The following is a 57,671-nucleotide window of genomic DNA, read 5'->3' as shown; positions in this document are numbered from 1 at the left end:
CCACTGATCCGTTGAGGTGGGGTTCGATCAACCCCACGGCGGTGACTCGCAGTGTCGCGGCAGCAGGCTGTCTCGTGAGCGTGAATTCCTTGCGAAGGTACGCGGCAGGGCCCTCGGGCGCTGGACTGGGGGTGGCTGAAGTGATGAAGGACGCGGTCCAGGTCGACATGGTGGCTCCTCGAGCGGTGGTGACGGGCTATCGGACGGATCGGATTCTCAGGACCACGAGCCCTCCGAGCAGGGTGAACGCTGCGGCGATGATGTAGAGCAGTGTGTAGTTCTTACCGCCGCCGGCGGTCACGCCGATCGCGAGGAAGACGGGCGCGATGAACGGCGCGACGGCCTGCGGGATCGACACGGCGAAGCCGATGATCCCCATGTACCGCCCGGCGTTGGTGGCCTTCTCCGGCAGGACGTCCAGGATCAGCGCCTGATCGACCGCGGCGAACATCCCGATGCCGACCGACGTGATCAGCGACCCGGTGTACAGCACCGGGACGTCGGAAGCCAGGGCCATCACGATCGCGCCGACGGCGAACAGCACGGCGCCGAGGAGGACGAAGACGCGTCGGCGGCGGACCTTGTCCGACAGGAACCCGCCCCCGATCGCGCCCAGGGTCGTCGCTCCGATCCCGAACAGGCCGAGGGTGGCGATGATCGGTGCGACCTCGGTCACCTCGACGCCGAGCCGTGAGGCGAAGAAGAACGCGGTGAAGGTCGTGTTCAGGGTGAGACCGAAGTAGAAGAGGAACCGCCCCAGCCAGACCAGCGAGAAGTCCGGGAACCGCCGCGGGTTGTACAGATACTTACTGAACAAGGTCTTCGGCGAGAGCCGCTCATCGAAGCGGGCCCCCCGCGTGTCCGGTTCCCGCGTGAAGAGCACGAACATGGCGACGAAGATCACTCCGACGAGCCCCGGGAGCAGGAAGAGGAGCAGAGCGTTCCCGGAGAACGACCCGGCGATCACGACACCGAACACCGGTGCCACCTGGGTCGCGAACCCCGCGAGTCCGGCGACCTTGCCACGCTGTGTTTCGGACAGCTTGTCCGCCATCGACGTCTGCAGGTTCTGTAGCACCTGACCCCAGCCGATCTGCGCGAGAACCCAGCCGAAACCGAGCACCAACACGGATGGAGCGAGCGCCATCACCACGAGGGAGACCACACCCAACACCGTGCCCGCGATCATGAACGGACGACGACGCCCGATCCGCGTACGCGTGCGGTCGCTGAGCACCCCGAACAGCGGAGCGGTGAGCATCACGACGAGGGCCCCCGACCCGGTGATGTAGCCGAGGTACTCGTCGCGGCCGGGAGCGAGTTCCGAGAGCCGGATCGCCAGGGAGATCGCCAGCGGAGTGATGAAGGCGACGAAGACGCCGAACTGCCCCAGTACCTGGAACCAGATGTAGGACGGGCTCGCCTGCGGTTCGACCCGGCTGGGTGCGCTGTCGATGACCTCCTCGACGGCTGCCGGCGCTGCAGGGAACGGCTGGGCGGGAGCAGCGGACGCTCGCGGCGTCTCGTTGCGTGGGGGCTCGTGTGTCATGGGGACTCCATTGTCGAAATGGCGCCGGGTAGCGCGCGCTAGTTCTGCACTCTAGTCCGATCGAACTAGCACGCGCAAGCACAAGTACGGCAGAGTGGTCCGGTGAGCGATCCCCTCGTGAAGAAACGCCCAACGGCCGCCGACGTCGGACGCGAAGCCGGAGTGTCGCGCGCGACCGTCGGGTTCGTCTTCAACCAGACCGCCGGACAGACGATCTCGTCGAGTACCCGCGCACGCGTGTTGGAGGCGGCCGAGCGGATCGGCTACCGGCCGCACGCCGGAGCGCAGGCACTCGCCCGAGGGGCGAGCCGCATCGTCCTCCTCGTCCTCCCCGACTGGCCTGTCGGCGCGAGCATGCAGCGGTTGATCGAGGCAGCCAGCAGCGTGCTCGACGATGCGGGGTACACCCTGGTGACGTATACGCCTCGCCGCGAAAGCGCCGTTCGGCCACTGTGGGAGCTGCTGGAGCCGGAGGTCGTGATGGGGTTCGCCCCGTTCACGCCGGAGCAACTCGTGAGCATGCGCGCTCAGGGCATCAATCACATCTTCCCCGACGACATAGGCGGCAGCGCCTCACCCGATACGGGACCTGGCGAGCAACTCAGGTTCCTGCACGGCCTCGGACACCGCCGCATCGCTTATGCCTCGACGGCTGATCCCCGGCTGACTGATCTCGCCAGCGTGCGCGTCCAGGCAGCTCAGCAGCACGAGCAACGACACGACCGGGTTCCACTCGACGTGCGGACACTGGCCGGGCAGGACGATGCGATCGAAGCGGTCCGTGACTGGCGCGCCGCCGGAGTCACCGCCGTAGCCGCCTACAACGACGACGTCGCGGCCCTCATCGTGGGAGCGGCTCTGCGACTCGGCCTCAGCGTGCCGAACGATCTCTCCGTGATCGGCCACGACGACGCACCGATCGCAGCCCTCTTCGTCCCCTCCCTGACGACCGTGCGCCGCAACGAAGAAGCCGACGGCGCGAACTTCGCAGCCGTCGCGATCGCCCAAGCCAGCGGGACCGACCTGCCGGATCTCTCCGAAGCGGTCCTGGAACAGGTCATCGTCCGTGACTCCTGCGCCGCGATACCCGCCTCGGACCAGCTCGTTCGCTGAACGGCGGGCGACCTCGCGAAACGCGGTCCTACCTACATGTGAACGCGCACGCAAAGTGTCGCCACGGTCCCGCTGAATCAGCGGGTTTCCAACGTAAAGTGTCGCCGGCGTTTCCAACACAAAGTGTCGCTCCGAACATGCCCGCGTGATTCCGCGGATCTGAGGACGGGCTGGGGGCATTTGGTGGCGCCCTCCGCCGAGGCCCGGCCTGGAGTGACCGGTCTGCATAGTTGTCGCGCTCGACAGTAGCGCGGCCCCACACTCACCGTCAGGATGTGTGCCGCGACATCGCAGATCTTCGCTCGAACTCGACGGCCCTGAAACACCTAGACCGTTGACCCCAACCCGCCGAGCCACGTAGTGGTTCACCGGCAACCGTCCTGCAACTCGTTGTTCATGGGGCGTCTCGCGGGTCATCCTCTAGGAGGCCGCGAACGCTCCTCCTCCTCCATTCCGCTAACGGTTGCGCCGGACAACGAAGGCGACTAACCGCTATTTGATGGAACCGAGAGCAGTCGCATCCAGGCGCCTGCAGGGCCGCGACTGGAGTGAAGCACGATTCGTTTCCCCGGGGCTAGCTGGTGGCAGGCACCATGTTGAGTTCGTCGGCTTCTTCTTCCGTGACGATTCCGACGAGCTCGGCTATCTTCACGGCAATGTCCTCCATTGGCTCTTCGGCCGTGCTGAATCCACCGCGCGACGCAAGGGTGGGGGTGACTTGATCGAGCTCCTCGAATGTCACACCGTGCATGACCGGGACGAGGATTTGCGATGGGACATTGGACATCGCCCCGCCTCCTTCGGTCAGGAACAGCCCCGTGGCGAGCGTGCTGTATCGCACGTCGCCTTCGGTGAAGGTCAACCGGGCGTGGAATATGACATCTTCACCTGGAAGACATAAGACAGCTACTTGTGAACGCGCGCGCAAAGTGTCAAGCAGTGCGCCCCGCGTGGAGTGCTCATGGGCGCCTCCTCTCGAGCTCTACGCCGCTTGGATCCGGTACTCAGGCGACGAGGTTCTGCTGGGCCCACTCCCGGAGCGTTGTAGTCGGGATCGACCGGCGCTCGTTAAACGTGTCGCTCTTGTCCCAGGCTACGCCTCGCCCCTGCGCGAACACGGCGCGGTACTTCCGGGTCATGTTGTCTGGGTCGTTCGCCAGCTCGTTCATAAGCGACGACTCTGTCCAAACTGCAAGTTCGAACGGACGACCAAGGACTGCTTCCAGGGTTTCAGCGACCTGGCGATACGTGATCGTGTCGCCTGCTACGTAGACGATCTCGTTGCGGATCCGGGGCTCCTCGAACAGAATCTCCGCCGTGAGTGCACCGATGTCTTCCGGCGTGGTCACCGTGACCGCGGTGTCGGGGCTGCCGAGCGCGTTGACGGTGTGGTTCGGCAGGTCGACCATTCCTGAGCCTGGCTCGAAGAGGTAGTTCATGAACATGCCGGTGGAGATGATCACCCACTCGGTGTCGTGCTGCGCCCTGAGCAGATCTCGCACGTCGAGTTGCGAGTCGAATATGTCCTGTGGACTGCCACGCCCGATCACATCGAAGTCGACGCCGAACTGCCACGGGAAGTACCGCGGAATCTTCGCCTGCAAAGCGGCCTGTGCGACTTTCATCGGAGTTTCAACGCCGGCTGTGATCCCGGTGCAGCCGATCACGGTGTCATATTCCGCGAAGATGGCCGCGAGTTCATCGATCGACTGCCCAACGAGATCCCCTTGAACGATGCCGACTCCCAAAGCGCGGATCTCAGCGACGTTGCGCTGCTTCGCGGGAGTGGTGGAGTCGATCGTGTTCGACCGCAGGAGCACATCGACGGACGCTTCCGGAGCTGGTGAGGCGCGCCTCATGACGTTGCGGAGGACAGGCATGCCGAGTTCTCCTGCTCCGATGACGAGAATGTTCCGCGAGGGGGCGCTGGAGGCGGTCGCCGACATAGGTGTGTCCTTCCTTTGGTCGCCCAACGGTTGGGCGCCCATCATGTCAGCCAGCGTAAAGTTTGACACCAGTGTCAATGTCAACTCCGGGTGCGGTGAAGGGATGGCTGAAGGATGAAGATCGGTGAAGCGGCTGCTGTGGTCGGCGCTCCGACGCGCATGCTGCGCTACTACGAACAACAAGGACTGATCCAGTCGACGCGATCGGCGAACGGCTACCGCGAGTACTCCGACGAGCAGGTCGAACACGCCCGCCATGTCCGCGCCCTGGTCCAAGCCGGCTTGTCCACACGCATGATCAAAATCGTTCTGGACATCGAAGCACCACAGCCGGGACAGCAGTCTGCCTCGTGCAGTCGCGCATTGGCGGAGGATCTGGCACGAGAATTGCGCGTCGTGGAAGACAGGATCGTGTGTCTTGAGAAAAGCCGTGACGCGGTCATCCACTACCTCCAGCACACCGACCACGCCGATCTGCTGTCGCCCGCGCGGCCCTGAACCGTCGCTGCCAGAGGAATCCCGGCGCACGGTGCAGACACTGATCGAGCGCTGAACTAACCGCGGCGTGAAGTTAGTATGGAGTCCCGTGGCGAATACTCGAAGCAACGGAACCAGCACCCCGCCCTCGATCTCAGCTCCCAGAGTGACGAAACAGATCTTCGTCACGGGCGGGGTCGTCTCCTCGCTCGGCAAAGGCCTGACGGCGGCCAGCCTCGGCAACCTGCTCACGGCCCGGGGTATCAACGTCGTGATGCAGAAGCTCGACCCGTACCTCAACGTCGACCCGGGAACGATGAATCCGTTCCAGCACGGTGAGGTCTTCGTGACCGACGATGGAGCCGAGACGGATCTCGACATCGGGCACTACGAACGCTTCCTTGGCATCAACCTCAACCAGGGCGCGAATGTCACGACCGGCCAGATCTACTCGACGGTCATCGCGAAGGAGCGCCGCGGCGAGTACCTCGGGGACACCGTCCAGGTCATCCCGCACATCACCGACGAGATCAAGCGCCGCATGCGGTTGCAAGCTTCCGATTCCCCCCAGCCCGACGTCATCATCACCGAGGTCGGCGGCACGATCGGCGACATCGAGTCCCAGCCGTTCATCGAGGCGGCCCGACAGGTGCGTCACGAGCTCGGCCGTGACAACGTCTTCTTCGTACACATCTCCCTCGTGCCGTACATGGGCACTTCTGGTGAGCAGAAGACCAAGCCAACACAGCATTCGGTGGCACAGCTCCGCTCCCTTGGAATCCAACCTGACGCGCTCGTCCTGCGCAGCGACCGTCCAGTCAGCGGGTCGAACAAGACGAAGATCGCCCTGATGTGCGACGTCGACGAAAACGCCGTGGTGAACGCCATAGACGTGCCGTCGATCTATGACCTACCGACGCTGCTCCATGACCAGAGCCTCGACCAGGTCATCATCGACGCACTGCAGCTCGACGCGCATGACATGGACTGGTCGGCTTGGAAGCCGGTTCTTGATGCCGTGCACGAGCCGGAGGGGGATGTCACCATCGCCCTGGTCGGCAAGTACATCGACTTGCCAGATGCGTACCTGTCCGTCACCGCAGCCCTCCGGGCGGGCGGCTTCGCACACCGCACCACGGTGAATCTGAAGTGGATCGCTTCGGACGACTGCATCACAGCGGAGGGCGCCGCGGAGCAGCTCGGCGACGTGGACGGCATCTGCGTGCCCGGCGGGTTCGGTGTGCGCGGCATCGAGGGCAAAGTCGGAGCGCTGAAATTCGCTCGCGAACAGGGCATCCCGACGCTTGGCCTGTGCCTCGGGATGCAGTGCATGGTCATTGAATACGCCCGCCACGAAGCCGCCCTGCCGGAGGCCTCGAGCACCGAATTCGACCCGGAGACATCGACCCCGGTCATAGCGACCATGGCCGCGCAGGTCGACATCATCGCGACGGGCGAGCTGGGTGGCACGATGCGCCTTGGGCTCTATCCGGCTTCGTTCACGACGGGCTCTCTAGCCGCCGACCTGTACGGCGCTGTGACAGCATCCGAGCGGCACCGCCACCGCTACGAGGTCAACAACACCTACCGCGATCAGATCGCGGCGGCCGGACTGGCCTTCTCCGGCACATCACCTGACGGCACCCTCGTCGAGTACGTCGAGCTCGACCGCGGCGTGCACCCGTTCTACATCGGCACCCAGGCACATCCTGAACTCCGCTCTCGCCCGACCAACCCACACCCCTTGTTCGCAGGACTGGTCGGCGCGGCCATGACGAGGCGTGACTCATCCAGACTCTTCACTCGAGAAGTCGAGTCAGAACAGATCCAAGCGTGATGATCCTCTGCAAGGACACCCACCCGACTGTCGTGCTCGACACGAGCGGCACCTTTCCCTCCGCTCGGATCCGCACCAGCCGGATGGCCGAGTCCGTACGTGGCTCGCTCGTCCCGCGAGGCCCACATCGCCCACGCGAAGAACGCTCTAGGTTCGAGTGACCGCTCCCATTCCCCACCTCACCGCGGCGAACCTCGCCGTCGTCGCTCAGGCCAGCAGCGGGACAGCCGCTCAGAATGAGCACCCTATTCGAGGGCATCTGGCGTCGCGGTGAAGAGCGCCCGGTGATCCCCTCGATCCCAACCAGACAGCCCATACGGATGGCCACCGCAGGCCGCATCAAGTCCGACGGTCGTCGCTAGCCGGGCGCCGGGGTGGTCAGTGCTTCATGGGTGCACTGACCACCCGTCGTGCTCACCGGGCCGTGAGATTCACGTACTGCGGCGGAAGGCCCGCCGCTGCAGCGCGCACGGTGATCGTCCCGGGGCCGGTTGGACGGATGATGGCCAGTGCCCGTCCGTCGTAGGTGGTCCTTGTCGCCGCCGCGAACTCTTCGATGCTGTCCGGCTGGGCGCTGCCGAAGCCGGCGAGGATTCCGGGGCCCTCGATCTCCACCGAGACGGCGGTGGCGACGTCAGTCGCGATCGTCCCCGTCTCGTCGGAGAGTTCGACGCTGAGATACGCGAGATCTCCGCCATCAGCTGTCAGTTCGGTGCGATCTGGCGTGAGGGCCAACTGGATGATGTCGCTGCGAGTGCGGAGCGTGCTGCTGCCGATCTCGATCCCGTCTCGTATGGCGATCGCCGTGAGCTCACCCGGGTGGTATTCGGTGTCGAATTTCGCGATGCACGCCTTGTGGACGCCGACCTGAGCACGACCGATGATTGTGCCGTTGAGGCGGAGTTCGACTTCGTCGGCATCGCTGTAGACGTCGACCTTGATCGGTGATCCTGGCGGGACGGCCCAGCTCCAGCTGCTGATGGCGTCATCCCAGGACCAGCCGCCCACGAAGACTTCGCGTCCATGATGTTCGGGGCGCTGGACAGCGATGTATGGTTCGTCTCGCAGTCCCCAGATCGTCTCTTGCCAGAACGAGACGGGGCGACGATTCCCGAGGATGTCGATCGTGCCGGATTGGGCGAGCATCCAGGGATAGGGGGAGCTCGTGCCTGTCGGCACATCAGCGTCGTCCGGGTAGACCGGTCGACCGATGCTCGCTTCCCCGATGTAGTCCCAAGCGGTCCAGGCGAAGTCACCGATCACCGTCGGGTGCTGCTCGACCAGCGGCCAGATCCGGTCGAGCGCGCGCGGGAAGGTCTCGGATCCTACGAGGATGCGGTTCGGGTGATGCTCGGCGTCGATCGCGTAGCGGGCTTCGGCGTAGTTGATCCCACTGACGTCGAGCTGCGACTGGGATTCTTCGATTCGATCGGAGACCAACGCCGTGGAGCCGAGCGTGTTCATCATGTCTTCCATCGACCCCATGAGCGCGTTGATGTTCATCGGGGTGTCGCCCGAGGCCATCTGTGCGGCGAAGACGTCCATGGTGGCGACCATCCCGTTGATGGCATTGGTGATGAGTCGCGAGTCGTCGAGCGAGCGCACTTTCTCTGCAAGCGCCCGCCCCCAAGTAGATCCGATAGCGCTGCCGGTCTCGAAGATCTCGTTGCCGGTCGAGTACATGATGACGCTTGGGTGATTGAAGTCCTTGGCGACCATCGACTCGACGTCTCGTTCCCACCACTCCGGGAAGTCGAGCGAGTAGTCGAAAGCGGTCTTGCTCTTCGTCCATACGTCGGACACTTCGTCCCAGACAAGGAGCCCGTGGCGGTCACAGGCGTCGAGAAAGGCACGGCTGATGTTGTTGTGGGAACTACGGACGGCGTTGTAGCCCGCCGCCTTGAGCAGTTGCACGCGACGCTCCTCCGCGCGCGGGTGGGCTGCACTGCCGAGCGGGCCGTTGTCGTGGTGGATGCAGCCACCCCGAAGCTTCACCGAGCGCCCGTTGATCCGCAGACCATGCACCGGATCGACGGTGACGGATCGTACACCGAAGACGGATTCGTCCTCATCGAGCAGGGTGTCGCCCTCTCGCACCCGAGTGTGCGCGGTGTGCAGTCGCGGGTCGTCGACATTCCAGAGTGCTGGCTCGGAGAGGTAGTGACGGAGGTGCACTCGTCCAGTCGTCCCGGGGAGCAGGGTGATCGGCGCGGTCTGCAGGCTGAGCACCACATCGGCATCGTCGCGGATCTCTGTTTCGACCCGGACGGTGCGCGTGTGACGGGTCTCGTTGGCGACCTCGACGGTGGTGATCACGGATGCCAGGTCGGGCTCGATGACGGGGGTGGTGATGCGCACACCGTCGAGCGGGATGTGCACCGGCTCGGCGGTGACGAGCCACACGTTGCGATAGAGACCGGCGCCGGCGTACCACCGGCTGTCTTCGTGGGTACGGACCTCGACGCTGATGGTGTTCGCCTCACCGAACCTGAGAAACGGGTCCAGCGCAACGGAGAACCCGACGTACCCGTTCGGGCGCTGAGCGGCGAAGTCGCCGTTGACGTACACGACAGCATCACGGTAGGCGCCTTCGATGTCGAGGACGATGCTCTGATCACGCCATTCCGCCGGCACATCGATGGTCTTGGTGTACTCGAGGTGCGCGCTCGGGTAGTAACCGGTGTGACTGCCACTAGGGCTGTCTGCGGACCGCGGCAGGTCTCGGAGGCCGTCGTGCGGGAGCGTGACGGCCGTCTTGGCTGATCCGCCGCTGAAGGCGTCGAAGGGCGAACCCTTGTGACCGACGGTCCAGTCTCTGTTGAAGGGTGTGCGGATCATGCGAGTGCCTTTCTGGCGATGTGCGATAGGTGGTCGGATGCGGGATCGGTGGTCACCGAACGCCCTTGATGAATCGGACGCTGATGGCACCGAGGATGACGGCGATGATGGTCACGATGAAGAGCGGCTGGTAGAGCCCGGTCGCCGCGACGACGGCGCCGGCCAGAACGGGGGCGATCACCTGCGGTCCGGCATTGGCGACGTTCATCACGCCAAGATCCCGTGCGGCGTTGTCCATATTCGGGAGGACTCGGGTGATCAGCGATTGGTCGACGGCGAGGTAGACGCCGAAGGCGATGCCGAAGATGCCGCTGGCGATGAAGGCGCCGGTGAGCGTGGGCACCAGGAGGTAGACGAGGGCGCCCGGGGCGAAGAGGAGACTCGACAGGCCCACGAACACACGGATTCGTCCGAATCTGTCCGACAGCCACCCGCCGATGATCGAGAAGACGAGGAGTCCGAGCGTGCTCACTCCCTGCACAGCGACGAGGACGGCGGCGGCTTCCGTGACCGTACCCACACCGATGTAGTCAGCGAGGATGTACAGCTGCATGCCGGACATGAAGTTGTAGCCGAAGATGATCAGGAACCGGCCGGCGAACGTCCACCAGAAGTCCGGGGCACTCCGGAAACTGGGGAAGCGAGCCGCCGCCCGACGCTCGGCCTTGGAGGCGTGAACCGCGGCACGGACCGGCACGTAGTCCTTCGTCGTCAACGCGAAGATCGTCCCAAGGACGAGCACAACCGCAGCGATGCCCACGTACCCTACGAAGAGGTTCGTCGTCAGGCCGGCGATCGTGATCCCTCCGAATGCACCAAGGATCGACGACGCTCCGACCAATCCGGACATGGTCCCCCGGTTCCGGATCGGGACGCGTTCGGGGAGAACGGCGGTCAGGGCCGCCTGCAAACCGCTCAGAGGCCACATCGCGATCGCCCACGTGATGGCGAGGACGAGCGGGCTCGGGCTGCTGGCGGTGACGAGCAGGGCGAGGGCCGCGGCGACCGCGGATCCCAAGATCCAGATGTTGCGCCGGCCAAGGAAACGGCTGCTCGTCTTGTCTGAGAGGAGTCCGAGCAGTGGCTGCGCCACCAAGCTCGAGATCGCACCAGCACTGATCACGAGGCCCAGCATGCCGGCTGCCCCGGTCGTCTCTCCGAGCAGCTCGGCGACCTGTCTGCCGAGCATCACCTGAAGCACGCCACCCCAGACGACGTTGACACTGATCATCGCCAGCGGATAGATGACCCAGAGCCATCGGCTCATGTGCTGGGGACCCGTCGATGGCTCGAGAAGGGCATCCGGTGTAACTGCTGAACCGGGTACAGCGGCTTGATGAGGGCCGGTTTCGGGTTGAACGCTGTTGGTCGACATTGAGGATCTCCACGGCTCTGTGAGGGAAACGCTTACGCGCGTTATCGCCTCATCTAACATCATCTGATTACGCGCGTCAACTACACTGGTCGGACAGACACAAGGGGGAACGCGGGATGGCAGTCACGAGCGATGACGTTGCACGCGCTGCGGGGGTATCTCGGCCGGCAGTCAGTCAGATCCTGAACGGGCGAGGACGGTTCGCTCCGGAGACCATCCGACGAGTGGAAGAGATAGCTGCGGCCATGAACTACCGCCCGTCAGCGGCCGCTCGGACGCTTGCCACCGGAACGAGCGACGTCGTGGTCGCTCTCGTGCCCAACACCACGTTCGGCACCAATCTGCAAGACGTCATCGACGTGCTCACCGCAGAGCTCGCTCAAGTCGGCCTGACGCTCGTTCTGCGTTTCGCGAGTTCTCCCGTGGAACTGCTCGAGCACTTCGTCACGACCGTTCGACCGCGCGCAGTGATCGCGCCCTTCGTCGCTGCCACGGCTGCGGAGCGGAAGTTCATAGAAGGCAGCGGGGTTACCCTGATCGATCTGGCCGCGGGAGAGGATGTGAACTATCGCATCGGTCAAATGCAAGGCGAGTATCTGGTATCGAAGGGGCACCAGGCGCTCGTCTACGCGCACCTGCACGACGCCCGCATCGACGTGTACGGCGACATGCGGGAACGAGGACTCGCCGATTCCTGCCGCGAGCACGCGATTGCAGCGCCGAAATCGATTCGGCTGTCTGTCGACCTGGTGGACGCAGTGTCCGTCTTGCGCGACCTTCCTACCGGAGTGGCCATCGCCTGCTACAACGACGACGTGGCTATCGCGCTCCTCGCCGCAGCACGAGAACTCGGACGTCGCGTTCCGGAGGATGTCGCTCTGCTTGGAGTGGACGCGACTCGGATCGGTGCCCTCATGTCGCCCCGGCTGACCACCATCGCGGTCGACACGACGACCGCTTTGCACGCAATGGTCGACAACATCGTGAGCCAGCTGTCCGGTTCTGTTCCCGTCGACTCCCTCGCGGATCGACTTGTGCTCAACGTCGTACACGGCGGCTCCGCCTGACGGCGGGCACTGAGATGCCCCATTGGTCACCAGGTTGCTTGCCCAGTCGGATCTCGCTTTCTCGGCCAGGGTGGCGCAGCGACCGAAACTCGTCCTGCTAGCCGCGGCGCCGGCCAGCCAGGACGGAAGCCGTGCGCCGCGGTGGCGATACTCGTCAGGAGCGCGCTAGATGCAGCCCTGCCGATACGGCGTCGTGGTCGCCCGAGTACGCTGCTGCCTCGATGCGAACACTGTCTGCGGCAGGCGCGAACCCGGCGTCTGTCCATCGCTGAAGTGGACGGGTGGAACCCGCGAGGCGGACCGTCCGGGCCTTTCCTGCCTCAAGCGTCAGCGGAGCGAATCCGACGAGGACCCGCTTTGGAAAGTCCGGAGCCTCGACCGCAGCGTAGAGCTGCACCACGTGTCGTCCGGGACGTTTACCGGTGTTCCGGACGGTGACGAAGGCGGAGAATTCCTCGCCGTCGACGTCGCCGAGCTCAATCGTCTCGATGTCGAACGAGGTGTACGACATACCGAAGCCGAGAGGGAAGGCGGCCTGGTGGCCGTCCCGGTCGAGCAGTCGCTGACCGTGCCAACGGTCGTAGGTGATGGCGGCGGCGTCGATGTCGAACGGGGGGAGGTGGTCTTCACTGGTGGGAATCGAATACGGGAGTCGTCCGGTTGCATCGCGTTCGCCGAGGATGACGTCCGCCAGTGCCGTGCCGCCTTCGCTGCCGCTGTACCAGCCGACGAGCACGGCGGGGACAGCGTCGCGCCATTCTTCCGTGATCACCGCACCGGCGGTGACGATGACGACGACGGTCCGCGGATTCGCGGCCGCGGTCGCTCGGATGATCTCGGCATCGACTGGGCGGACGCGGAGGGAGCGCCGGTCACCGCCGAGCGCTGTTCCCATGGTGTGCTGCGAGTCGCCGGCGCCGGCCATGAGTGCGGCGAGGTCCACGCCCTCGGGAGCTGGTGGAAACAGGTTCAACAGCTCGGGCTGTGATGTGAGATCGCCCATGTATTCACCTTCGTCGGCCGCGGTGTATCCAACGACAACGATCGCCACATCGGCTCCTGCTGCCGCGATAGCGGCTGCTTGTGGGTCGTCTTCGCCGGCGAACGTCACCGTAGCGTCCGGCAGCGCGGCCTGCAGACCGCGCAACGGCGTGATGACCTCGGGTGAGCGGACATTCGAGGAACCGCCGTCGCCCGTGTTCGGCAGGTCGGCGAGACGCCCGATGACCGCAACCCGATCCAGCCCCTCACGGTTCAGCGGGAGGAGCGGTGCACCGTTGACGTCGTCGTTCTTGAGGAGCACGATCGCCGTCGCGGCGGCCTCCCGCGACAGTGCACGGTGCTCGGGCGAAAAGACGACCTCGAGGCCTGGCTCCGCATCGAGCGGCCGAGCGAAGAATGCGAGCTGCGTCGCGAGGATCCGACGTGCCGCCCGATCGACGTCGGACCACACCACTCGACCCGCTTCGAGGTCGGCAGGCAGTTGCCCGGCCCGCTGCTGTCGGAACGGCTCTTCAACGTCGAGACCGGCTCGGAGGGACTTGGCCGCGTCGCGCAGGCCGAAGATGAAGTCGGAGACGGTGACGCCGGCGAATCCCCACTCTTCGCGGAGAATGCCCTCCATGAGTCGTTCGTTCTCGCCTGCCCACTCGCCGTTAACGCTGTTGTATGCGGTCATGATGCCGTCGACACCTGCCTCGACGACGCGGCGGAAGTGCGGCAGATACACCTCGTGCAAGGTGGCATCATCGGCCGTGACGTCGATCGTGAACCGGGCGTTCTCCATCGAGTTCAGCGCGTAGTGCTTCGCAACAGCCATGGCGTGCCGACGGACACCGCGGGTCAGCGCCACCCCGAACTCCCCGAGCAGCAGACTGTCCTCGCCGTACGTCTCCTGGGCCCGCCCCCAGGCAGGGTGCCGAGGGAGGTTGATGCAGACGCCTCCGAAGAAGTTCGCTCCCTGTGCCCGCATCTCGGCGCCGATCGCCGTTCCGATGCGTTCCTCCAGGTCGACATCCCAGGTGGCGCCGCGCGCCATCGCGACCGGGAATGCTGTGGAGTTGCCCATGACGACGCCCCGCGGCCCGTCGCTGAACCGCAACCCAGGGATCCCGAGTCGATCCACGCGTCCCATGATGATCGGCCGCATGTTGTAACCAGCGCTCATCTCGCCCATGCCGGGCCAGAACTCATCATCCCCGTCAAGCAGCCACAGCTTCTCCTCGTCCGTCAGCAACGCGAGCAGCGCGTCCACTTCGGTAGCAAGCTCGGCACCGCTCTTGACGCGTTCGAGACTGCGCGAGAACTCCGTCGTCTTCGTCGACATCACAAAACCTTTCATCCCTTACCTGCACCGATGCAGGTAAGAGAATTGTAGGGAGCCGCAACAAATTTCACAAGGACGGATATGCGACGCTTGAGTCCATGACCGAGCAGCAGCGGAGAACGCGCCTTGCGCCCAGTGAGCGACGAGCGCTGATCATCGACGCGGCAACCCGTCAGATCGCAGAGGGCGGATACAACACGTTCACTCTTTCCAAGCTGGCCGAGGACTGCGGGATGACTCGAGCAGGTATCGAGCATCACTTCTCGTCGCGCGAGGAGCTACTGATCGCCGTCCTCCTCCATCGGGACGACCTCGACGCCTTCGCGATCACCACACCCGTCGAGGGACGAGACCCCCGGACCTTCGATGAGGACAGCGCGTGGAAAGTGCTCGACAACCTGGTGATACGAAATGCGGGGCAACCTGAGCTCCTGCGGCTCTACACGATCCTCGGCGCCGAGGCGCTCGATCCGCAGCACCCGGCACATCACTACTTTGCTGAGCGCACTCGAACTGCACTCGATCTCCTCGCGGACTTGTCCTCTTCATGGCACCCGCAACCACGGACCTTCGCGCTCGCGGTACTGGCTATTCTCGACGGCCTGCAGCTTCAATGGCTGCGCTTCCCCGACGAAGACCTGGTCGCCCTATGGAAGGGCGCCGGAGGCGCGCTGGCTCGCAAGACGGCGTGAAAACAGTTCTGGTCTCGCCATCGAGACGACCCGTCAGCGGGTCAGCGATTCCGGGCAGCGCTGGGCGGCTCCCGGGTCGCGATTGCAGTTTTGATCGGTGTCGACTACGGATTCACCGGCGGCCGCCAGTATGTCTTCTGGACCAACGAGACCTACTGACACCGCGGCCTGAACGCCACCCACACACTCCGGCAATCCGAGGCACCGGCCTCGCCGCCGGGGCGCTCACTTGCTAGCTTCGGCGGCTGGACCACTCAAGCCGCTCGGATGCAGCCGCGACTGCCACAAGACATCGCCGCGAGGACGTTTTGCAATCTAAAACGTCGCTCCGAACAGAAAGCGACAATTTAGACTGCAAAGCGACACTTTACGACGTGCGTTCACACTACATGTGAACGCGGACGTAAAGTGTCGCCGCGGGGCCAGTGAACGAGCGGGTTTCCAACGTAAAGTGTCGCCGCCGTTTCCAGCGCAAAGTGTCGCCCCGAACACGCCTGCGTGATTCCGGGGCTTGAGGCCGACTTGGGGTCATCTGGTGGCGCTGCCTCTCGTCCGTAAAGCACGTCGGCTCGATGCCATCAGCCCCAAACTTTCGTCGAACTAGGGGCGGGCGTCCTCGAACTCTCCCGCTGCCTTGTGCTCCCGGCAAGCACCGACCAGCTCGACGACACCGGCTGCGTTATCGGCGCCGTAGAAACCGAATACTTGCCCCTGCACGGACGCGTGACAGCGCTCGTGTTGGCGCGATCGGAGAGCCGAAGGGATCTCCACGGTGAATCCCGGGAACGGATCTGCTCATGGGGCATTTGGGTCCGGATCGTGCCTCACTCGTGGCATTCATCAGCCTCCGGCTGTGCCCTCGCCAACGGGAGCGATGTCAGCGGCCCTGTTCAACCACAGCCGGCCATCGCTGCACAGAGGCAAACGGAACGCCCGCGGTAACCGTGAGCGGATGATTCGGAAACGCATCAAGCGTGCTCGCGAGCTTGATCGTCAACCGCTCGAGCGTCTCGATCTCCTCTGCGCTCCACCCGGTCAGCACACTGACATCCTGCATGGCGTCCAACACGCGGGAGCCGAGCGCTCGGCCCGAGGCAGTCAGCCCGATGACAGCACCGCGCGCGTCTCGCGGGTCGTGCGCGCGGAACACCAGGCCAGCGCTCTCCAGACGAGCGATGACCCGGCTCATGTTCGACCGCGTCGTGTCGACCGCGTCGGCAAGTGCGGTGGGCGTCGCCAATCCGCGATAGATGAGCTGGTTGATCACCAGGAACGCTGGCAGATCCTTCGGAAATGGGAACCCGCTGTCGCGCATGACTTGCTCGCGGTACGACCGCGACGTCCCCCACGCAACGATGGCCTGGAACGCCGATTGGAAGCTCGGCGCATCGCCTCCAACGAGTGGAGCAACGTCCTCGGCCGCGAGGGCGTCCAGCGGGAGCGTGTTCTTGCTTCTCGGCATCGGACGGGACTCTTTCTACGACTCGGGCTCCCCAGCATAGAGCGCTCCGCGAGAGAATCCTGTAAAACTATTTGACTCAGGAACATACTTGGTGGCACTGTTGGCGCGTTGATTCGTTTCATTTCGTCCCCCGACGATTCCCGCGCTCGTGCACTTCAAAGGAGAAGTCCCGTGTCACTCACATCAAAACCAGCCCCCCGCCCGTGGTGGGTCGCCGTTGTTTCCGGCATGGCCTCGTACGTCGACGCTGCCGCCATCACCGGCTTCGCCACCGCGATCGTCGTCTTCCAGCAGATCCTCGGGCTGAACGAGATCCAGATCGGCATGGCCGGCGGAGCACTCACCGCTTCCATGGCCATCGGCGCGCTCGTCGGCGGCCGGCTCGGCGATCGCTTCGGTCGTCGTCCAGTGTTCACCGCGACGATGATCGCGCTCATCATCGGCGCTGTCGTGCTGGTGTTCGCATCCTCGTTCCCCGTCATCCTCATCGGGGCGATCATGCTCGGATTCGCAAGCGGTGCCGACCTACCGGTCTCACTGTCGACCATCTCCGAGGCGGCGACCGAGCACAACCGGGGCCGCCTCATCGGGTTCACCAACCTCCTGTGGATGGCAGGCATCATCGCGAACATCGTCATCAGCACCCTCGTCGGCGATCTGGGCGCAGTGGCACCGATGATCCTGTTCGGGCACATCGCCGTGGTCGGCGCCCTGATCCTCCTCGGACGGCTGACGATCCCCGAGTCGGCAACGTGGCTCGCAGCCCGGGCCGAACGACGGGCCGGCGTGAAGACGGTCCGCGCGGAGCGCGCCGGCATTCGCATCCTGTTCCGTGGCCCTTACGGCACGGTCTTCCTCGCTCTGATCATGTTCGCCTCGCTGACCAACCTCATCGCGAGCACGATCGGCAGTTACGGCACCTACATCCTCGTGAACTTCGGGGACGTCTCGATCAGCCAGGCATCACTGGTCACCCTTCCGCTGCTACCGGTGAGCATCATCGGGTACCTCTGGTTCATGAAGATCGCCGACAAGCCCGTCCGGTTCCGCTACTTCCAGGCGGGAGGCATCGCATTCGTGCTCTCTCCGCTGGTCGTCGCACTCTTCGGCGCAAGCGTCCCCGTCTACCTCGTCAGCCTGCTGCTCATGGGCGTCGGTTCGGCCTTCGCATTCGAAGGCATCCAACGAGTGTGGGCACAGGAACAGTTCCCCACGCTCCTGCGCACGACGGCGCAGGGCAGCATCATCGCCATCCAGCGCTTCACGGCAGCCGCCCTCGCGAGCGTCACCCCGACCCTCCTCATCGGCGGGCCGTCACTCCTGTTCGGCATCCTGACCGTCGGCTCCGCCATCGGAGTCGGCTGGGCCTGGATCGTGTTCCGCACCCGCGACCGACACGACGAGTTCGAGTCAGAGGCCGGTGCGACTGAACCAGCAGAACGCTCCGCGCCGATCGCCTTCCACTAACCCTGTCAAGAGGACTCCACCATGACCCCGCACTCGCTCACCGTCGATCGACGCCCCGCGCCGTTCGGCATCGACTCAGCCACCCCGGAATTCGCCTGGAAGCTCCCGAACGACGCACCTTCACAGCTTGGATACGAGATCGAAGTCTCCACCGACTCGTCGTTCGCCCTTCACGACGTCCTCTGGACGAGCGGCCGGGTGAGGAGCACGACCCCCTACGGCGTCTTCTATGCCGGCGTCGCGCTCCGGTCCCGCACCGAGTACCACTGGCGGGTGCGGGTGCACGGAGCCGAAGGCGCCGTCAGTGAGTGGGCTGCCGCGTCGTTCGAGACCGGGCTTCTGAGTCCGAGCGACTGGCAGGCCGACTGGATCAGCCACCCGCTCACCAAAAAGAACGACCCCCGCAGCATCTACCTCTCGACGACGATCGAGCTTCCAGGGGACGTCGTCCGAGCGCGTGCGTACGCGAGCGCGCTTGGTTGGTACCGGCTCTTCATCAACGAGCACGACATCACCGGTACCGCCCTGGTGCCGCGGTGGACACCGTTCCACGAGTACACGGAGTACCAGGTGTACGACACCGTCCACGCGCTGCGGGCCGGCACCAACACCATCGGCATCATCGTCTCCGAAGGACGATTCCGCGGACGCCTCGGCGCCTTCTCCCTCCCCAACCGCTACGGCGACCAACTCGCCGCGCTCCTGCAGCTGGAACTGGAACTCGCCGACGGCACTACGGTCCAGGCGACGAGTGACGCAGGTTGGACTGCCAGCCACGGGCGGGTGCGGGTCGCGGACCCGAAGGACGGTGAGCGGGTCGACCTTCGCCTCCCGGAATTGCCGTGGCTGCAGGGTCCCGCGGAAGGCTCCGTCTCAGCGGTGGTCGTCCCTGAGCGGCGCCGGATGATCGCGGAATCCGTCGCACGGGTCGAGCAGATCGACCAACGCCCCGGGACAGTGTCACGGACCCCATCGGGCAAGCAGCTGATCGACTTCGGCCAGAACCTCTCCGGCGTCGCACGCGTCCGCCTGTCAGGCCCCGAGGGCGCCACGGTGCGGCTGCTGTACAGCGAGGTGCTGGCCTCGAGCGGGGAGATCGCGACCGGCTACCTCGGGGGCGGCCCGTCCAAGAAGGATTGGTTCCAGCGCGATGAGGCGATCCTGGCAGCCGAACCCGTCGTCTACACCCCCGGCGCCACGATCAAAGGCTTCCGCTACCTGAGCATCGAGGGGCCCGCCGACCCGATCTCCGCGGACGACGTCGAGGCCATCGTCCTCTCGACGCCACTCCCTGCGGTCAGCGAGTTCCACAGTTCGGATGACCGGCTGAACCAGCTGTGGAAAAACGTCGTGTGGTCACTGCGCTCGAACTTCACCGACACCCCGACCGACTGCCCGACCCGAGAACGCAGCGGCTGGACGGGAGACATCCAAGTGTTCGGGACCACCGCCGTGCAACTCGTCGACGCCGGCGCCTACCTTCGCCGCTACCTCCGCAACCTCGCGGCAGAGCAGCACTCAGACGGAACGATCCCTCCGTTCATCCCCTCGGAGGCAGCACCAGGGATCAGCCGCAACCCCTTGGGCTTCACCCGCACCTCGGCAGGATGGGGCGATGTCGCTGTCATGCTCCCGTGGACGCTGTACCAGTACTACGGCGACACCGCGGCACTTCGCGACCAGTACGCCAGCTCGAAGGCGTGGGTGGACCAGCTGGCGACGCGCGCCGCGCGCAAACGAGGCATCAGGCGCAGGTTGCGGCGCGGCGTCGGACAACTCGAGCGGTACGTCGTCGACACCGGCTATCACTGGGGAGAGTGGCTCCGACCCGGAGAATCTCTCGCGTCGGAGATGCCCGGGAACTTCCTCGGACGACGCACCAGCGTCGCAACGGCCTACCTCGCCCACTCCGCACGACTCCTGTCCCGGATCGCCGACGTCCTGGGCGAAGACGCGGATTCCCATCGCTACGCCACCCTGGCCGAGAACGCCAGCTCCGCCTGGCGGGCCGCCTTCGTGGCCGACGGCGGAGGGCGCATCGGTGACGACCGGCAGGACGACTACGTCCGCGCCCTCGCGTTCGACCTCCTGGAACCACAGCACCGCGACCGAGCGGCTACCCGCCTCGTCGGACTCGTCCAGCAGGCAGGGAACCACCTGGCCACCGGATTCCTGAGCACACCGATGCTCCTCGACACACTCGTCAACACCGGCCACCCCGACGTCGCTCTGAGCATCCTGCTCCAGACCAGCGCCCCATCCTGGCTGCAGGCCGTCGAACGCGGAGCAACGACCACCTGGGAGACCTGGGCCGGCTACAAGGAGGGCGAACCCGAAGCATCACACAACCACTACGCATTCGGTGCCGTCGCCGCATTCCTGCAGGAGCGCATAGCCGGCCTCGCGCCCGCAGCTCCTGGATACGCCCGCCTCCGCATCGCCCCCATCATCGGCGGGGGCCTGACCTCCGCCGCGGTCACGATCGACACCCCGTTCGGCCGTGCGTCGTCGGCCTGGGCTCGTGACGACACCGGAGCGGTCTCCCTCACCGTCGAAGTACCCCCCGGCGTCCGGGCGGACATCGTGTTCGGAGAAATCTCGACAGAAGTAGGATCTGGGACTCACCGGTTCACCTCGAACGCATCGGAGACGGCCCGCAGCAGCCAGTAGCCACCCTTCAGCAACGCTCAGATGGCTGCACTGCACCTCGGAGGGTCTCACCGCCACCAAGCCGCCACCGGAGCGTTCTCGCAGCCTAAAGTGTCGCTCCGAACAGAAAGCGACGCTTTAGGTTGCGAAGCGACACTTTGCGTTGAGCGTTCACACTACATCCCCGGCGCCATGTCGGCGAAGCGCGAGAAGTGCCCGTGGAAGCCGACGGTGATCGTGCGCGTCGGACCGTTACGGTGCTTGGCGATGATGAGGTCGGCCTCGCCGGCTCGCGGGCTGTCCTTCTCGTAGGCGGACTCGCGGTGCAGGAGCACCACCATGTCGGCATCCTGCTCGATCGAGCCCGACTCACGGAGGTCGGACAGCGCCGGCATCTTGTCGGCACGCTGCTCAGCACCACGGTTCAGCTGTGACAGCGCGATGACGGGGACCTGGAGCTCCTTCGCCATGAGCTTCAGCGCACGGGAGAACTCCGAGACCTCCTGCTGACGGCTCTCGACACGCTTACCGGACGTCAGCAGCTGCAGGTAGTCGATGACGACCATCTTCAGCCCCACGCGCTGCTTGAGCCGACGGCACTTCGCGCGGATCTCGACGAGCGTCATGTTCGGGCTGTCGTCGATGTAGAGCGGTGCGTCGTTGATGCGGCCACGCACCTGCGCGATCTTCGTCCAGTCCTGCGAGTCCACCGTGCCCTTACGCATGAGCTGCAGCGGCACGGACGCCTCCGCGCTCATGAGACGCATCGCGATCTCGCTGCGCCCCATCTCGAGCGAGAAGAAGATCGACGGCTGGTTGTAGTGAACCGAGGCTGCACGGGCGAAGTCGAGCGCGAGCGTGGATTTACCGATAGCGGGTCGGGCGGCGACGATGATGAGCTGACCCGGGTGCAGACCGTTCGTCAGTTCGTCGAGCTCGCGGAAGCCCGTCGGCACGCCGGTCATGGAACCATCGGTGTGCTTGGCGGCCTCGATCTCGTCGATCGCGGCACTCACCGCGTCGGTCAGCGGGACGTAGTCCTCGACCTCCTGGTTACCGGAGACGGCGTAGATCTCGGCCTGGGCGGAGTTGACGAGCTCCACGGCCTCACCCTCGGCCGCATAGCCCATCTGCACGATGCGGGTGCCAGCCTCGACGAGACGACGCAGCAGCGCGCGCTCCGCGACGATGCGGGCGTAGTAGCCGGCGTTCGCCGCGGTCGGCACGAGGCTCGTCAGCGTGTGGAGGTAGTCAGCTCCACCGGCGCGGGACAGCTCGCCCGTCTTGACGAGCTCGTCGGTGACGGTGATGACGTCGGTGGGCTCACCGTGCGAGTACAGCGTCAGCAGGGCGTCGTAGATGACCTCATGCTTCGGGATGTAGAAGTCCACGCCACGGAGCGTCTCGACCACGTCGGCGACCGCGTCCTTCGACAGCAGCATGCCGCCGAGTGCACTCTGCTCCGCGAGGAGGTCGTGCGGAGGGACCCGCTCGTTGCCGCGCGGCTCGTCGTACGATCCGCCGCCTTCGGAGCGGTTGAGGTGAGCGATCGACAAGTGGACATCCCTTCTCGATGTGGACTCGGGTGGTGCGGGTGGTGACGACTCAGGTGTAGCAGGAGCATGCGACACGCACGGGCCCTGCGGGGCGCTCGAGGGCTACGGACGAGGGCTGCTCAGCCTGCTCGTCCGGCTGTTCCGAGACGCCGATGACTCACGATAGGGCCACTCGTCTCCACAACCAACTCTGCCTGTGGATAACTCTGTGGAGAGATCGGGGGAAACGCCGCGTGTCGTGTGCACAAGCTGTGGGAAACCCTGTGGAGAGAGAAGTTTTTCTGCCACGCAATACGCCTCTGACCAGGTGATTCTGATTCCACAGGCTGTGTGTGGAAAGTTCTTTCGATCCTGTGTCGAACGTTGGGGAGAACGGGGGTCGCCTGTGTACAACTTGCTTGACGCAGAGGGCGAAACAGGTGTAGCACACAGGTGTCGGAGCGACGCCTCGCCCCCGTTCTGGGCACAGAAAAACGCGATGGCGGTAGACCTCTCGGTCCACCGCCATCGCGCTCATCACGACGTGCATGTGGCGCCGGACCCGAAGGCCCGACATCGCACGGCGGGTACTACTTGGCCGCGACCACCTGAAGGGTGATCGTGGCGACGATCTCGTCGCGGAGGCTGATGGTGGCCTCGTGCTCGCCGACGTACTTGATCGGGGTGTGGATCTCGATCTTGCGCTTGTCGACCTCGCCCAGCCCGGCTTCCGCCACGGCCTTCGCGATGTCGGCAGGCTTCACGGAACCGAACAGACGGCCTTCGCCACCCGTCTTGACCGTGAGCTTGACCTTGGTGGCCTGGAGGCGAGCCTTCAGGTCCTGGGCCTCTTCGATCGTGGCGTGCTCGCGCGCAGCGCGGGCCGACTTGATCTGCTCGACCTGCTTCTCGCCACCGCGGGTCCACGGGGTCGCGAAACCCTGGGGCACGAGGAAGTTACGAGCGTAGCCGTTCTTGACGTCGACGACGTCACCAGCGGAGCCGAGGCCGGAGACCTCGTGCGTCAGAATCACTTTCGACATGTGCGGCGCCTCCTAGCGGCCAGAGCCGGCGTAGGGCAGGAGCGCCATCTCGCGTGCGTTCTTGACCGCACGTGCGATGAGTCGCTGCTCCTGGACGTTGACACCGGTGATACGACGAGCGCGGATCTTTCCCCGCTCGGAGATGAACTTGCGAAGCGTGGCGACATCCTTGTAATCGATGACACCAACGCGGATCGCCTTCGCGGGAGCGACGTTCTTGCCGCCCTTAGCACCGCGGGCAGGCTTGCGGCGATCGCCGCTCGACTTTCCAGCCATGGTTGTTCCTTTGCGTGTGAATGGAGTGATCGGCTAGCCGGCAGAACCGGACCGATCGAATCTGTTTAGAAGGGGGTCTCGTCGCTGTAGCTGCCCGGAGTGTTCCAGGCATCTGCACCGCCGTTGCCGCCGGAAGCTGCGGGTGCGCTCTGAGCCCAGGGCTCGTTCTGCTGCACCTGCGGAGCTCCGCCGCCGCGCTGCTGACCACCGCCGCCGCCACCCGAGGGTGCACGGCTGATGGTCGCGGTCGCGTACCGGAGCGAAGGGCCGATCTCGTCGACTTCGAGTTCCATCGAAGTCCGCTTCTCGCCTTCCTTCGTCTCGTAGGAACGCTGCTTGAGACGCCCGGTCGCGATGACACGGCTTCCCTTGGTGAGCGATCCGGCCACGTGCTCGGCGAATTCACGCCAGACGCTCGCGCGCAGGAACAGCGCTTCGCCGTCCTTCCATTCGTTCGTCGCGCGATCGAAGTTGCGCGGCGTGGAAGCGATGGTGAAGTTGGCGACAGCCAGGCCGTTCTGCGTGAAACGCAGTTCCGGATCGCTGGTCAGGTTGCCCACCACGGTGATGACGGTCTCGCCGGCCATGAGCCCTAGGCTTCCTTGGTCTCAGCCGCGGCCGGAGCCGCGTCTGCCTTGGGAGCCGCGGCGACAGCAGCAGCGGGCTTGGCGGCAGCCTTGCGGGCGGCCTTCTCTTCGCTGCGCTTCGTCTCGGTGGCGACCTGAGCGATGGCCTCTTCGGCACGCAGCACCTTGGTGCGCATGACGGCCTCGGAGAGCTTCAGCTGGCGGTCGAGCTCCTGCGTGGCAGCGCTCGATGCAGTGAAGTCCACGACGGCGTAGATGCCTTCGGTCTTCTTGTTGATCTCGTAAGCGAGACGACGACGGCCCCAGATGTCGACCTTGTCGATGGTTCCACCATCGTTGCGGATGACGTTGAGGAACTTGTCGAGGCTCGGTGCAACCGTGCGCTCGTCAATCTCGGGGTCGAGGATGACCATGAGTTCGTACTGATGCGTCACTAACCCACCTCCTTCGGACTCGAACGGCCACAGACTTTCTGTGGCAGGAGGGTGTAAGCATCGTTGCGATCGGGTGAGAACAGAGCGGACGCACCCGGGCAACCTTCACAGCGTACCGGACGGGAGCCCGTACCGCCACCGCGGGCCTGTCGCAGAGCCGCCACGCGTGGGATGCTGGACCCGATGAGCAGCCCAGCCAGCCGACAGCGCGCCGACCGACTGATCGGTCTCGACCTCGCGCGGTTCCTCGCGCTCATCGGCATGATGGCCACGCACGTCTGGGCGTTCGACATCGCGACCGGTGGACACACGCCGATCACGGAAGTGTTGTCAGGCAAGGCCGCGGCCCTGTTCGCCGTGCTGGCCGGGATCGGGATCGTGCTCACGAGCCGCCGCGACCTCGCCGCCGGCTCCCCTGCCTCGGCGCGCCTCAACCTCTTCGGACGCGGCTTCGCCCTGCTCGTCCTCGGCCTCACCCTCGGCGTCCTGCCCGGTGGCATCTACGTGATCATCGCGTACTACGGCGTGACCTTCTGGCTCGCGATCCCGGCCGTCACGTGGCGTCCGCGCACGTTGCTGATCGCCGCAGCCGTCTGGGCGGTGGTCTGGCCGATCTGCTCGCAGGCGCTCCGTGTGCCGCTCAGTGGCGTGGACTCCCCCGAGATCGGCAGTGCATCCTGGTTCGACGTCTCGAGTGGCGGGTTCGCCCGCGGGCTGCTCCTCACCGGGGTGTACCCGGCGCTCACCTGGATCGTCTACGTCCTCGTCGGGATGGCGGTCGGTCGGCTGCTCGTGGATGCTCGGGCGAACGGGACCCTGCGGCGTTTCGCACTCCGGCTTGCGGCGATCGGACTCGTCGTCGCCATCGCCGCAGATCGCCTCGCCGCCCTGCTCCTCGGTCCCGTCGGCGGCGTCCAGGGCATCGCACGCGCCTGGACCGGCGGCCTCGAGCCCGATCCGACGACGATCACCGCCGTCGAGGACGCCCTCGCCGAAGGGATGTACGGCACGAGCCCCACGGAGTCCTTCTGGTGGCTCGTCGCCCGCGCCCCGCACTCGGGCACCACGCTCGACCTCGTCTTCACGATCGGGATCGCGGCGGTCGTCATCGGCCCGTGCCTGGCGCTCGGTACGGTCCTGAACCGCGGCTGGTCGCTCGCACTCCTGCCGGCGACCGGGGCCGGGGCCGCGCCGCTCACCGTCTACTCGGCGCACGTCTTCATGGCGTCGGTGGGCGCCTTGATCGCCGCGATCGTGGGGACGTATGCCGACACGGCGTGGCTCATCTCGAGCCCGCAGCTCTGGCTCATCCACGTCGCCGGCGCGCTCCTCCTCGGCTGGATCATCGCCCTCACCAAGCGTCGCGGACCGCTCGAGGCCCTCGTGCACGCGGCCGGCCGGGCGCTCACGGTCGCCGCGAACCGCCCTGGCCGGACGCCCGCGCCCGTACCCCACGGAACACCGCACGTGCGATGACCGCTCCGACGACTCGAACCTCGACGCTGGACACGCGACCACTCACGGAACGGATCGACCGACGCGCACTCCGCGAGTACCGCGCGGGCCTCCCGGGCGAGGTCCGTCCACCACTCATGGCCGCGATCTGGCCCGCCGTCGTGCTGGCGGTGCTGCCGGTCCTCTTCCTCTCCGCCTGGTGGTTCGTGCTCGAAGACGGCTCGATGCCGGACGAGCCATGGGACTGGTCGGCCCTGATCCTCCTGCCCTACCTCGCACTGCCCGTCGGCATGCTCGTCCTGCTGGTGCGCACGGTCCGACGACGCAATGGCGTCCGCCAGTACCGGCTGGACCGGTTCGCGCGGGCGAACGGCCTGAGCTACCGACCGTTCGCCATACCGGTGGCGCTGCCCGGGCTCATCTTCACGATGGGTGGGACGAGCGTGGTCAGGGACCTGCTGTGGCGGGGCGGCAGGTCGCCGTTGTCCGTCGGGAACCTGCGCACGATCGTCGGTTCGGGGCGGAATCGCAAGGAGCACCGCTGGGGGTATGTGGCACTCCGGCTGCCGGTGGCGCTCCCCCACATCGTCTTGGACGCCGTCGGCAACAACTCGCTCCTGCACCCCCGTCTGCCCGTCACCTACGCCAAGGATCAGCGACTCTCACTCGAAGGCGACTTCGACCGCCACTTCGAGCTGTATTGCCCGCGCGGGTACGAGACCGACGCCCTGTACCTCTTCACGCCCGACATCATGGCGAGGTTCATCGACACGGTGGCCGAGCTCGATGTCGAGATCGTCGACGACCACCTCTTCCTCTACTCGCCGAAGGACCTCTCGACCCTCGACCCCGAGGTGTGGACGTGGCTGATGTCGGTCGTCGACATCCTGACCGAGCGCATCACGCAGTGGGAGCGTTGGCGGGATCGCCGACTGGAACCGGTCGACGCGGCGACGATGCCGGGTTCGTTCCCGCTGATCCGTCCGCCCCGAGGGGTGGCCGGGCAGGGCAGACGTCTGTCCCGGCGGACGGGATGGTGGTGGCTCATCGGTCTCGCCCTCGCCGTCTACGGGTGGTACCTCATCATCGGCGACGCGGTCCGGGCGATCACCGGCGGCTGAGCCCGTCCCAGCTCGCGAACTGTCACTTCGGAACAGTGCGAGCCGCGCACACCCGCATCTACTGACAGTTCGCGGGCTACTTGGCGTCGGCGTAGGAGGTGACGACGGCGGTGGTGACCGGGAACTCGACCGGCGCGGTGCCGAAGATCAGGCGACCGGCCTCCGCAGCCGCCTCACGAACGAGGGCCACGACCCTCTCGGTCTGGTGCTCGGGGCAGTGGACGACGATCTCGTCGTGGAGGAAGAAGACGAGGTGGGCCGACTCGGTGAGCGCGGCCGCCGGACCGACCGTCTCTGCGGCGAGCGCCTGCAACCGCGTCCGGAGGCCGGCCATCCAGCACAGCGCCCATTCGGCGGCAGTGCCCTGCACGACGAAGTTGCGCGTGAAGCGACCCCAGCTGCGCGCCTCCATGCGGGCGCGTTGGGTCGCGGCGGCGTTCGCCCCCTCCATCGAGGCGGCCGACTGGATCTCCCGCCAGTCGGCACCGGGGAGCGGAGAGGTCCGACCGAGTCGGGTGCTGACCCGCTCGCCGCGTTCACCGGCCCTGGCGGCCGTCTCGACGAACTCGATCGCCCGAGGGAACGCCCGCGTGAGCCGGGGCAGGAGGCGCCCGCTCTCCCCCGTCGTCGCGCCGTACATGGCACCGAGCATCGCGATCTTCGCGTGTGGTCTGGTGTCGACCGCGCCGACGTCGACCATGCCCTGGTAGAGGTCGACGCCGCGTCCGGCATCGGCCATCGCGCGGTCGCCGGACATCGCGGTGAGGATGCGTGGCTCGAGCTGGGCGGCGTCGGCGACGACGAAGCGCCACCCCTCGTCCGCGAGGACGGCACCGCGGACCTGGTGCGGCAGCTGGAGGGCACCGCCACCGTCGGACGCCCAGCGGCCGGTGACGACCCCGCCGGGAACGTAGGTGGGACGGAAGCGTCCGTCCTTCACCCAGGTCTCGACCCACGTCCAACCGTTCGCGGTGAGGAGACGCGACAACTTCTTGTACCGGAGCAGTGGCTCGATGACGGGGTGCTCGATCTCCTGCAGCTCCCACTGCCGGGTGGACGTCGCGTTGATGCCGGCACGCTGCAGGGCCTTGAGGAGTTCGCCAGGCGACTCGGGGCTGAGGTCCTGCACCCCGAGGGCGGCCTTGACCTCCTCGAGGACCGCGGCCAGCTTCGCCGGACGGACACCGGGCGGCACCTTGGGGCCGAGGGCGTCGGCGAGGATGCGGTCGTGGGCCTCGGCGTCCCACGGGAGACCGGCGAAGGTCATCTCCGTGGCGATGAGGGCACCGGCGGACTCGGCGGCGAGGAGGAGTCCGAGCTGCGAGCGTCCCTGCGGTGTCGCGCCGTCGACGGCATCACGCTGGAGCGTGAACTCGGCGACGGGATCGCGTTCGCCGCCTGGGAGGTCGAGGTCGAAGAGGGTCCCGACGGCCTCCGCACGCTGGGCGACGCGCGGGTCGAGGACCTCGTCCCACGGGCCGGCCGGAGCCGTCGCGAGGGCGGAGTCGGCGGTGAAGGCGGCGTTGCGGAGGAGGTTGTGGGAGAGCCGGAGGTCGACGCAGCGGGCCACCCGGACACCCGCGGCGAGGAGCGCCGGGTACCAGAGCGTGGTGTCGTCCCAGACCCAGCGCGGCGGGTTCGGCTCGGCTTCGAGACGCCGGACGAAGGCCGCGAGGTCGGCGCGCGCGATGGTGGTCTCGGAGACCGGAGCTGGTTCACCGGACGGAGTGGGGTGGTCCTCGAGGTGCACGACGCGCACGCGGGCGCCGTCGAGCTGCTGGAGGACGATGTGCACCACCCCAGTCTGCCGTCACCCGCCGACCTCGCCCGACGCGACCTCTCGCTGGAGAAACGAGACCCGGACGGAATCACTCGTTCCATACGGGTCTCGTGCGGGCAGCACTCGGGCGTTCAGCGCCTCCGGCCGCGGGCCAGGTTCACCCGCGTCATGACCAGGTACGCCGCGAGAAGCAGCTCGGCGAAACAGAGCGCCGAGCCGAGATACTCGGCGACGCCGAAGCCCGCTCGGACGCCGATGGTGATCGTCAGGAACGCGGCGACGATCGATCCGGCCGTGAGACCCTGGCGGATCTGGAGCGGCCGCGGGCCGTGCGTGGTGATCGGCGATTCAGGGTTCGACATACAGATATATTAGATTGCCCTCGTGTCAGCCGCCTCGACATCCTCGGCGCACGATATCAAGGGCCCCTGAGCCTGTCGAAGGGTCAGGCGCCACCGTGCTTGCACTTCGACAAGCTCAGTGACCGGGAAAGGTCGGTGACCGGGGAAAGGTCGGTGACCGCGGTGAGGCCCGGGAGACCGGGACATCCCCCCTACGGGGGCGGGCGCAGCGGTGCCAGACTGCGAGCATGCTGATCTCGACGATGAACGATGTCCCCGGCCGCCAGGTCACCGAGGTGCTGGGCGAGGTGACCGGACTCACGGTCCGTGCACGCAACGCGGGCGTGCAACTCGGCGCCAACTTCAAGGCACTGCTGGGCGGTGAGCTCTCCGGGCTCACCAAGCAGCTCGCTGAGAGCCGCGAGGAGGCGAAGCAGCGACTCATCGAGGCCGCCACCGCCCTCGGAGCCGACGCGGTGCTCGCGATGCGGTTCGACGCGGCCGAGGTCGGCCAGAACTACCAGGAGGTCGTCGCCTACGGCACCGCCGTCAAGCTCGGCTGAGGTCGGGGCCCGAACCGACGCGGTCCCTGAACTCCATCCCGGTCCCTGGGCTTGTCGAAGGGCGCACTTCGACAAGCTCAGTGACCGGGGGGGGGTGAGGCTCAGGGACCGGGGGGTGAGGCTCAGGGACCGGGCCCTTCGACAGGCTCAGTGACCGGGGGGTGAAGGTCAGGCGCGGAGGCGCTTGAGCTCCTCGCGACGGACGGCCTGCTCGGCCGGGTCTGGCACGGGGAGCGACGCGAGGAGACGACGCGTGTAGACGTCGCTCGGCGCACCGAGCACCGCTGAGCCAGGCCCCTCCTCGACGATGTCGCCGCGATACAGCACGACGATGCGGTCGGCGAGGATGTCCACCACCGCGAGGTCGTGGCTGATGAACAGCGACGCGAACCCGAACTCACGCTGCAGCTCGGCGAAGAGCTCCAGCACGCGAGCCTGCACCGACACGTCGAGTGCCGAGGTCGGTTCGTCGGCGACCAGCAGTGCCGGTTCGAGCGCCAACGCCCGCGCGAGCGAAGCGCGCTGCCGCTGCCCTCCGGAGAGCTCGTGCGGGAACCGGTCGCCGAACGCCTTCGGCAGCTGGACCGCTTCGAGGAGCTCGTCCACCCGGCGCCGGGCCGCGCGTGCGTCGCCGAAGCGCCCGTGCACGATGAGCGGCTCCGCCACGCACTCCGCGATCGTGAGCAGCGGGTTGAAGCTCGTCGCCGGGTCCTGGAACACGAACCCGATCTCACGGCGCTTCGGGGCGAACTCGCGCTCCTTCACCCGGTTCATCTCCACACCGAGCACCGACAGCGAGCCGCCGGTCACCTTGGTGAGCCCGGCGATCGCGCGGCCGATCGTGGTCTTGCCGGACCCCGACTCCCCCACCAGGCCGAGGACCTCGCCCGCGTGGATCGTGAAGTCGATGCCCTTGACCGCCCGGAACCCGGCACGACCGAAGCGGCCGGGGTACTCGATCTCGAGCCCCTTCGCGACCACCACCGGCTCACCGAGCTGCAGCTGCTTCCCGCGCTCGACCTCGGCCGGCGCGGAGCTCTTGCCGCGGCCGACGTGCGGCACAGACGACAGGAGCTTCTTCGTGTACTCGGCCTTCGGTGAGGAGAACAGCTCCTGGACGGGAGCCTCCTCGACGATGTCGCCCTGGTACATGACCACGACGCGGTCGGCGAGGTCGGCGACGACGCCCATGTTGTGGGTGATGAGGACGATGGCCGTCCCGAACTCGTCGCGGCACCGACGCAGGAGGTCGAGGATCTCCGCCTGCACCGTGACGTCGAGCGCGGTCGTCGGCTCGTCGGCCACGATCAGTCCGGGGTCGAGCACGAGCGCCATCGCGATGACGATGCGCTGCTTCTGTCCGCCGGAGAACTGGTGCGGGAAGTAGTCGACCCGCTCCTCCGGCTCCGGGATGCCGACGCGACGCAGGATGTCGATGGCCTTGGCCCGCGCCTCGGCCTTCGTGTACGACCCGTGCGCGCGGAGACCTTCGGCGATCTGCCAGCCCACCTTGTAGACGGGGTTGAGCGCGGTCGACGGTTCCTGGAACACCATCGCCGCGTCGCTACCGCGGATGGACCGCAGCTGCTCCGCCGACGCCGTGACGACGTCCTGCTCCGTCGAGCCGTCGCGGGAGCGCAGCACGACCGCACCCGACGCGGTCGCCGTCTCGGGGAGGAGACCCAGGATCGTCTTCGCGGTGACCGTCTTGCCCGAACCGGACTCGCCGACGATCGCGACGATCTCGCGCGGTGCGACCGACAGCGAGATGTCGTTGATCGCCTTCACCGCGCCGGCGTCGGTCGAGAACGAGACCCCGAGGTCGCGGATGCTGACGATGTCCTTGGTGCCGAGGTCGCGTGGACCGGTGGTCGGCGTCGACTGGCTCATGAGCGCTCGTCCTCTCGTCGGTTCTCCAGATCGCTGTCCGCCGCGGCGTCGCTCACGGCTCCCAGCGACTCGGCGTCCATCATCCCGGCGCCACCGGGGCTGTCGGGCGTGCCACCGGTGGTCGTGATGCTCGACGTCGCGGCGACCGATCCACTCGACGCGCCGACCCGACGACGGCTGCGCAGACGCGGGTCGGACAGGTCGTTGAGGCTCTCACCGACGAGCGTGATGCCGAGCACGACGAGCACGATCGCGAGGCCGGGGAACAGCGCGGTCCACCAGATGCCGCTCGTGACGTCGGAGACGGACCGGTTGAGGTCGTAGCCCCACTCGGCGGCCGCGGTCGGCTCGATGCCGAACCCGAGGAAGCCGAGCCCCGCGAGCGTGAGGATGGCCTCGGAGGCGTTGAGGGTGATGATGAGCGGCAGGGTCCGCGTCGCGTTCCGCAGCACGTGACGGAACATGATGCGGGAGCTCGACGCACCGATGACCTTCGCCGACTCGACGAACGCCTCGCTCTTGATGCGCACGACCTCGGAGCGGATCACCCGGAAGTACTGCGGGATGAAGACCACGGTGATCGAGATCGCGGCGGCGAGGATGCCACCCCAGAGGCTCGACTGGCCGCGGCTGATGACGATCGACATGACGATCGCGAGCAGCAGCGACGGGAAGGCGTAGACCGCGTCGCATACGACCACGAGCACGCGGTCGAGCCAGCCACCGAAGTACCCGGCGACGAGCCCGAGCAGGACGCCGATGAAGATCGACAGGATGATCGCGGACACGATGACGAAGAGCGCGGTCTGGGCGCCCCAGAGCACGCGGGACAGGACGTCGTACCCGCCGACGGTCGTGCCGAGGAGGTTCGTCGCGTTCGGCGCCTGCTGCGTACCGAACGAACCGTCGTCGCCGCGCAGCTGGTTGAACCGGTAGGGCGCGACGAGCGGCGCGAGGATCGCGATGAGCACGAACACGCCCGTGACGACGAGACCGATGACGAGCATCGCCCGCTGCAGCCCGACCGACTGGCGGAACTGCTTGACGACGGGCAGGCGGTCGCGCAGCGGACGCTTCGCTGGCGCGGTCTGCACGGCGGTGGTGGCTGTCGGAGCACTCATGCTCAGTACCTCACCCTCGGGTCGATGATCGCCGCGATGATGTCGACGATGAAGTTGGTCAGGGCGACGATGACGGCCAGCAGCGCGACGATCCCCTGGACGGCGACGAAGTCACGCGCCTTGAGGTACTCGCTCAGCATGAAGCCGAGGCCCTTCCATTCGAAGGTCGTCTCGGTGAGGACCGCGCCCGCGAGGAGGAGCGCGATCTGCAGGCCGATGACCGTGATGATCGGGATGAGCGCCGGACGGTAGGCGTGCTTCGTCACGAGCCGGAACTCGCTGACGCCGCGCGACCGGGCCGCGTCGACGTAGCCGGAACCGAGCGTGCCGATGACGTTGGTGCGGACCAGCCGCAGGAAGACGCCTGCCGTCAGCAGGCCGAGGGCGATCGCCGGGAGCACCGCGTGGGCGAGGACGTCGCTGATCGCCGTCGGGTCGCCGAGGCGGATCGCGTCGATCAGGTAGATGCCGGACGGGTTGGAGATGGTCTGGAGCGTCAGCTCGGTGCCGGTGCTCGCTCGACCGGCGACCGGGAGGATCCCGAGCCAGACGGAGAAGATCAGCTTGAGCAGCAGGCCGGCGAAGAACACCGGGGTGGCGTAGCTGAGGATCGCGAAGACGCGGAGGCCCGCGTCCTGCCAGCGGTCGCGGCGCGCGGCGGCGAGCATGCCGAGCGGGATGCCGACGATGAACGCGACGATGAGGGCGTAGATCGCGAGTTCGAGGGTCGCGGAGCCGTACGTGAGGAGGACCTCGATGACCGGCCGGTTGTCGGAGATCGTCGTGCCGAAGTTGCCGACGGCGATCTGTCCGAGGAACTCGAAGTACTGGACGAAGAGCGGCCGGTCGTAGCCGGCGGCGCTGATGCGTTCCGCAAGTTGGTCGGCTGGGAGGCGACCTCCGAGCGCCGCGGTGATCGGGTCACCGGTCAGGCGCATCAGGAAGAAGACCATGGTGACGAGGATGAACACCGTCGGGATGATCAGCAGGAAGCGGATGACGAGGTACCGCCAGAGTCCGCCACCTCCGGAACGTCTGGCCGCCTTGGGGGGTGGGGTTGCGACAGCTGCCGTCATTGCAGTGGATCCTCCTCGATCACCGACTCGGTAGAGCCCGGACAGACGATCGGGGCGGCTCTGTGGAGCCACCCCGATCGCGACGTCCGACTCACCATAGTCGGATATCAGTTGGTCAGGCTACTCAGCCCTTGGTGATGGGCGCGTAGCGGAACTTGAACGACGCATCGAGGACGGTGCCCTCGATGTCCTTGCCGACGACCGCCACCTGAGCGCCCTGGAGCAGCGGGATGGTCGACAGGTCGGCCGCCTCCGTGTCCTGGATCTGCTCGATGAGCTTGGTCCGTGCGTCCGCGTCCGTCGTCGAGCGCTGCTCGTTGATGAGGTCGTTGACGGCCGGGTTGTCGTAGTGGTTCGCGAGGAAGTTGTCCGTGGCGAAGAACGGCGTCAGGTAGTTGTCCGCGTCGGAGTAGTCCGGGAACCAACCCAGCTGGTACGCCGGGTAGACGTCCGTCGTGCGGTCCTTCGAGTACTGCACCCACTCGGTCTGCTGCAGGTTGACGGTGAACAGACCGTCGGCCTCGAGCTGATCCTTGATGAGCGCGTACTCGTCGCCGGAGCCGGAACCGTAGTGGTCACCGTTGTACTGGAGGTTGAGCGCGACCGGAACGGTCACACCGGCTGCCTCGAGCGTCTCCTTGGCCTTCGCGGCATCCGGGCCGCCGTCGCCGTCGCCGTAGAGGCCCTTGAGGGACTCGGTGGCACCGGTCAGGCCGGCGGGCACGTAGGAGTAGAGCGGGGTGTACGTGTCCTTGTAGACGTCCTTGGCGATCGCAGCGCGGTCGATCAGGTCGGCAGCGGCCTGGCGGACGGCGAGCGCCTTCGCGGCGTCGGCGTCAGCGGTGGTCGCTCCGTAGGGCATCGTGTCGAAGTTGAAGACGAAGTAGCGGATCTCGCCACCGGGGCCGTCGACGACCTTGACGTTCTTGTCCTTCTTCAGGTCTTCGATGTCGGTCGCGGAGAGGCTGCGCGATGCGACGTCGATGTTGCCCTGCTTGACGTCGAGCTTCAGGTTGGACTCGTCGGTGTAGTACTTCACGTTGACGGTGTCGTTCTTCGCCTCGCCGAGGAGGCCCTGGTAGTCGGCGTACTTCTTGTACGAGATGAGCTCGTTGAACTTGTAGCTGTCGATCGTGTACTGGCCGGCGAACGCCTTGCCCTTGACGATGTCGTTGTCGGGCGTGACCTCGGTGGCGGAGAAGACGTCCTCGTCGACGATCGGACCGACGGGGCTCGAGAGCACCTGCGGGAAGGTCTGGTCGTTCTCGGTCTTCAGCGTGAAGACGACGGTGAGGTCGTCGGGCGCATCGGTCTTCTCGAGGTTGCCGAGGAGCGACGACGGGCCGTTGTCGTCGGCGATGGCGAGCTGACGGTCGAAGCTGAACTTCACGTCGGACGAGGTGAGGTCGTTGCCGTTGGCCCACTTGAGGCCCTTCTTGAGCTTCACCGTGTACTCGGTCGGCGAGGTGAACTCGGCCGACTCGGCGATGTCGGGCTCGACGTCCGGGCTGTTGTACGGCGTGTTCAGGAGGAAGGGGTAGACCTGGTTCATGACGGCGAAGGAGCCGTTGTCGTAGGATCCGGCCGGGTCGAGCGTCGTGACCTTGTCGGTCGTGCCGATGACGATCGTGCCGCTGGCACCGCTGCTGGAGCCGCTGCCACCGGCGGCGCAGCCGGCGAGGGCGAGGGCGGTGATGGACAGACCCGCGAGCGCGACGGCGCTCTTCCGGAATCCACTACGTGGGGATGACATTGATGTCGACCTCATTTTCTGTGTGTGAGAGACGGCACGGCTGTGTGCAGGTTCTTCGCACGTGCTTGTAGAGGATTACAGCACGCTCCGAACAAATCCCTCAAACCGAGAAGGCTTCCGGTGCAGATTCGTTACGAGCACGAAACGTGCGCGAGCGACATCTGTAGCGCAATGACCGCGCGTTTCGCCTGGTTCGGACGCCACCGAGATCCCGGGCTCGACGCCCCGATGACCGGGGTCGGTCAGTACCCGCGCTCGGCCTCGAACCGGTTCAGCAGCGGTCCGCCTGCGCGGTAGCGGGCGAGGTTCTCGATGAACAGTGCCGTGAGCGTCGCGTTCTCGCTCTCGACCGTGGACGCCGAGTGGGGCGAGATGAGCACGTTGTCGAGGTCCCAGAGCGGGGAGTCCGCAGGCAGCGGCTCCTCGCGGAAGACGTCGAGCGCCGCGCCACCGAGCTTGCCCGACTGAAGTGCCTCGATCAGCGCGTCCTCATCGACGACCTGCCCACGGGAGATGTTGACGATGGCGGCGCCGTCGGGCAGGAGCGCGATCCGGTCGGCGTCGATGAGGTTCTCGGTCTCGGGCGTGAGCGCCGTGCAGAGGACGAGCACGTCGGTGCCCGGCAGCACCTCGTCGAGCCGGTCCACATCGCTCAGCTCGACGCCGTCGGGGAGCTCATAGGTGCCACCGACCCGACCCACCGCGGTCACCCGTGCGCCGATGGCGTCGAAGGTCCGCACCACGTTCGACCCCATGCCGCCGACGCCGACGACGGTGACGCGCATCCCGGCGAGCTGCCTGGTCGTGTACCGCTCGAACCGGCGCTCCCGCTGCCGTCGCTGGAGGAACGGAACACCCTTCACGACGAAGAGCGCCCCGGTGAGGGCGAACTCGGCGAGTGGGACAGCGTGCACACCGCCCGCCGTCGTGACGGCGATGCCGCTGCGGTCGAGTCCGGTCCGGCGCATGAACGCACCGATGCCGGCGCTCGTCGCCTGGATCCATCTCAGGTTCGGGGCGCGCTCCGGCAGTGCCGCCGGGTCCTGCCAGTCGAAGTCGAACGCGACGTCCGCCCGGGCGAGCATGTCCGCCTACCGTTGCTGGTCCGCTGCGGACAGCTCGGGTGCCGGCCCACGGTGATCGGCGACGTACTGCGGGACCGCGACGAGCGTCGGGTCGTACAGCACCTCGACATCCGGGTGGGAGGCGCCGATCGCCTCGACGTACTCAGGCTCGAGGTGACTCGCGATGAGGATCCGCATGATGGTCCATCATGCCCTGCGATGCCCTGCGCCCGGACTCAGTCGTTGATGGCGGCGTTGGCCGCCTCCTGCGCCTTCTTGAGACCGTCGGCGACGGGCGTCGTGCCGGCGAAGATCTCCTTGAAGATCGGGTCGTAGGCGGCGAGTCCCTTCGCGTAGCCGGCGCCCGTCGGGGGCGCAATGGTCTTCGCTTCGTCGGCGATCACGTCGAAGAAGGGCTGTACGTCGACGTCCTGGCCCTTCCAGTAGTCGAAGTACTGCTTCTGAGCCGCGGTGACCGCGGGGACCGCCGAGCCGGACGCACCGACGGGCGCGTTGCCCTCGGTGCTGCCCAGCCAGGCGAGCACCTTCTTCACCTGGTCGGGGTGCTTGGTGGCCGCGTTGCCAGCTGCGGCGATCCCGTTCGTGACACTGACCTTGCCTGCGGGGCCGGCCGGGAGCTCGGCGACACCCCAGCGGAAGTCGGCGCCGTCGTGCACGGCCTTCAGGCTGTAGAGCCCCGACTGGAACATCGCGACCTTGCCCTGGAGGAAGGCGTCGCGGGAGAAGTCACCGTCGGCGTTCGTGGAGGCGGCCGGTGGGGCGACCTTGGCGCCGTTGATCGCGTTGACGAGGTAGCTCACGGACTCGCTCGTCTTCGGGTCGTTGAACGCGAAGTCGTCGCCGTCCTGGTACTTCCCGCCGTTCGAGCCGATGAACGGCAGGAGCACGGCCTGCAGGTCGTACCCGAGGCCGGTGCCATAGGTGGCGGGCGCCGCCGGGTTGAAGCCGGGCTGGTCGGCCGAGACCCCGGCCGCGTCCTTCGTCAGCTTCTTCGCCAGGGGCAGGAACGTGTCCTTCGTCGCGTCGGGCGACCAGGTCGCGTCCTCGAGCTCGGCAGGCTTCACGCCGGCCGCGTCGAGGAGGTCGGCGTTGTAGTAGACCGCGATCCCGGCGTCGGACAGTTGCGGGACGGCCCAGAGCTTGTCGTTCCGGGTGAACTGGCTGACCACGCTCGGTGCCCAGTCCTTCGAGGCGTCCTTGCCGAGCGTCTGCCCGACGTCGAGGACGCTCCCGCTGTCCGCGTACCCGGCGAGGTAGGAGTTGTTCAACCAGAAGACGTCGGGAGCGGTGTCCGCCGCGACGTCGGTGCGGAGCTTCGTCCAGTAGTCGGCCCATTCGACGACGTCGACGCGGACACGGATGTCGGGGTTCTCTCGCTCGAAGGCGGCGAACGAGGTCTCATAGGCGTCGGCGACGGCGGCATCCCAGACGCGCACCGTGACCGTCGTGCGCTCCGTGGATCCGGCGGCGCAACCGCTCAGCATCAGGGCGGAGGCGGCCGCGATCGCGAGGGCGGCGTGGCGCTTGAGCATGAGAATCCTTCGTTCCGTGAACCTCAGGGAGGCTAGCAGTTCAGTCTGAACGCCCGCGAGCTGTCAGAAACGGTCAGTGTGACGCCGTCTGACCGTGCGTTTGTGACAGTTCGCGGGCAGGTGGGGCTGTCACCGGGAGGACCACCAGTCGAGGAGGCGACGAGTTGCCTCGTCCTCGCCGAGCGGGCCCTCGTCGAGACGCAGCTCCAGCAGCCAGCGGTACGCCTCGCCGACCTCGCGACCGGGTGCGATGCCCAGCACCTCCTGGATGCGGTTGCCGTCGAGGTCGGGCCGGACGGACTCGAGCTCCTCCTGCTCCTGGAGCTCGACGATGCGCTGTTCGAGGTCGTCGTAGGCGAAGCCGAGGCGGTCGGCCTTGCGCCGGTTGCGGGTCGTGACATCGGCGCGGACGAGCATGTGCAGCCGCTCGAGCAGCGGACCGGCGTCGCGGACGTAGCGCCGCACCGCGGAGTCGGCCCACACGCCCTCGGAGTACCCGAAGAACCGCATGTGCAGCTCGACGAGCCGCGCGACGCTCTTGATCGTGTCGCCGTCGTACCGGAGCGCGGTGAGGCGCTTCTTCGCCAGCTTCGCCCCCACGAGGTCGTGGTGGTAGAAGGTGACGGCTGCGCCGGGGCCGGTCTTCTTCGTCGCCGGCTTGCCGATGTCGTGGAGCAGCGCGGCCCACCGAAGGACGAGGTCGGGCGCCTCACCGGGGTGCCGCGAGTGCTCGTAGCCGATCGCCTGCTCGAGCACCGTGAGCGAGTGCTGGTAGACGTCCTTGTGGTGGTGGTGCTCGTCGGGCTCCAGCCGGAGCGCGGGCAGCTCGGGCAGCACGAGGTCGGCGATGCCGGTGTCGACGAGCAGCTCGAGGCCCGCGCGCGGGTGGTCGGTCGCCAGCAGCTTGCCGAGCTCGGCCTGGATGCGCTCTGGGCTCACGATGGAGATGGTCTCGCGACGCTCCTCCATGGCCTCGATCACGTCGTCGGTGGGCCGGAAGCCGAGCTGCGAGGCGAACCGCGCGGCTCGGAGCATGCGCAGCGGGTCGTCGCCGAAGGAGACCTCGGGCGAGCTCGGCGTCCGCAGCAGGTGGGCGACGAGGTCCTCGACGCCGCCGGACGGGTCGACGAGGGTGATCTCGGGGATGCGGAGCGCCATCGAGTTGACGGTGAAGTCGCGCCGACGCAGGTCGTCTTCGAGGGTGTCGCCGAACGCGACGACCGGCTTGCGGGTCACGCCGTCGTAGGCGTCGGCCCGGTAGGTGGTGATCTCGACCGTGTCGGCGTGCTCGACGCCGTCGTCGTCGGTGACGGTGACCTTCGCGCCGATCGTCCCGAAGTCGCGGCCGACGTCCCACCAGGCACTCGCCATCGGCTTGAGGACCGCGAGGATCTGGTCGGGCGAGGCGTTCGACGTGAAGTCGAGGTCGCTCACGGTGCGACCGAGCATCGCATCGCGAACCGGTCCGCCGACGAGGGCCAGTTCGTACCCGGCTTCGGCGAACGCCGACGCCACCCGAGCGACCACGGGCGACGAGGCCAGGTCCTGCAGGCGCACCAAGGATTCCGCCACGCTCACCATGGGGTCAATCGTACCCGGACGCCGCCTGCGACCCCGTCGCCGTCAAGCCGCGAGCGCTCCTGGGCGACGGCCGTACAATAACGAGGAACCCACTCCCCAGCAGACCAGAGGCGGACACGATCACGAACGAACTCGACGACCAGCGGCCAACCGTCGGCACTCAGGCACCGACGGCCTTCACCAGTACCGTGAAGGACCCGATTCCGCCGGAACTCCCGTTCACCACCGCCCCTGAGCTCGTCCTCGTGACCGGTGGCTCCCGATCGCAGCGCTTCGACCGCCCCGACGTGGTGCAGCGCAAGGGCGTCTACACCCTCATCAACGGTCACCTGACCCCACAGCAGTCGATGGTGGAGGACCTGCTCGCCGTCGCCGACGTGCTCGACGCGGCCGAGATCGAGTACCTCCTCATCCGGGGCGAGCACGACCGCCCCGTCATCGTCGTCGACCGCTCCCTGCGCAAGCGCCTGCAGACCGCACTCGCAGAGGCGTTCGCCGACGAGCCCTTCTACAGCGTGCCGCTCAAAGCGCGCATGTCGACGGTGAAGCCGGCCGGCGATCCGCACCTCCTCTCCGACGGCCTGCTCACCGGCGCCCGCAAGGCCGAGGTGTTCCGGCTCTACCGGCCGCGCATCGAACCGCTGGGCCGCCTCCGCTACGGCATGGAGACCGCCCTGCAGCTCGAACTCTGGCGCTTCGGCGACGAGGAGATCACCGCTCCCGTGGAGAACGTCCTCATGCGGACGTACATGCCCCGCACCGAGGCCGTCGAGACGACCGTCGAACGCTACGGACGCAGCTGGCGGACGCTCGAGCACATGTTCGGCGCGCTCGCGAGCGACGTCACCTTCGACATCGACCTCGTCTTCTCGTGGGTGGACGGCTCCTCCGAGGAGTTCCAACGCGCCCGCGCCAAGCGGATGCAGAGCTACGTCGTCGGCGACGGCGACGACTCCGACGCCCGCTTCCGCCAGATCAACGAGCTCAAGTACGCCCTCCGCAGCGTGCACACCTTCGCCCCCTGGATCCGACGCATCTTCATCGCGACCGACTCCCCCGCGCCCGAATGGCTGGCGGAGCACCCGAAGGTCACCATCGTGCGCAGCGAGGAGTTCTTCGGCGACCTCGACGCCCTGCCGACGCACAACTCCATGGCCGTCGAGAGCCAGCTGCACCGCATCGAGGGGCTGTCGGAGCACTTCCTCTACTCCAACGACGACATGTTCCTCGGCCGACCGATCAGTCCCGAACTGTTCTTCTCACCGGGCGGCATCAGCAAGTTCGTGGAGGCGACCACCCGCATCGGCCTCGGGGCGAACGACCCCTCGCGCAGCGGCTTCGAGAACGCGGCCCGCGTGAACCGTCGGCTCCTGCACGAGCGCTTCGGACGCGTCACCACCCGTCACCTCGAGCACTGCGCCGCGCCCCTCCGCCGGAGCATCATGGCGGAGATGGAGCAGGAGTTCGCCGAGGAGTTCCGCGCGACCTCCCACAGCGCCTTCCGCGCGGCCGACAACATCTCGGTGACGAACTCCTTCTACCACTACTACGGCCTCATGACGGGTCGCGCGGTGCAGCAGACCCAGGCGAAGGTCCGCTACATCGAGACGACGCTCAAGCAGTCGCTCGGGCAGATGGAACGACTCCTCAAGCGGCGCGACCAGGACATGTTCTGCCTGAACGACGGCAGCCGGCCGGAGATCTCGGTGGAGCAGCGCACCACCGCCGTGATCGACTTCCTCGAGCGGTACTTCCCGTTCCCGGCGCCGTGGGAGCGCGAGGCCGCCGTGCCGAGCGCGCTCGAGATCGAGCCCGCCAAGCTCAGCTGACCGCCCTTCGACAGGCTCAGGGACCGGGATGGGTCGCTGAGCCGAACTCGGTCACTGAGCTTGTCGAAGTGCCGCCCTTCGACAGGCTCAGGACCGGAGGGCCGGTCAGGGGACGATGCGCTCTGCGCGGAGGCGGTCGAAGATCGCGGTGAAGGCGTCCAGCGTCCGCCGGTAGCCGGTGAAGCCGGCGAGTCGGCTCTTGCTCATGTCGGTGACGACCTCGATGTCCCGGCCGAGGTCGCCGTCGGTGTGCCACCACGACGCCACGCGGGAGAGGTCGGCCTCGACGAGACCGTGTTCGGCCACCAGCTCGGCCCAGGTGCCCTCGACGCCCGCCATCTGCTGCTCGAGCGGACGCGGCTCGGTGTCGAAGCCCTCCGGCTCGACACCGAGGTGCGCGGCAAGTCGCGGCCACATCCAGCGCCAGCGGAAGACGTCGCCGTTGACGATGTTGAACGCCTCGTCCGCACCGGCTGGTGAGGTCGCAGCCCAGAGCATCTGCTCGGCGAGGAGTCCGGCGTCGGTCATGTCGGTGAGGCCGTTCCACTGGGTCTCGGAACCGGGGAACACGAACGGTCGGTCGAGTCGCTTGCAGAGCGCCGCCTGCACCGCGAGCGTGGACGCCATGTTCATCGCGTTGCCCACCGCGTGTCCGATCACCGTGTGGGAGCGGTGAACCGACCAGGTGAACCCCGCTCGCGCAGCCGCGGCGAAAAGCTCGTCCTCCTGCTCGTAGTAGAAGTTGGGCGTGTCGAGTCGGTCCTCGTCCTCGTCCTCGTGGAACGGGGTGTCGGGCATCTCGCCCGCCGCATAGGCCTCGAACGGGCCGAGGTAGTGCTTCAGGCCGGTGACCAGGGCGACGTGCTGAACGGGCTCTGCGGAGAGGGCGGCGAGCAGGTCGCGGACCATGCCGCCGTTGACCCGGATGTTCTCGGCCTCGGTGTCCTGACGTGACCAGGCGGTGAAGAACACGTGGGTGACGCCGGTGCCACCGAGGGCGCGTGCGAGGTCGGCCGCGTCCCGGAGGTCGGCCGCGACGTGCTCGACCTGCGGGTGGGCCGCCGGCGCGCGGCGAGAGAGGGCGAGGATCCGCCAGCCACCGTCCTCGAGGAGCTGCGACACGATCGCGGAACCGGTGATGCCGCTGGCGCCGACGACGAGTGCGGTGCGGGGTGCTTCTGGGGAGGTCATCCGTCCACGATAGGCGCGTCGGACCGGGGAGGCTCCCGGAACGGCGGACCCGCCGGGCTGCGGTACCCTGCCGGGCTGCGGCACTTCGACAGGCTCAGGGAGCGGGGAACGTGCGGCCCTTCGACAAGCTCAGGGAGCGGGGAACGTGCGGCCCTTCGACAGGCTCAGGGAGCGGGGCAAGGCGAGGCCCTTCGACAAGCTCAGGGACCGGAGGGAAGTTCAGGGAGCGGGGAGGTGCCGCCCTAGACGAGGACGCCGATCGGCATCGTCAGCGGCGGCTCCGGCTGCACGGGCACCGTGTCGGACACGGGCAGCTCGATGCCGTCGCGAGCGAGCAGGCGCGCACTCTCCTCGGCGTCGATGTAGTGCAGCGGCGGGGTCTCACCCAGCGGCACCACCGAGTGCAGGACCGTCTTGCCGTAGACGTGGACGAGGTTGAAGGCCCGCGCACCGTCGCGACCCCGCGTCCCGCCCACGGGCACGTTGAGGTCCTGCGTGTAGCACGTGGCCGAGGCGACCGACACCGGGATGCCCGCAAAGGTCGCGGTCGAGGAGTAGTGCAGGTGCCCGGCGATGATGCTCCGGACGTCGGATCCCTCGAGCACTTCGGCGAGCTTCGCCTGATCCCGGAGCTCGACGCTCACGGCGAGGTCGAGCACACTCGGGACGGGCGGGTGGTGCATCGCGAGGATCGTGCCGTGGGGCGCCTTCGTCGACAGTTCCTCGGCGAGCCAGTCGAGCTGCTCGTCCGAGATCTCGCCGTGGTGGTGACCGGGCACGCTCGAGTCGAGGGTGATGACGCGGAGGCCGTTGACGTCGTAGACGCGGTCGACCGGGCGGGTGGTCGGCACCTCACCGAACAGCCCGGCCCGGAACGCCTGGCGGTCGTCGTGGTTGCCCATCACCCAGATGATCTGCGATCCGAGGCGCTCGGCGACCGGCTCGACGATGGAGCGGATGCGGTCGTACGCGTCGGGTTCGCCCTTATCGGCGAGGTCGCCCGTGAAGACGATCGCTTCGGGCCGACCGCCGGACGCCTCGAACTCGGCGAACAGGTGACGCAGATGCGTCTCGCTGTCGACACTGTCGTAGAGACTCCCCCCGCCGGCGAGGAGGTGCGTGTCGCTCACATGGAGCAGGAAGTGATCGGGCCTCGGGTACTCGGCCGTGCGAAGACTCACGTGACAACTCTCGTTCGAGCGATGCTCTCCGAACCGCATCGCAGCTGTTTGACCATCTGACCAGACTCGGTTGAACGGCAACGGAACGCCACGCTACGACGCGGGAAACTCGTGAGCAAGGTCAGGAGCCGACATCCAGGGGACTCACACCTGACGGTGGGCTGCGAGAGGATGTCCGCATGCCCTACCTCGACGACGATGAGCAGCCGCTGCAGCGGATCGATCTGGCGCAGATCCCCCCGACCGGACGCCGGTTCCGGCTCGAGCGGCGGATCGGGTTCCAGGAGCACGCCCCTGACGGTCCCGTCGTGTGGGCACCGGCGTCCGACGACGGGCACGACGGCGGCCGGGCGGAGGGATGGACCGACCTCGCGTCCGTCCCGGGCGTCCTGTGGAGCTTCATCGGCAGCTACGGCCGGCAATCCGCGCCGGCCGTCGTGCACGACCACCGGGCACTCCTCGCGCTCGGGCTCCCGCCGGACCAAGCACTCGAGCAGCGGTTCGAGGACGACCGACAGTTCCGCGTCGGCCTCCGCCACCAGCGGGTGCCGCTCCTCCGGGCCTGGCTCATGTGGGCCGTCGTGTCGGTCGAACGGTACGTCCGACACGCTCCTGGCGTCGCCGCCGTGCTGATCGGGCAGTCGGTCCTCGGCGTCCTGGCCGTCTGGGTCGCCACGATCGGACTCGTCACGCCCGTGCTCGGCGCTCCGACGCCCGGTTGGCTCGGTCTCGCGGTGGCACCCGCGGTCCTCGCCGTGTGCTGGCGGGAGGAGCGGAGACTCCTCGTCTGGTTGCCCTACGCCGGTGCGCTCCTCGGGCCGCTCCTCCTCGTCCAGCTCGCAGCGGTCGGCGCGTTCCGCCTCCTCGAACTGCTCGTCCGGGAAACGATCGACCGCCCGTTCATCGACGACTCCCCCGGCCCCGTCGGCCCGCCGACCCTCCGCTGACCCGTTCCCTGACTCAGGAACGCCTCGGCGTGTCGAGCGCGGGGGACCCGACACGCCGAGACGCTCCTGAGACAGGGACGGAGCAGGGGTCCGGCTAGGCGCCGGGGAGGGTGCCGAGTCCGTCGACGACCGGGATCGCCGCGAGGAGCCGCTGCGTGTAGGCGTCCTGCGGGTCGGACCAGACGCGGTCGACCGGACCGTGCTCGACGATGCGACCGGCGCTCATGACCGCCACGTCGTCCGCGATGACCCGCACGACGGACAGGTCGTGGCTGATGAAGAGGAGCGCCGCGCCCGTCTCGACCGCCAGCTTCCGCATGAGCTTCGCCACCCGTGCCTGCAGGGAGGCGTCGAGCGACGCGATCGGCTCATCGCCGATGAGCAGCTCGGGGCCCGCCGCGATGGCCCGGGCGATCGCGATGCGCTGCCGCTGGCCACCCGAGAACTGGTGCGGGTAGCGGGTGCGGCTGGCGGCGTCGAGCTCGACGTGCTCGAGCAGCTGACCGACGTCCCAGGCGTCGCGCACCGGGTTGACCCGGAGGCCGTCCTCGATCTGACTCCCGACCGTGCGGCGCGGGTTCAGCGAGGCGTACGGGTTCTGGAAGACCATCTGGATCCGCAGCAGCTCCGGTGCGCGCTTCCGGAGACCCAGCTTGCCGATCGGCGTCCCGTTGAACGTGATCGCGCCACCCGAGGTCGGTTCCAGCCCGCAGACCGCTCGCGCGAGGGTCGACTTGCCGCAGCCCGACTCCCCCACCAGGCCGAGCACCTGTCGCGGCTCGAGGTCGAAGCTCACGCCGTCGACCGCGTTCAGCGTGCCGCGACCGGGCAGCTTGTACGTCACGTGGACGTCGTCGAGGTGCAGCAGCGTCATGACGCCGCCTCCGTTCCCGTGTCGGGCAGCGCGTCGATGAGCGCCTTGGTGTACTCGTGCTGCGGATCGGTGATGACCTGGTACCGGCTGCCGTGCTCGACGATCTCGCCGAGCCGCATGACCGCGATCGTGTCGGCGAGCGCCGACATCACTCCGAGGTCGTGGGTGACGAGGATGATCGCGATCCCGAGCTCGTCGCACAGCTTCCGCAGCAGGCGGAGGATGCCGGCCTGGACCGTGACGTCGAGGGCTGTCGTCGGTTCGTCGGCGATGAGCACCGAGGGCTCGCACATGAGCGCCGAGGCGATCGCGATGCGCTGCAGCTGCCCGCCCGAGAACTGGTGCGGGTACTTGCGCAGCGCCGCCTCCGGGTTCGGGACGGCGACGAGGCCGAGCATCTCCAGCGCCCGCGCGTGGGCGGCCGCCTTCGAGGCTCCCGTGTGGTGCCGGTAGTGGTCGACGAGCTGGGCCTCGACCGTGAGCATGGGGTGCAGGCTCGCGGTCGGGTCCTGGAAGATCATCGCGATCTCCGTGCCGCGGTACCGGTTCATGGTGCGCTGCTTGAGCCCGACGAGTTCAGTGCCGTCGAATCGGATGCTGCCGCCGAGGTCCGCGCCGGCCGGCAGGAGCCCGCAGATCGCGAGCCCGGTCATGGTCTTGCCGGACCCCGACTCACCGGCCAGCCCCGTGATGCGACCGGCGGGCACCTCGAGGTCGATGCCGCGGAGGATCTGCTTGGCGGCGGCGCCGCGACCGAAGCCGAGCGTGAGCCCCTCGATGACGATCCCGCCACCACCGCCTGCTGCCTGTGTCATGTCGCGTCCTTTCGGGTCGCTCGCACCGCGTGCGCCGCTCACAGCGCGCGCCCCTGGACGGCTTCCTGCGACCGGGGGTCGAGGGCGTCGCGGAGGGCGTCGCCGAGGAAGTTGAAGGCGAGCACCACCGTGAGGATGGCGAGTCCCGGGAAGACCGCGATCCACCAGGAGGAGAAGTTCTGCACCCCGTCGGACACCATCGCCCCCCAGTCCGGCGTCGGCGGGACGGCACCGAGGCCGAGGAACGAGAGACCCGACAGCAGCAGGATGGCCGTACCGACGTCGAGTGTGGCGAGCACGACGACCGGCGACACGACGTTCGGCAGGATGTCCTTGCCGAGCGAGGTGAACGGTCCATTGCCGAGCAGACGACCGGCGATGACGTACTCGGCACCCCTGGCTCCGATGACGAGTGAACGCGTCACTCGGGCGTAGGCCGGCCACGACACGATGAGCATCGCGATGACGGCGTTCGTGAGGCTCGGGCCGAGCGCAGCCGCGATGACCATCGCGAGGATGATCGTCGGGAACGCGAACACGAGGTCCGCGATCCGCATGATGGTCTCGTCGAGGGCCTTGCCGAAGTAGCCGGCGATCGCCCCGAGCAGCGAACCGATGAGCATCGCGAAGATCACGAGCATGAGGGCGAGCGGGATCGAGACCTGCGCGCCGCTGACGACCCGGGACAGGACGTCGCGGCCCACCTGGTCGGTGCCGAACCAGTGCGCGGCACTCGGGGCCTGCAGCCGGTCGAAGTCCTGGGCGAGCGGGTCGAACGGCCGGATCCACGGCGCGAGCACCGCGACGAGCAGCCAGAAGAGCACGATCACACCACCCGCGACGGCGAGCGGGGTGCGCAGCTGCTTCGAGATGCGGAGGCGGCCCTTGCGCTTGGTCTGGACGGCGAGGACGTCGGTCATGCCACCCTCACTCTCGGGTCGATGAAGCCGTACAGCACGTCGACCAGGAAGTTCAGGCCGATGTACACGAAGCCGACGATGAGCCCGACGCCCATGATCGCGGGCAGGTCGAGTTTGGTCGCCGCGGAGTACGCGTACTCGCCGAGGCCGTGCCAGGAGTACACCTTCTCGACGAGGACCGTCCCGGACAGCAGCGAACCGAAGGCGACGCCGAGCACGGTGATGATGGGGACGAGCGCCCCGCGGAGGACGTAGCGGGTCACGACGACGTGGCCGGGAAGGCCCTTCGCCCGCGCTGCCCGGACGTAGTCGAGGTCGAGCACCTCGAGGATCGCCGACCGCGCGAAGCGGGTGAGCAGGCCGATCGTGTAGAGCGCCAGGACCGAGGCGGGCAGGATCAGGTGGGCGATGGCGTCGCCGAAGGTCGACCACTGGCCGGCGAGCAACGCGTCGATCGTGTACATCCCGGTGACCTTCGGCGGCGGGATCGCCGCGGGCGAGAGTCGCCCGGAGCCCGGGAACCAGTGCAGCTGGGAGAAGAACACGAAGTAGACGACGAGGGCGAGCCAGAACGACGGCACCGAGATGCCGATGAGGCTCACGACCCGGATGACCTGGTCGGTGATCGTCTTGCGTCGCAGCGCGGCCCACATGCCGAGACCGACGCCGATGATGATCGAGATGACGATGGCGGTGAGCGCCAGTTCGGCCGTGGCCGGGAAGGCACGACCGAGTTCGTCCGCGACGGCGCCGCGGGTCTGCTGCGAGGTCCCGAGGTCACCCTGGAACAGGTTCGCGACGTAGGTGACGTACTGGACGGGCAATGGCTTGTCGAGGCCGGCGTTCTCGCGGAACTGCGCGACGATCGTCGGATCCGCTGCGGCCTGCTCACCGAGCGCCGCCTGCACGGGGTCCGCGGGGACGAGGTTGGTCAGCGTGAAGGTGACGAGCGTCACCCCGAACATCAGGAGGACCGTGAGTCCGAGCCGGATGCCGAGGTAGCGCGCGAGCGGGTGGAGACCCGCTCGCGCGCTGGACGTCGTCGGTGTGACGCTACTTGATTCCGGCAAGATCGACGGTCCACGTCGGGTTCAGCGGAACCTCGGTGATCGTGGTCGCGGTGACCACGTTCTGCGCCGGCTGCAGGAGCGGGATGAACGGTCCGCTCGCGTTCTGCGCCTTCTGGAGGTCCTGGTACGCGGCGGCACGGGCGTCCGTGTCGGTCGCGGCGAGCGCCGCGTTCGCGAGGTCGGTCACCGTCGGGTCGGCGCCTGCCGGCCAGCCCGCGCGGAGGCCGACGAGCTCGCCCGGCGTGAACGCGAGGTAGTTCGACGGGTCCGGGAAGTCCGGGCCCCAGTACCAGAGACCCACGGTCTCCTTGCCGTCGCGGTAGGCGTCCAGCTCGGTGGCGACCGGAGCCGGGGCGAGCGTGATGGTGATGCCGACCGACTTCAGCTGCGCCTGGACCGACTCGGCGATGCTCTGGAGCGAGAGCCCCTGCACCGTGATGTCGTTCGGGAAGTTCAGCGTGACGGCTTCGCCGGCGTAGCCGGACTCCTTGAGGGCCGCCTTCGCCGCATCGGCGTCGAACTGGTTGCCGTCGGCCGCGTCGAGCGCCCCGTTGAAGATCGAGGGGATGAAGCCACCGGGACGGACGGAACCGTCGCCGGCGAGGTCGACGATCTTGTCGTAGTCGATGCCGAGCTTGACGGCCTCGAGGAACTTCGGGTTGCTCGTGATGTCGCTGATCGCGGGGTCCTGGTTGAGCATGAGGAAGATCATGTAGCGCGAGGGGTTCGCGATGATCTTCACCTTCGAGTCGTCGAGCTCGGAGACCTGGTCGGGGTTCAGGTCGAGGGCGACCTGCGAGTCACCGGCCTCGACGTTGAGCTTCTGCGTCGGGCCCTGCACGTTGCGGAGGACGACGCGCTCGTACGCGGGCTTGGTCCCCGTGTACTCGGGGTTCGCCGTGAAGACGACCTGCGAGGCGGCGTCGAAGGATTCGAGCTTGTACGGGCCGGAGCCCGCGGAAGTGGTGTTGAGGAACGACTCGGCCGCGTCGTCGGCGGTCGCGCTGCCACCGTTCTCTTCGACGACCTTCTTGTTCACGACGCCGAGGGCTGGGTTCGGCAGGATGAACGGGAGGGCGGGGTTCGGCGTCGCCGAGGTGAGCGTGAGGGTCGTGTCCGAGGTCTTCTCGATCGTGACGCCGTCGAGCAGGAAGGACGGGTTGCCCTTCACGCCCTGGACGCGCTGCAGCGAGAACACCGCGTCGTCGACGGTCACGTCGGAGCCGTCGGAGAACTTCTTGCCGTCCTTCATCGTGAGGGTCATCACCGTGTTGTCGGCGTTCATCTCGTAGCTCGCGAGGCCGTCGACGGGGGCGGTGACGTCGTCGCCCTTGAAGGTGAGGAGGGTCTCGTAGAGCGCCTTCGCGACGATCGAGCCGGTCGTCTCGTACTCGCGGTTCGGGTCGGCGGTCTTGAGGTCGAAGGACGCGTCGACGACGAGCGACTTGCCCGCGCTGTCATCGGAGCCACCTGAGGGGGAGCAGGCGCTGAGCGCAAGGCCGGCGGCGAGGGCGAGGCCGAGGGCCGCCATGCCGCGCCGGCTCGTGCGGCTGAAGGATCGTGACAAGGTGGAGCTCCTTATCTGGTTGGAGGGATGAGCTGAAAGTAGTGCGATACGCGATCATTCGTCAATCCACAAGCCGTTACCAAAGAAGAATTGTCTCGATTTCGCGGCGAATCTGCCATATCCTCTCAATCGACCGCCAGGACCACCGCCGAATCTGGACGTTTGGAGCAATCGATGCAACTCGACGACACCCACATCCGCATGTTGGAGCTGCTCCGGGAGGACGGGCGGGCTTCGGTCGCCGCGCTCGCGGAGGAACTCGGGATCTCCCGCTCGAACGCCTACTCGCGCTACGAGGCGATGCTCCGCGCCGGCGTCCTGAAGGGGGTCCACGCGGAGATCGAGCCGGCCACGGTCGGGCTCGGTGTCGCGGCCATGGTCTTCATCACGCTGCGCCAGAGCCAATGGGCGGACTTCCGCGCGCGGCTGTCCTCGGTCCCGGAGCTGGAGTACTTCGCCGTCACGACCGGCGAGCACGACGCGATGATGCTGATCCGGGCCCCCGACGTGGCGGCGATCCACGAACTGGTCGCCACCCGGCTCGCGCAGTGGCCGTCCATCAAGGCGACGACGACCGTCTTCCTCATGGACGAGGAGCGGTCGAACGTGTCGCTCCGCATGACGAGGTCCGAGCGCACGAGCGTCGAGGACTCCGGCGAGCGCTTCGGCATGACGCGGTTCGTCCGCACGAGCGACGAGCGCGCCCAGCGGGTGCCGGAGCGACGCGGACGCTGACCGGGCGTCGGTGGCGCGCCGGCCCTGGCCGGTTCAGGCGGCGGCGATCTCCCGACAGACGCTGACGTGGGCCTGCCCGTCCGGGCCGATGAAGTCCTCGGTGAGGACGAACGAGCCGTCCTCGGCGCGGGAGATGATCGAGCTCGCTTCGCCGCGCGTCGTCAGGTCGCCGGCACGATTGCGGTGCACGAACGAGATGTCGATGCGTTCGCCGGTGCGCACCCCGCAGAACCGTCCGACGGAGACGGTGTCGCCGACGTATTCGCCCCAGAGCACACCGTGCGTCTCGTGGTAGACGAATCGCGTGGGCGCGTCGGCGTCGACGACGCTCGCGGACGACGACACCATGTCGAACACCTTCGCATCGAGGTTGAAGTCGAGCGTGGCGCTGGTGCCGGTGTCGGCGGTTCCTGTCATGCCGTCATTCTGCGGAGGCGTCCGAACAGGTGTCAACCTGCCGACGATCCGTCCATCCCGCCGGTCGCCTGAGCCGGTCGGACAGGACGAAACGCCGGATCAGACGGTACGGACGAGATGTTCCGCTGGCTCCGGGACCCGCAGCTTGACGGCGTCCACCTCGGGTGGCTTACTGATCTCCATGTGTCCAGACAGCCTGCAGTTCCGCGACCCCCGCACCCAGCCACTCCCCCGGGACGACGCGTTCCGCGAGTACCTCGCGACGGGCTGGGGCGCAGTGGACCGCTCCGTCGACCTCGCCGAGGGTGCCGGCGCAGCCGCAGGGCGTCACCGCGACGTCATCAGCGCCCAGTTCCCCGGCCACTGGCTCGTGGTCACCGCGGGACGCGCCGTGACGCGCGCGAACGACACCGAGTTCCCGTTCCGGCCCGACAGCGATTTCGTGTGGCTCACCTCCTGTCAGGCGGAGGGCGCGGTCCTCGTCATGCAGCCGACCGCCGGTGGGCACGACGCGACGCTGTACCTCGCCGAGCCCGTCGGTCCTGGTGAGGAGGCGTTCTACGCCGACGCCATGCGCGGCGAGCTCTGGATCGGCCCGTCCGCCGGACTCCCCCAGTGGGCGGAGGCGCTCGGCATCGAGGTCCGCTCGCTCGAGGTGCTGGACGAGTCCCTCGCGCTCGTGCCGACCGACGCGCTCCGCGCAGGCGCGCCGGAGCCCCGGGTCGACGGTCGATTCGCGGCGTCGCGAGCGCTCCTCATCGCCCTGTCCGCCGCGAAGCTCGTCAAGGACGACTGGGAGATCGCGCAGCTCCGCGCCGCGGTGGACGCCACGGTCGGCGGGTTCCGCTCGGTCGCGCGTGAACTGTCCGCCGCCATCGATTTCGGCGGAGAACGCTGGTTGCAGTCGACCTTCGAGCGCCACGCCCGCACGTTCGGCAACGGTGTCGGGTACTCGACCATCATCGGCAGCGGACCACACGCTCCCACGCTGCACTGGACGCGCTGCGACGGTCCGGTCCTCCCCGAGCACCTCATCCTCATGGACGCCGGTGTCGAAGCTCGCTCGCTGTACACCGCCGACGTCACGAGGACCTTCCCGGCGAGCGGGTCCTACACCGCGGCCCAGCGCGAGGTCCACGACCACGTCGAGCGGGCCCACCGCGCCGCGATGTCGCAGGTCGGCCCCGGCCGGTCGTTCATCGACATGCGGAACACGGCCTACGAGCAGATCGCCACGAGCCTCCGCGACCTCGGCATCCTGCAGGTGTCGGTCGACGAGGCGATGTCGCCGAACGGCCAGCAGCACCGCCGCTACCTGCCGAGCGGCACCGGCCACCATCTCGGACTCGACGTGCACGACTGCGCCCGCATCGGTGACGAGCGGTACCTCGACGAGCCGTTGCAACCGGGCGCCGTCCTGACGGTCGAACCCGGCCTCTACTTCCACGCGAACGACCTCACCGTGCCGCCGGAGCTGCGCGGCATCGGCGTCCGCATCGAGGACGACCTGCTCGTGACCGCCACCGGCCACGAGGTCCTCTCCGCAGCGCTCCCGATCAGCGCGGACGGTCTCGAGGCCTGGTTGCGGAGCTGACCGACGGTTCACGACTCAGGACGGTCGCCGCGTGTCGCGGCCCTTCCGTTCGGCGCGAGCAGCGACTCGCCGGGGCGTCCTGCGTTGTGAACGCGCCTAGGCTTGCACGGTGAGTCAGCCCGACGCGCCCATGCGCACCGCCGTCCGCCCGAGCCCCGGCGTCATCGCGACCCTGCGGAACCCCAGGGCTTTCAGTGTCGAGATCCTCGCCGGGATCGTGACGACGCTGGCGCTCATCCCCGAGGTCATCTCCTTCTCGATCATCGCCGGCGTCGACCCGAAGGTCAGCCTCATCGCCTCCGTCGTCCTCGCGATCTCGATGTCGATCCTCGGCGGGCGCCCGGCGATGATCACGGCCGCCGCGGGAGCCGTCGCCCTGGTCGTCGCGCCGCTCGTCAAGGATCACGGCGTGGAGTACCTGCTCCCCGCGGTGATCCTCGCGGGCCTCATCCAGATCGTGTTCGGCGTCACCGGTCTCTCCCGACTCATGCGGTTCATCCCCCGCTCGGTGATGATCGGCTTCGTCAACGCGCTCGGCATCCTCATCTTCGTCGCCCAGGTCCCCCACCTGCTCGGCGTCCCGTGGCTCGTCTACCCGCTGTTCGTCATCACGGTGCTGATCGTCCTGCTGCTCCCCAAGCTCACCACCGCGGTGCCGGCGCCGCTCGTCGCCATCGTCGTCGTCACCGCGATCACGATGATCGCGCACGCCGCCGTGCCGACCGTCGGCGACCAGGGCGACGTCTCCGGCGGCCTCCCCGGGCTGACCGCGCTGCTCGTGCCGCTGAACCTCGAGACGCTCGGCATCATCTGGCCGACCGCGCTGAGCGTCGCGTTCGTGGGGCTCATGGAGACCCTCCTCACGGCGAAACTCGTCGACGACATCACCGACACGACGTCGTCGAAGGGGCGCGAGTCGTGGGCACTCGGCGTCGCCAACATCCTGGCCGGTTGGTACGGCGGGATCGCCGGCTGCGCGATGATCGGTCAGACGGTCGTGAACGTCAAACTGGGCCGCGCTCGGACGAGGATCTCCACCTTCATCGCCGGCGTCTTCCTCCTGCTGCTCGTGACCGCGCTCAGCCCGGTGATGGCGCAGATCCCGATGGTCGCGCTGGCCGCCGTGATGATGATCGTCGCCATCAAGACCGTCGACTGGCACAGCGTGCGCCCGTCGACCCTGCGACGGATGCCGATCCCCGAGACGGTCGTGATGGTGGTGACCGTCGCGGTGGTCGTCATCACCCACAATCTCGCGATCGGCGTCGCTGCAGGAGCCGTCCTCGCGATGGTGCTCTTCGCGCGGCGCGTGGCCCACGTGATCCGCGTCCGCCGGGTCCTCGCGGACGACGCCGCCTCCGTCCGCTACAGCGTCATCGGCCCCCTGTTCTTCGGCAGCAGCAACGACCTGGTCGAACAGTTCGACTACGCGGCCGATCCCGCGGACGTCGTCGTCGACTTCACCGCCTCGCAGATCTGGGACGCCTCGAGCGTCGCCGTCCTCGATGCTGTGCAGGAGAAGTATGCCGCGCACGGCAAGGAGGTCGTGTTCACCGGACTCGACGAACGCAGCTCGGCCTTCCACGGGAAGCTCACCGGCCACCTCTGAGCCGAGGGCTCCCCCGCCCGACGACGAAGTCGCCGATTCGCAGGCCACCAGAGGATGATGGAGTCATGGCAGAAACCGGAACGCCCAGAGTCGCGGTCTACATCGACTTCGACAACATCGTCATCTCGCGCTACAACCAGCTCTACGGGAAGGCGGCGTTCAGCCGGGATCGCGCGCGGTCCCACGTGCCCTCCGCCGCACCCGAAGGCGATGAGATCTCCGAGCGCCTGCAGGCCGCTCGCGTCGACGTGGGCGCCATCCTCGACTACACCTCGTCGTTCGGGAACATCGTCATCAGCCGTTCTTACGCCGACTGGTCCGAGCCGGTCAACTCCGCGTACCAGAAGGACCTCGTGGACCGCGCGGTCGACCTGACGCAGATGTTCCCCACGACGAAGGCGATGAAGAACGGTGCCGACATCCGCCTCGCCGTCGACGTCGTCGAGGACCTCTTCCGTCTCCCCGACCTCACGCACATCGTGATCGTCGCAGGCGATTCCGACTACATCTCACTCGCCCAGCGCTGCCGACGCCTCGGACGCCACGTCATCGGGATCGGTGTCGCAGGCGCGACGAGCCGAGCCCTCATGGCGGCGTGCGACGAGTTCTCCGACTACGACGACATCCCCGGGATCGTCCGCCCGGTCGTCACGCGCACGCCCCGGACCCCCGCCGCCGTCGAGAGCACGGCGGAGGTCTCCGCTGAGGAGACACCGAAGTCCACGCCCAAGTCCGGCGGGCGTCGTCGCGCCTCGTCCGGGTCCACGCCGACGGCCGAAGCACCGGTCGCCCAGACACCTCCGCGGATCGGCGGCCTCTTCACCGAGCCGGTCTTCAGCCACCGCGACGCCGACGACCTGGACGACACCGACGACGAGACCGCGGACCCCTCCGGCCCCGACGCACAGCGTGCGGCGACCGAGCTCCTCGTGCGTGCGCTCCGCCTTGTGCACGCCAAGAACGACGACGAGGACTGGCTCCTGAACGCCGAGGTGAAGAACCAGATGATCCGCATGGATCCGGCGTTCAAGGAGAAGCCGCTCGGCTACCGCTCGTTCAGCGACTTCATCAACTCCCGCTCCGACCTCGTCGAGGTGAACCCGGACGCGAGCCCCGACGGACGTCGTCTGCGACTGCGCGAACTGGGCTGAGGCCGGCCCCGCAGCCGGAGATCAGCGCCGCAGCAGGACCGTCCGCCTTCGGGCGTCCTGTTCCCGCGCGGATGTCCTGCTGCGGCGCTGCTCAGGCGCCTCGGAAGAACGCCTGGACCGCTGCACTCAGGGCGGTCGGATCGTCGATGTGGCACAGCTCGCGGGCGGAGTGCATCGACAGCAGCGGCGTCCCGACGTCGACCGTCCGGATGCCGAGCCGCGTCGCGGTCAGCGGGCCGATGGTCGAGCCGCACGGCACCGTGTTGTTCGACACGAAGTCCTGTGAGGCCACACCTGCGGCGGCGCAGCTCCGGGCCCACAGTGCGGCCCCGAGGGCGTCGGTGGCGTAACGCTGGTTCGCGTTGATCTTGAGCAGTGGCCCGCCACCGGCGATCGGACGGTTGGCCGGGTCGTGGCGCTCCGGGTAGTTCGGGTGGATCGCGTGGCCGGCGTCTGCTGACAGGCACCAGGAAGCCGCATAGGCCTGGAGCCGTTCGGACGTCGTCGCGCCCAGCGATGCGCCGATGCGGGTGAGGACGTCGTCGAGGAACGGACCGCTGGCACCGGACGTCGAGGCCGAACCGAGCTCCTCGTGGTCGAAGGCGGCGAAGACCGTGATGTGTCCGGCGTCGTCCGTCGCTCCCCCGTAGCTCGCGGCCAGCAACGCCGCGAGTCCGGCGTGGACCGAGGTCAGGTTGTCCATGCGTCCGGCGGCGAACAGCTGACCGTCGAGACCGAATCGCCGAGGCTCCTGGGTGTCGGCGACGAGCACGTCGTACCCGGCGATCGCGGTGGGGTCGACACCTGCGATCGTCGCCAGGTGCGCGAGCACGTCGGCGTGGGCGAGGTCGCCGACCCCGTACACCGGCTGCAGGTGGCGCTGGCGATCGAGGACGAGGCCGTCGTTGACACCTCGATCGAGGTGCACGGCGAGCTGCGGGATGCGCAGGAACGGGCCGGTGCGGACGAGGTGCACGGTGCCGTCGAGCGTCACCAGGCGTCCGGCGAGTTCGAGCTCGCGGTCGAGCCAGGAGTTGAGAAGCGGTCCCCCATAGACCTCCACGGCGGCCTGGAGCCACCCGTGAGCGCCGGTCGTCGGCTTCGGCTTGAGTTTGAAGCTCGGCGAGTCGGTGTGCGAGCCGAGGATGCGGAACGGCGTCGTGGCGTGGGCCTGCTCGGGCTGCACCCAGGCGATCACCGCGCCCTCGCGTTCGACGAAGAACCGGCCGGCGCCGCCGCCCCAGGACTCGGTCTCGAGCCGCCGGGTGAAGCCGGCCGCCGTGAGGCGCCGAGCACTCTCCGCGACCGCGTGATACGAGGTGGGCGAGGCGACGATGAAGTCGGCGAGGTCGGTGATGTGGGCGACGGAGTCCATCCCACCATCCTCCCACCACTCACGCACCCGGCACGTGGATGCACCAGGCCCTACCCTGGACGGGTGACGAAGACCCGCAGCGACCTCATCGGGCCCGCAAGCGGCCTGTCCGAGGATCGTCGCGGACGGATCGCACGCATCGTCGACGGTTGGTTCTTCGCCTTCGGCACGGCTGCGGCCGTCTTCCTGGCGTACGTGCTGCTCACCGAGGCGTTCGCGCGCGGGTGGGCCCAAGCCTGGTTCATCCTCGTCATCTACCTCGTCATCGCCTACCTGATCCTCCCCCGCCTGCACACCGTGCTGTCGCGCGTCTACCTGCCCGACTACTTCATCGGACGCACTCGCACGCGCGAGGGCATCCTCGGTGATCCCGTGAACCTCGGCCTCCGTGGTCGGGAGGAGCAGATCCACATGGCGATGCTCTC

Annotated in this window: 49 protein-coding genes (2 of these 49 running past the window's edge); 17 read left to right on the top strand and 32 right to left on the bottom strand. The window is 67.4% G+C overall.

The features are described from left to right. Together IFT89_RS00765 and IFT89_RS00760 are read right to left on the bottom strand one after the other, a co-directional pair. Nucleotides 1-169, bottom strand: partial view of an alpha-L-rhamnosidase gene (locus tag IFT89_RS00765; RefSeq protein WP_202937936.1) — the 5' end (the start) only. Its footprint begins 2,327 nt before the window's first position; 169 of the gene's 2,496 nt are visible here — the first part of the coding sequence; its start codon is at nt 167-169; its stop codon lies beyond the left edge, outside the window. A 27-nt stretch (nt 170-196) separates the two neighbouring features. Next, on the bottom strand, nt 197-1,549 hold the full coding sequence (locus tag IFT89_RS00760) for an MFS transporter (protein ID WP_124767765.1): 1,353 nt from the start codon (nt 1,547-1,549) through the stop codon (nt 197-199). 102 nt (nt 1,550-1,651) lie between these two features. Between IFT89_RS00760 and IFT89_RS20675 the strand changes: the two genes are divergently transcribed. Further along, a complete protein-coding gene (locus tag IFT89_RS20675; protein WP_202937935.1) occupies nt 1,652-2,662 on the top strand; it encodes a LacI family DNA-binding transcriptional regulator in 1,011 nt (336 codons plus the stop codon). Between the two features lie 574 nt (nt 2,663-3,236). Here the strand turns inward: IFT89_RS20675 and IFT89_RS00750 are convergent. Both IFT89_RS00750 and IFT89_RS00745 read right to left on the bottom strand, forming a co-directional pair. Beyond that, nucleotides 3,237-3,524, bottom strand: a complete 288-nt coding sequence (locus tag IFT89_RS00750) for a hypothetical protein (RefSeq protein ID WP_139382337.1) — start codon at nt 3,522-3,524, stop codon at nt 3,237-3,239. Nucleotides 3,525-3,666: 142 nt separating this feature from the next. Then, nucleotides 3,667-4,608, bottom strand: coding sequence for an aromatic alcohol reductase (locus tag IFT89_RS00745; RefSeq protein ID WP_202937934.1), 942 nt, complete (start codon nt 4,606-4,608; stop codon nt 3,667-3,669). Between the two features lie 114 nt (nt 4,609-4,722). Here IFT89_RS00745 and IFT89_RS00740 point away from each other — a divergent pair, with 114 nt between their 5' ends. Next, nucleotides 4,723-5,106, top strand: a complete 384-nt coding sequence (locus IFT89_RS00740) for a MerR family transcriptional regulator (protein WP_056781292.1) — start codon at nt 4,723-4,725, stop codon at nt 5,104-5,106. A 145-nt stretch (nt 5,107-5,251) separates the two neighbouring features. Further along, on the top strand, nt 5,252-6,922 hold the full coding sequence (locus tag IFT89_RS00735) for a CTP synthase (protein ID WP_139382338.1): 1,671 nt from the start codon (nt 5,252-5,254) through the stop codon (nt 6,920-6,922). 414 nt (nt 6,923-7,336) lie between these two features. Here IFT89_RS00735 and IFT89_RS00730 read toward each other — a convergent pair whose 3' ends face one another. Beyond that, a complete protein-coding gene (locus IFT89_RS00730) occupies nt 7,337-9,760 on the bottom strand; it encodes a glycoside hydrolase family 2 TIM barrel-domain containing protein (RefSeq protein ID WP_202937933.1) in 2,424 nt (807 codons plus the stop codon). Nucleotides 9,761-9,812: 52 nt separating this feature from the next. After that, nucleotides 9,813-11,027: an MFS transporter gene (locus IFT89_RS00725; protein WP_202937932.1), complete on the bottom strand. Its 1,215-nt coding sequence runs from the start codon at nt 11,025-11,027 to the stop codon at nt 9,813-9,815. A 224-nt stretch (nt 11,028-11,251) separates the two neighbouring features. Here IFT89_RS00725 and IFT89_RS20465 point away from each other — a divergent pair, with 224 nt between their 5' ends. Continuing rightward, complete coding sequence (locus IFT89_RS20465; protein ID WP_202937931.1) at nt 11,252-12,202, top strand: LacI family DNA-binding transcriptional regulator; 951 nt, start codon at nt 11,252-11,254, stop codon at nt 12,200-12,202. Between the two features lie 154 nt (nt 12,203-12,356). Here the strand turns inward: IFT89_RS20465 and IFT89_RS00715 are convergent, their stop codons facing one another. Continuing rightward, on the bottom strand, nt 12,357-14,528 hold the full coding sequence (locus tag IFT89_RS00715; protein WP_244650515.1) for a glycoside hydrolase family 3 protein: 2,172 nt from the start codon (nt 14,526-14,528) through the stop codon (nt 12,357-12,359). 98 nt (nt 14,529-14,626) lie between these two features. Between IFT89_RS00715 and IFT89_RS00710 the strand changes: the two genes are divergently transcribed. Continuing rightward, nucleotides 14,627-15,220 (top strand): TetR/AcrR family transcriptional regulator, encoded by a 594-nt coding sequence (locus IFT89_RS00710; RefSeq protein ID WP_202937930.1) that lies wholly within the window; start codon nt 14,627-14,629, stop codon nt 15,218-15,220. An 877-nt stretch (nt 15,221-16,097) separates the two neighbouring features. Here the strand turns inward: IFT89_RS00710 and IFT89_RS00705 are convergent. Continuing rightward, nucleotides 16,098-16,682 (bottom strand): MarR family winged helix-turn-helix transcriptional regulator, encoded by a 585-nt coding sequence (locus tag IFT89_RS00705; RefSeq protein WP_124767772.1) that lies wholly within the window; start codon nt 16,680-16,682, stop codon nt 16,098-16,100. Between the two features lie 108 nt (nt 16,683-16,790). Here IFT89_RS00705 and IFT89_RS00700 point away from each other — a divergent pair, with 108 nt between their 5' ends. After that, nucleotides 16,791-18,149, top strand: a complete 1,359-nt coding sequence (locus tag IFT89_RS00700) for an MFS transporter (protein ID WP_194718732.1) — start codon at nt 16,791-16,793, stop codon at nt 18,147-18,149. Between the two features lie 21 nt (nt 18,150-18,170). Further along, complete coding sequence (locus IFT89_RS00695; protein WP_137242986.1) at nt 18,171-20,819, top strand: alpha-L-rhamnosidase; 2,649 nt, start codon at nt 18,171-18,173, stop codon at nt 20,817-20,819. 155 nt (nt 20,820-20,974) lie between these two features. On the opposite strand, the gene dnaB is transcribed toward IFT89_RS00695, so the two are convergent. The 5 genes from dnaB to rpsF form a co-directional block, all read right to left on the bottom strand. Continuing rightward, a complete protein-coding gene (gene dnaB / locus IFT89_RS00690; protein ID WP_369808454.1) occupies nt 20,975-22,348 on the bottom strand; it encodes a replicative DNA helicase in 1,374 nt (457 codons plus the stop codon). Between the two features lie 575 nt (nt 22,349-22,923). Further along, nucleotides 22,924-23,376 carry a 50S ribosomal protein L9 gene (gene rplI / locus IFT89_RS00685; protein ID WP_056010352.1) on the bottom strand — a complete coding sequence of 151 codons (453 nt, stop codon included), beginning with the start codon at nt 23,374-23,376 and terminating at the stop codon, nt 22,924-22,926. Nucleotides 23,377-23,388: 12 nt separating this feature from the next. Next, a complete protein-coding gene (rpsR, locus tag IFT89_RS00680; protein WP_056010351.1) occupies nt 23,389-23,652 on the bottom strand; it encodes a 30S ribosomal protein S18 in 264 nt (87 codons plus the stop codon). Between the two features lie 65 nt (nt 23,653-23,717). Then, nucleotides 23,718-24,239, bottom strand: coding sequence for a single-stranded DNA-binding protein (locus IFT89_RS00675; RefSeq protein WP_064295656.1), 522 nt, complete (start codon nt 24,237-24,239; stop codon nt 23,718-23,720). Between the two features lie 5 nt (nt 24,240-24,244). Further along, nucleotides 24,245-24,652: a 30S ribosomal protein S6 gene (rpsF, locus tag IFT89_RS00670; RefSeq protein WP_194718777.1), complete on the bottom strand. Its 408-nt coding sequence runs from the start codon at nt 24,650-24,652 to the stop codon at nt 24,245-24,247. A gap of 204 nt (nt 24,653-24,856) precedes the next feature. Here rpsF and IFT89_RS00665 point away from each other — a divergent pair, with 204 nt between their 5' ends. Together IFT89_RS00665 and IFT89_RS00660 are read left to right on the top strand one after the other, a co-directional pair. Next, nucleotides 24,857-26,149, top strand: coding sequence for a heparan-alpha-glucosaminide N-acetyltransferase domain-containing protein (locus tag IFT89_RS00665; protein ID WP_202937929.1), 1,293 nt, complete (start codon nt 24,857-24,859; stop codon nt 26,147-26,149). Then, on the top strand, nt 26,146-27,249 hold the full coding sequence (locus IFT89_RS00660) for a hypothetical protein (RefSeq protein WP_202937928.1): 1,104 nt from the start codon (nt 26,146-26,148) through the stop codon (nt 27,247-27,249). The genes IFT89_RS00665 and IFT89_RS00660 overlap by 4 nt, the downstream gene beginning before the upstream one ends. A gap of 76 nt (nt 27,250-27,325) precedes the next feature. On the opposite strand, the gene IFT89_RS00655 is transcribed toward IFT89_RS00660, so the two are convergent. Both IFT89_RS00655 and IFT89_RS00650 read right to left on the bottom strand, forming a co-directional pair. Next, nucleotides 27,326-29,044 carry a bifunctional 3'-5' exonuclease/DNA polymerase gene (locus IFT89_RS00655; RefSeq protein ID WP_202937927.1) on the bottom strand — a complete coding sequence of 573 codons (1,719 nt, stop codon included), beginning with the start codon at nt 29,042-29,044 and terminating at the stop codon, nt 27,326-27,328. Nucleotides 29,045-29,160: 116 nt separating this feature from the next. Further along, nucleotides 29,161-29,391, bottom strand: coding sequence for a hypothetical protein (locus IFT89_RS00650; protein WP_202937926.1), 231 nt, complete (start codon nt 29,389-29,391; stop codon nt 29,161-29,163). Nucleotides 29,392-29,618: 227 nt separating this feature from the next. On the opposite strand from IFT89_RS00650, the gene IFT89_RS00645 reads away from it, so the two are divergent. Continuing rightward, on the top strand, nt 29,619-29,933 hold the full coding sequence (locus IFT89_RS00645; protein ID WP_064294105.1) for a YbjQ family protein: 315 nt from the start codon (nt 29,619-29,621) through the stop codon (nt 29,931-29,933). A 168-nt stretch (nt 29,934-30,101) separates the two neighbouring features. Here IFT89_RS00645 and IFT89_RS00640 read toward each other — a convergent pair whose 3' ends face one another. From IFT89_RS00640 to IFT89_RS00605, 8 genes are all read right to left on the bottom strand, one after another. Beyond that, nucleotides 30,102-31,823, bottom strand: a complete 1,722-nt coding sequence (locus IFT89_RS00640; protein WP_202937925.1) for a dipeptide ABC transporter ATP-binding protein — start codon at nt 31,821-31,823, stop codon at nt 30,102-30,104. After that, nucleotides 31,820-32,944 (bottom strand): ABC transporter permease, encoded by a 1,125-nt coding sequence (locus tag IFT89_RS00635; protein WP_159876452.1) that lies wholly within the window; start codon nt 32,942-32,944, stop codon nt 31,820-31,822. The genes IFT89_RS00640 and IFT89_RS00635 overlap by 4 nt, the downstream gene beginning before the upstream one ends. Nucleotides 32,945-32,946: 2 nt before the next feature. Next, on the bottom strand, nt 32,947-34,020 hold the full coding sequence (locus IFT89_RS00630; protein ID WP_202937924.1) for an ABC transporter permease: 1,074 nt from the start codon (nt 34,018-34,020) through the stop codon (nt 32,947-32,949). Between the two features lie 124 nt (nt 34,021-34,144). Next, a complete protein-coding gene (locus IFT89_RS00625; protein WP_202937923.1) occupies nt 34,145-35,773 on the bottom strand; it encodes an ABC transporter substrate-binding protein in 1,629 nt (542 codons plus the stop codon). A 242-nt stretch (nt 35,774-36,015) separates the two neighbouring features. Continuing rightward, nucleotides 36,016-36,858 carry a D-2-hydroxyacid dehydrogenase gene (locus tag IFT89_RS00620; RefSeq protein ID WP_202937922.1) on the bottom strand — a complete coding sequence of 281 codons (843 nt, stop codon included), beginning with the start codon at nt 36,856-36,858 and terminating at the stop codon, nt 36,016-36,018. A 6-nt stretch (nt 36,859-36,864) separates the two neighbouring features. Then, nucleotides 36,865-37,035, bottom strand: coding sequence for a hypothetical protein (locus IFT89_RS00615; protein WP_202937921.1), 171 nt, complete (start codon nt 37,033-37,035; stop codon nt 36,865-36,867). Nucleotides 37,036-37,073: 38 nt separating this feature from the next. Then, nucleotides 37,074-38,390, bottom strand: a complete 1,317-nt coding sequence (locus tag IFT89_RS00610) for an ABC transporter substrate-binding protein (RefSeq protein WP_202937920.1) — start codon at nt 38,388-38,390, stop codon at nt 37,074-37,076. A 129-nt stretch (nt 38,391-38,519) separates the two neighbouring features. After that, nucleotides 38,520-39,971: a CCA tRNA nucleotidyltransferase gene (locus IFT89_RS00605; protein ID WP_192019602.1), complete on the bottom strand. Its 1,452-nt coding sequence runs from the start codon at nt 39,969-39,971 to the stop codon at nt 38,520-38,522. A gap of 188 nt (nt 39,972-40,159) precedes the next feature. Between IFT89_RS00605 and IFT89_RS00600 the strand changes: the two genes are divergently transcribed. Further along, nucleotides 40,160-41,800 carry a stealth family protein gene (locus IFT89_RS00600; RefSeq protein WP_374190787.1) on the top strand — a complete coding sequence of 547 codons (1,641 nt, stop codon included), beginning with the start codon at nt 40,160-40,162 and terminating at the stop codon, nt 41,798-41,800. A 105-nt stretch (nt 41,801-41,905) separates the two neighbouring features. On the opposite strand, the gene IFT89_RS00595 is transcribed toward IFT89_RS00600, so the two are convergent. Both IFT89_RS00595 and IFT89_RS00590 read right to left on the bottom strand, forming a co-directional pair. Beyond that, on the bottom strand, nt 41,906-42,991 hold the full coding sequence (locus IFT89_RS00595; protein WP_202937919.1) for an SDR family oxidoreductase: 1,086 nt from the start codon (nt 42,989-42,991) through the stop codon (nt 41,906-41,908). 242 nt (nt 42,992-43,233) lie between these two features. Then, on the bottom strand, nt 43,234-44,172 hold the full coding sequence (locus IFT89_RS00590; RefSeq protein WP_307783356.1) for a phosphodiesterase: 939 nt from the start codon (nt 44,170-44,172) through the stop codon (nt 43,234-43,236). 179 nt (nt 44,173-44,351) lie between these two features. On the opposite strand from IFT89_RS00590, the gene IFT89_RS00585 reads away from it, so the two are divergent. Then, the gene (locus IFT89_RS00585; RefSeq protein WP_202937917.1) at nt 44,352-45,119 is read left to right on the top strand and encodes a DUF1353 domain-containing protein; all 768 of its coding nucleotides are present in this window, start codon (nt 44,352-44,354) and stop codon (nt 45,117-45,119) included. Between the two features lie 94 nt (nt 45,120-45,213). Here IFT89_RS00585 and IFT89_RS00580 read toward each other — a convergent pair whose 3' ends face one another. Genes IFT89_RS00580 through IFT89_RS00560 form a run of 5 tightly spaced genes read right to left on the bottom strand, consistent with a single transcriptional unit; the run spans nt 45,214 to nt 50,365 of the window. After that, nucleotides 45,214-45,993, bottom strand: coding sequence for an ABC transporter ATP-binding protein (locus IFT89_RS00580; protein ID WP_079003721.1), 780 nt, complete (start codon nt 45,991-45,993; stop codon nt 45,214-45,216). Further along, nucleotides 45,990-46,808, bottom strand: a complete 819-nt coding sequence (locus IFT89_RS00575; protein ID WP_202937916.1) for an ABC transporter ATP-binding protein — start codon at nt 46,806-46,808, stop codon at nt 45,990-45,992. The genes IFT89_RS00580 and IFT89_RS00575 overlap by 4 nt, the downstream gene beginning before the upstream one ends. A gap of 38 nt (nt 46,809-46,846) precedes the next feature. Continuing rightward, a complete protein-coding gene (locus tag IFT89_RS00570) occupies nt 46,847-47,728 on the bottom strand; it encodes an ABC transporter permease (protein ID WP_079704282.1) in 882 nt (293 codons plus the stop codon). Next, nucleotides 47,725-48,798 (bottom strand): ABC transporter permease, encoded by a 1,074-nt coding sequence (locus IFT89_RS00565; RefSeq protein WP_244650514.1) that lies wholly within the window; start codon nt 48,796-48,798, stop codon nt 47,725-47,727. Before IFT89_RS00565 ends, IFT89_RS00570 begins: the two co-directional genes overlap by 4 nt. Continuing rightward, nucleotides 48,782-50,365: an ABC transporter substrate-binding protein gene (locus IFT89_RS00560; protein WP_197977346.1), complete on the bottom strand. Its 1,584-nt coding sequence runs from the start codon at nt 50,363-50,365 to the stop codon at nt 48,782-48,784. Before IFT89_RS00560 ends, IFT89_RS00565 begins: the two co-directional genes overlap by 17 nt. A 174-nt stretch (nt 50,366-50,539) precedes the next feature. Between IFT89_RS00560 and IFT89_RS00555 the strand changes: the two genes are divergently transcribed. Beyond that, nucleotides 50,540-51,100 (top strand): Lrp/AsnC family transcriptional regulator, encoded by a 561-nt coding sequence (locus IFT89_RS00555; RefSeq protein WP_079003723.1) that lies wholly within the window; start codon nt 50,540-50,542, stop codon nt 51,098-51,100. A 33-nt stretch (nt 51,101-51,133) separates the two neighbouring features. Here IFT89_RS00555 and IFT89_RS00550 read toward each other — a convergent pair whose 3' ends face one another. Continuing rightward, complete coding sequence (locus tag IFT89_RS00550) at nt 51,134-51,517, bottom strand: hypothetical protein (protein WP_198425018.1); 384 nt, start codon at nt 51,515-51,517, stop codon at nt 51,134-51,136. A gap of 181 nt (nt 51,518-51,698) precedes the next feature. Between IFT89_RS00550 and IFT89_RS00545 the strand changes: the two genes are divergently transcribed. The 3 genes from IFT89_RS00545 to IFT89_RS00535 all read left to right on the top strand — a co-directional run bounded on the left by IFT89_RS00545 (nt 51,699) and on the right by IFT89_RS00535 (nt 55,871). Next, a complete protein-coding gene (locus IFT89_RS00545) occupies nt 51,699-53,111 on the top strand; it encodes an aminopeptidase P family protein (RefSeq protein ID WP_202937915.1) in 1,413 nt (470 codons plus the stop codon). Between the two features lie 130 nt (nt 53,112-53,241). Further along, entirely contained in the window at nt 53,242-54,720 is a 1,479-nt protein-coding gene (locus IFT89_RS00540) for a SulP family inorganic anion transporter (protein ID WP_124770051.1), read from the top strand. A gap of 65 nt (nt 54,721-54,785) precedes the next feature. Next, nucleotides 54,786-55,871, top strand: coding sequence for an NYN domain-containing protein (locus IFT89_RS00535; protein WP_192019996.1), 1,086 nt, complete (start codon nt 54,786-54,788; stop codon nt 55,869-55,871). A gap of 91 nt (nt 55,872-55,962) precedes the next feature. Here the strand turns inward: IFT89_RS00535 and IFT89_RS00530 are convergent, their stop codons facing one another. Then, on the bottom strand, nt 55,963-57,246 hold the full coding sequence (locus IFT89_RS00530) for a M18 family aminopeptidase (protein WP_202937914.1): 1,284 nt from the start codon (nt 57,244-57,246) through the stop codon (nt 55,963-55,965). 63 nt (nt 57,247-57,309) lie between these two features. On the opposite strand from IFT89_RS00530, the gene IFT89_RS00525 reads away from it, so the two are divergent. Further along, nucleotides 57,310-57,671: the 5' end (the start) of an LssY C-terminal domain-containing protein gene (locus tag IFT89_RS00525; RefSeq protein ID WP_307783354.1), read on the top strand. 1,003 nt of this gene lie beyond the right edge of the window; only the first 362 of its 1,365 coding nucleotides appear in the window; it begins with the start codon at nt 57,310-57,312; the stop codon falls past the right edge of the window.

The organism is Plantibacter sp. CFBP 13570 (assembly GCF_014841395.1).
GTDB classification, from domain to species: domain Bacteria; phylum Actinomycetota; class Actinomycetes; order Actinomycetales; family Microbacteriaceae; genus Plantibacter; species Plantibacter auratus.
Note: the sequence above shows the minus strand (reverse complement) of the source record. Positions and strands in the feature narration are given on the sequence as shown.

What these genes read in the sequence shown, in the direction of transcription:
- IFT89_RS00660 (WP_202937928.1), top strand. Translation starts at nt 26,146, where the DNA reads ATGACCGCTCCGACGACTCGAACCTCGACGCTGGACACGCGACCACTC.
- IFT89_RS00715 (WP_244650515.1), bottom strand. Translation starts at nt 14,528, where the DNA reads ATGTCGACGAAGACGACGGAGTTCTCGCGCAGTCTCGAACGCGTCAAG.
- IFT89_RS00745 (WP_202937934.1), bottom strand. Translation starts at nt 4,608, where the DNA reads ATGTCGGCGACCGCCTCCAGCGCCCCCTCGCGGAACATTCTCGTCATC.
- IFT89_RS00645 (WP_064294105.1), top strand. Translation starts at nt 29,619, where the DNA reads ATGCTGATCTCGACGATGAACGATGTCCCCGGCCGCCAGGTCACCGAG.
- IFT89_RS00585 (WP_202937917.1), top strand. Translation starts at nt 44,352, where the DNA reads ATGCCCTACCTCGACGACGATGAGCAGCCGCTGCAGCGGATCGATCTG.
- IFT89_RS00595 (WP_202937919.1), bottom strand. Translation starts at nt 42,991, where the DNA reads ATGACCTCCCCAGAAGCACCCCGCACCGCACTCGTCGTCGGCGCCAGC.
- IFT89_RS00605 (WP_192019602.1), bottom strand. Translation starts at nt 39,971, where the DNA reads ATGGTGAGCGTGGCGGAATCCTTGGTGCGCCTGCAGGACCTGGCCTCG.
- IFT89_RS20465 (WP_202937931.1), top strand. Translation starts at nt 11,252, where the DNA reads ATGGCAGTCACGAGCGATGACGTTGCACGCGCTGCGGGGGTATCTCGG.
- IFT89_RS00530 (WP_202937914.1), bottom strand. Translation starts at nt 57,246, where the DNA reads ATGGACTCCGTCGCCCACATCACCGACCTCGCCGACTTCATCGTCGCC.
- IFT89_RS00550 (WP_198425018.1), bottom strand. Translation starts at nt 51,517, where the DNA reads ATGACAGGAACCGCCGACACCGGCACCAGCGCCACGCTCGACTTCAAC.
- IFT89_RS00675 (WP_064295656.1), bottom strand. Translation starts at nt 24,239, where the DNA reads ATGGCCGGCGAGACCGTCATCACCGTGGTGGGCAACCTGACCAGCGAT.
- IFT89_RS00535 (WP_192019996.1), top strand. Translation starts at nt 54,786, where the DNA reads ATGGCAGAAACCGGAACGCCCAGAGTCGCGGTCTACATCGACTTCGAC.
- IFT89_RS00540 (WP_124770051.1), top strand. Translation starts at nt 53,242, where the DNA reads ATGCGCACCGCCGTCCGCCCGAGCCCCGGCGTCATCGCGACCCTGCGG.
- IFT89_RS00710 (WP_202937930.1), top strand. Translation starts at nt 14,627, where the DNA reads ATGACCGAGCAGCAGCGGAGAACGCGCCTTGCGCCCAGTGAGCGACGA.
- rpsF (WP_194718777.1), bottom strand. Translation starts at nt 24,652, where the DNA reads ATGGTCATCCTCGACCCCGAGATTGACGAGCGCACGGTTGCACCGAGC.
- IFT89_RS00695 (WP_137242986.1), top strand. Translation starts at nt 18,171, where the DNA reads ATGACCCCGCACTCGCTCACCGTCGATCGACGCCCCGCGCCGTTCGGC.
- IFT89_RS00545 (WP_202937915.1), top strand. Translation starts at nt 51,699, where the DNA reads ATGTGTCCAGACAGCCTGCAGTTCCGCGACCCCCGCACCCAGCCACTC.
- IFT89_RS00635 (WP_159876452.1), bottom strand. Translation starts at nt 32,944, where the DNA reads ATGAGTGCTCCGACAGCCACCACCGCCGTGCAGACCGCGCCAGCGAAG.
- IFT89_RS00650 (WP_202937926.1), bottom strand. Translation starts at nt 29,391, where the DNA reads ATGTCGAACCCTGAATCGCCGATCACCACGCACGGCCCGCGGCCGCTC.
- IFT89_RS00730 (WP_202937933.1), bottom strand. Translation starts at nt 9,760, where the DNA reads ATGATCCGCACACCCTTCAACAGAGACTGGACCGTCGGTCACAAGGGT.
- IFT89_RS00725 (WP_202937932.1), bottom strand. Translation starts at nt 11,027, where the DNA reads ATGAGCCGATGGCTCTGGGTCATCTATCCGCTGGCGATGATCAGTGTC.
- IFT89_RS00580 (WP_079003721.1), bottom strand. Translation starts at nt 45,993, where the DNA reads ATGACGCTGCTGCACCTCGACGACGTCCACGTGACGTACAAGCTGCCC.
- IFT89_RS00630 (WP_202937924.1), bottom strand. Translation starts at nt 34,020, where the DNA reads ATGACGGCAGCTGTCGCAACCCCACCCCCCAAGGCGGCCAGACGTTCC.
- IFT89_RS00705 (WP_124767772.1), bottom strand. Translation starts at nt 16,682, where the DNA reads ATGCCGAGAAGCAAGAACACGCTCCCGCTGGACGCCCTCGCGGCCGAG.
- IFT89_RS00555 (WP_079003723.1), top strand. Translation starts at nt 50,540, where the DNA reads ATGCAACTCGACGACACCCACATCCGCATGTTGGAGCTGCTCCGGGAG.
- IFT89_RS00620 (WP_202937922.1), bottom strand. Translation starts at nt 36,858, where the DNA reads ATGCTCGCCCGGGCGGACGTCGCGTTCGACTTCGACTGGCAGGACCCG.
- IFT89_RS00570 (WP_079704282.1), bottom strand. Translation starts at nt 47,728, where the DNA reads ATGACCGACGTCCTCGCCGTCCAGACCAAGCGCAAGGGCCGCCTCCGC.
- IFT89_RS00575 (WP_202937916.1), bottom strand. Translation starts at nt 46,808, where the DNA reads ATGACACAGGCAGCAGGCGGTGGTGGCGGGATCGTCATCGAGGGGCTC.
- rplI (WP_056010352.1), bottom strand. Translation starts at nt 23,376, where the DNA reads ATGTCGAAAGTGATTCTGACGCACGAGGTCTCCGGCCTCGGCTCCGCT.
- IFT89_RS00740 (WP_056781292.1), top strand. Translation starts at nt 4,723, where the DNA reads ATGAAGATCGGTGAAGCGGCTGCTGTGGTCGGCGCTCCGACGCGCATG.
- IFT89_RS00640 (WP_202937925.1), bottom strand. Translation starts at nt 31,823, where the DNA reads ATGAGCCAGTCGACGCCGACCACCGGTCCACGCGACCTCGGCACCAAG.
- IFT89_RS00610 (WP_202937920.1), bottom strand. Translation starts at nt 38,390, where the DNA reads ATGCTCAAGCGCCACGCCGCCCTCGCGATCGCGGCCGCCTCCGCCCTG.
- IFT89_RS00665 (WP_202937929.1), top strand. Translation starts at nt 24,857, where the DNA reads ATGAGCAGCCCAGCCAGCCGACAGCGCGCCGACCGACTGATCGGTCTC.
- IFT89_RS00625 (WP_202937923.1), bottom strand. Translation starts at nt 35,773, where the DNA reads ATGTCATCCCCACGTAGTGGATTCCGGAAGAGCGCCGTCGCGCTCGCG.
- rpsR (WP_056010351.1), bottom strand. Translation starts at nt 23,652, where the DNA reads ATGGCTGGAAAGTCGAGCGGCGATCGCCGCAAGCCTGCCCGCGGTGCT.
- IFT89_RS00615 (WP_202937921.1), bottom strand. Translation starts at nt 37,035, where the DNA reads ATGCGGATCCTCATCGCGAGTCACCTCGAGCCTGAGTACGTCGAGGCG.
- IFT89_RS00760 (WP_124767765.1), bottom strand. Translation starts at nt 1,549, where the DNA reads ATGACACACGAGCCCCCACGCAACGAGACGCCGCGAGCGTCCGCTGCT.